This window comes from Microvirga sp. 2YAF29 (genome assembly GCF_052114605.1).
Lineage (GTDB): Bacteria > Pseudomonadota > Alphaproteobacteria > Rhizobiales > Beijerinckiaceae > Microvirga.
The window spans coordinates 55,261-111,503 of record NZ_JBFRFB010000011.1 but is presented as its reverse complement, the minus strand read 5'-3'; the positions used below and the strand labels follow the sequence as shown (position 1 = coordinate 111,503).

Genomic DNA, 56,243 nt, shown 5'->3' with positions numbered 1-56,243 from the left:
GTGCGCGAGCTGTCCCTCTTCAACCGCCGTCACACGGGAGATCCCTTATGACCAGAACCACGCTCCGTCCCGTTCGAAAGCCGAAGGCTGCGCGCAATGGACAGAGTCGCGCCGCGTTGGTGTTCCGCGACTTCGTCCGCCAGCTCGAGAAGCTCGACGGCAAGCCCGCGAAAAGCATTCGCGGAGCCGAGCGATGAAGCACGTTCCCGTTACGCAGGAAATGAAGTTTCTCGCCGAGCCTTTGAACGCCGTCGATGTGGACGGCGTGTTCGAGGGCTATGCAAGCCTGTTCGGCGTCACTGACCTCGGCAAGGATGTGGTCATGCCGGGCGCTTTCGCGGAGACGCTGAGAAAGCGCGATGTGGGCGCCGTGCGGCTGCTCTGGCAGCACGATCCCGGCACTCCCATCGGGCGCTGGCTCTCCATCGAGGAGGACCGGCGCGGACTTCGCGTGCGCGGCAAGCTCAATCTTGCGGTGGAACGGGCACGGGATATCCACGCGCTGATGCGTGAAGGCGCGGTCGATGGCCTCTCCATCGGCTTCCGGGTCGAACGGGCTCGGGCCGAGCGGCCCACGGGCCTCCGGAGGCTGGAAAAGCTCGATCTATGGGAGATCTCGGTCGTCACCTTTCCCATGCTGCCGGGCGCTCGCGTCGAGACCGTGAAGCAGGTGCCGCAGAGCCTGGCATCCTCCATTCGCGCCACCGCTACTCGATTATTTTCCTGAACTATGGCGAGCGAAGAGCGTTACATGCAAGCCCGCCGGGAAGCGGACGCCGCGGGCAAGTCCCGTGATGCCGTCCGCTATCTCGGGAGGTTTTCCATGAAGAAGATCGCTTTCGTCGCCCTTCTCGGCCTCGCGGCCGCGGCCTGCACCACGACCGAGGAACGTGTCGGCGGTGCGGCTGTGGGCGCAGGCGTCGGCGCTGTTGCAGGACCGCCCGGCGCGATTGTCGGCGGCGCCGTCGGGGCCGTCACCGGACCCTCCGTCGCCCGGACTACGAGGCGTGCCGTTCGATAAAAGGCACCCCTCGCTCTCAACCGAAGCCCGTCGCGAGACGGGCTTTTTCTTTGACCTGAACCGATTGATGAACATGATTCCTGTTGTTGAAACCAAATCGATTTCCGACGACGTCTCTTCCGCCTTTGACGATTTCGCCCGCGCCTTCGAGGCGTTCAAGGACACCAACGACACGCGCCTGTCCGAGATCGAGACGCGCCTGTCGAGCGATGTGGTGACGGAAGAAAAGCTCACCCGCATCGACACCGCCCTCGACGATGCCAAGCGCCGCCTCGACCGCTTGGCCCTCGACCGCTCGCGTCCGCCGCTGGGCCGGAGCGATGGCCAGCGCGACCCTGCGCAAAATGAGCACAAGACGGCGTTCAACGCCTATATGCGCTCCGGCGAGGCCACGGGCCTGAAGCGGCTCGAAGAGAAAGCGCTCTCGGCGGGCTCCGGCCCGGACGGCGGTTATCTCGTGCCCGAGATCGTCGAGACGGAGGTGCTGCGCCGCCTCTCCGCAATTTCGCCGATCCGCGCCATCTCGTCGGTGCGCGTCATCTCCGGCGGCCAGTACAAGCGCGCCTTCTCGACCTCGGGTCCGGCTACCGGCTGGGTCGGCGAGACGGCGGCCCGTCCGCAGACGGCGGGCTCGACGCTCTCCGAGATGAGCTTCCCCGCCATGGAGCTCTATGCGATGCCGGCCGCTACGCAGACGCTTCTCGATGATGCGGTGGTCGATATCGACCGCTGGATCGCGGAGGAGGTCGAGGCCGCCTTCGCCGAGCAGGAAAGCGCCGCCTTCGTCAATGGCGACGGCGTCAACAAGCCCAAGGGCTTCCTCGCTTCCGACGTGGTGAAGGACGATACCTGGAGCTGGGGCAAGCTCGGCGCGGTCCATACGGGCGGCGCGGCCTTCCCGTCGTCCAACCCGTCCGACGTGCTGGTGGAACTCGCCTACTTCCTGAAGGCGGGTTATCGCCAGAACGCGTCCTTCGTGATGAACCGCAAGACGCAGAGCGCGATCCGCAAGTTCAAGGACACGAACGGCCAGTATCTCTGGTCGCCGCCCGCAAGCCTCGGCCAGTCGGCGACCCTCATGGGCTTCCCCGTCGTGGAGGCCGAGGACATGCCGGACATCGCCGCCGGCTCCTGCGCCGTCGCCTTCGGCGATTTCAAGCGCGGTTATCTCGTGGTGGATCGGGCCGGCATGCGCGTGCTGCGCGATCCCTATTCCGCGAAGCCCTATGTGCTGTTCTACACCACCAAACGCGTGGGCGGCGGTGTGCAGGACTACGCGGCGATCAAGCTGCTGAAGTTCGCGGCGTAACGGGACCAGTGTCATCCCCTCCGCTGCGCTCCGGCCGGGAATGACGCCTTTTCAAGTCATGGCCGGGCTTGTCCCGGCCATCCCGATCCGAAGAGCGAAGTATTTCAGACAATCGGGATCACCGGCACAAGGCCGGTGATGACTTGAGAGAGGGTGTCAAAGTCATCGGTCACGATGAGAGACAGCAAAGTGCAAACGGCGTCTATCGCGCCGTCCACTCGCCCTGCATGGTGTTGAGACTGTTCACGGCCTGCCTGATCCAGCGGAGATGCTCGACGATGGGCGTCACGGCTGTCAGGCCTCCGCAGGCGCTCGGCTGGCTGGAGCGCATCGCGCCGCTCGACCAGCTGACGATTCCGTAGAGGAGATAGGTGTCGCGCGTCGCGGCGAGGATCGGCCCGCCGGAATCGCCCCGGCAGGCGCCGGCACCGCTGGTTTCCGCCAGCCGCTCGCGGTCCACCACGATCAGCACGCGGTTGGCGACCTCGATGGGACCGAGCGATACCAGATTGGCCTGGCGCAGGGTGCGCGCGGTTCCTTTGCGCCGCTCAGTCAGAACGCCATAGCCGGCGATGGTGACTTCGTCCCCAACCCCGATCCTACCGGCAAGGGTAGGATTGAGCGGCAGGAAGTCGGCACCGAGAGGCGTCTCCAGCCTCAGGATCGCCAGATCGACACCCGGCTGAGTGCGAGGCGTAGTGCCTGCCACGAAGCTGGGATGCACCGCCATCGCGGCGACCTTGAGACGCTGCGGCTTGAAGGTCCGGTTCACCACACTCACCCGGTACGAGGCCTTCTCGATGACGCAGTGAGCGGCGGTGAGAACGAGATCTTGGGCGATCAGGGCGCCTGAGCACAGCTCACCGACCGAGTTCTCGATGGACACGACGGAACGCCGAAGTCCGTCCGGATCCCGCGATGTGGCGCCGAGCAGGACGGCCTGGGCGGAACCTGCCCATAAGCTGAAGGCGGCGAGGGCGAGGAATGGCAGTGCGCGCATCTGGGATATCGGGGAGGGAGGAATCGTTACGTAAGGGAATATCTCGAATCATAGGATAGTTCCGCTTACGCTTCATTTTCCAGCGTTAGTTTTCCGTCCATGACGCCTTGCGGTTCCAGCCTTTGAGCGTGCGGTCGATCCATTCCCGTTGTGCTCCAACGAGAATGCCCTGTGTCACGCCTCCGCAGCCTCGTCCCTGGGCAGGCGAGGACCAGCTTGTGATGGCTGCAACCGCATTGCCCACGGCCATGGGACCGCCGGAATCGCCCTGGCAGGCACCCATGCTGCCCAATCCCTTCGACCAGAGCAGGATCTTGCTCGGGCCATAGGGCTCGGTGACGGTCAGGGGCGCGGTGCGGAAGGTGCCCGTGGTCTTGGCATCGTCCTCTCGCGAGAGGCCATAGCCGCCGACGATGATTGTGGAATCCTTGCCGGGCTTCCCGGTGGCCAGCGTCGTGCTCTCGAAGCGCCGGGGCAGGTTTTCCGGAATGCGCATGAGGGCAAGGTCGATGGAGCGCTGGCGTGTCTCGATGGCCTTCGCGTTGTAGCCCGGATGCACCGCCTTCGCGGCTGGCACGATCAAGACAGGTTCGCCGCTCTCGTCGCGGAAATGAACCCGGTGCTCGTCCGCGCCGGTCACGCAATGGGCCGCGGTCAACACCACGTCGCGGGCCAGCACCACGGCGGTGCAGACGCCGCCATTCGAACTCAACACCATCACGCTCTGACGGGCGAGGGGGCCCTGGTCCTCCGTGCCGCCGACGATGGCCTGCGCCGCATTCGCCCAGAGCGACGTGGCGAGGAGGAGCGTGATCACACGATTCATCATGGAAGGATTCCTGTTGCGATGATTCCGATATTCATCGAAGGCCCCGCCGTCGAGCCCATATCGCTCTCTGAAATGAAAGAATATCTCCGTCTCGACGACGATGCACAGGATGAGCTGGTGGCGGGCCTCATCAAGGCCGCCCGGCTGATGGTCGAGGCCGCGTCCCGACGCATCCTCATCGAGCAGCGCTGGCGCGTGGTGCTCGACCGCTGGCCCAAGGGCGGCAGGGTCATGCTGCCGATCTCGCCCGTCATGGCGGTGGACGCCATCGCGGTCCTCGATGCTTCGGAGGCTGAGACCGAGCTTTCGGAGGCTTCTTACGAGTTCGATGGGGCGGGCGATCCGCCCTCCATCGTTGTCACCGATGCACCGGCACCCGGAAAGGCCAGGAATGGCATCTCCATCGCGCTGCGGGCCGGTCACGGTTCTGCGCCCGATGCGGTTCCGGCGACGTTGAAGCTCGCGATCAAGATTCTTGTCGCCCATTGGTTCGAGAACCGGGGTGATGTGGTGGGTGAGCAGATCATGCCGCCCGAGGCGATGGCGCTGGTCGCGCCGTTTCAGCGCGCCCGCCTTTGACTTACACCCACTGCTGTCATCCCCGCGAAGGCGGGGATCCATAACCGCCAACGCGACCGAAGAAAATGCGACGCTCGCCGCTTCATTCTGCATTGTTGGCGGTTATGGGTTTCCACGCCTGCGGCGCGGCCCTTCGGGTCGGGCTCCGCTACGCGGCCCCGGAATGACAGTGGATGCTCTCTTTTCAAGAAGATCCACTCCATGAAATCGAAATCCCCGTCCATCGGCGCGCGTGCGCGCCGGTTCGTTCTCGAATTGCCGCTCGAAAGTCCCGATGGGTTCGGCGGCGTCATCCGCTCCTATGCGTCAGGCCCGCAGCTCTGGGGCGCGATGGAGATGCTCTCCGGCACCGAGCGCGTGCGTGCGGACCGGCCCGAGCAGAGCCTCACCCACAGGATCACCCTGCGCTATCGCGACGGCGTGACCGGCGCCATGCGCCTGACCTCGGGCCTGCGCCGGTTCGCCATCCGCGCGGCATCGGACCCGGATGGATCGCGGCGCGATCTCGTCTGCCTCGTCGAGGAGATCAAGGCATGACGAGCCCGATCCTCGCGCTTCGCCGCGCCATCATCGACGAGGCGTCGGGCGATGCGGAGCTGATAACTCTCATGGGTGGCACGCTTCGCCTCTACGACGAGCCGCCACGCAACATCGAGCCGGTTTATGCCCTGTTCGGCGATGTAACGGCGGAAGATTGGTCGACCGATACCGATCGCGGCCACGAGCAGGATTTGAGCCTCGTTGTCTGGTGCGCGCGCGGGAGCGTGCGTGCGGGTCTCTCCGTCGCGGAGCGATTTACCGCCTTGCTCGACGACGCGCCGCTCAGCCTCGATGGGCACCGCCTCGTGAACCTGCGCATGACGGAGATCGCCTCCACACGCGACAAGGACACGCAACTCACCTCCGTCACCGTTCGCTTTCGCGCGGTGACGGAGGTGGTGTGAGCGCCGCAGCCAACATTTTAAACATCATCAAAGGAATTGCTTCATGCCTGCTCAAAAGGGCAAGGATCTGCTCGTCAAGATCAGTGACGGCGGAACCGGATTTGTGACGGTGGCGGGCCTGCGCACGCGCCAGATCGCTTTCAATACCGAGACTGTCGATGTCACCAACGCGGAATCCGCCGGGCGCTGGCGTGAGCTTTTGGCCGGTGTCGGCGTGCGCCGCGCGGGCATCACCGGTTCCGGCGTGTTCAAGGACGAAGCCTCGGATGCGCGCATCCGCCAGGTCTTCTTCGACGGCGATATTCAAACCTATCAGATCATCATTCCCGATTTCGGCCGCATCGAAGGCCCGTTCCAGATCACGAGCCTGGAATATCGCGGCGACCATGCGGGCGAGGTGACATTCGAGATGTCGTTCGAATCCGCAGGCCCCATGACCTTCGTGGCGCTGTGACGGAGGGAGCCATGGCGAACAGACGACGCGGCGAGGTTCCGCTACAATTGGGCGATAAGCGCTACACCTTATGCCTCACGCTCGGCGCTCTCGCCGAGCTCGAGGATGCTTTCGGCGTGGACGATCTCATGGCGCTTGCCGAACGCTTCGGTACCGGCCGCCTGTCGAGCCGCGACATCTTAAGGCTTCTCGCGGTCGCCCTGCGCGGCGGCGGTCACGATGTGAGCGATGCGGAGGTGGCGAGCTTCGCCCTGCCGGACGGGATTGAGCCGGTGGCAACGGCCATCGCCGATGTTCTCATGATCACCTTCGGCGCCGAGGCATCTGCCCCAAACCCTCCGCAGCCGCAGGGCGCTTGAGCGAGCAGCACGCCCTTCCACGGAACGAGATATTTCCCTGGGACGACGTGATGATGCTGGGTTTGAGTGTTCTGCGGTGGAGCCCCGATCAGCTCTGGCGCGCAACCCCGCGCGAGCTGATCGCTGCCTGGGAAGGGCTGACCGGCGGGCGAGGAATGGAGCCGGTGGTCAGCAGCGATCTGCGGCGGATGATGGAGGCTTTTCCGGATGACAAGGGGTTATAATTTGCGCCCCTAATGCAATTGTCGGAGAGCTATCTCCGACAATCATCATTCGTCTGCATGTTTCGGGCCAGATGGGTTCTGCACTTCAATTTTACGGCATTTTTCAGGGATAGAGCGACTGTTGAAACACTGCGCCATTCCGCTTGGCGCATTCGATCTCTAAGTCTTCTTTTCGTTCGTCTCTCGCGCGTGATGGAGGTTGCCCTGCAACAGCGTTAGTTGCCTCCTCCTTGCAGAGAGTGTCGATCCGATCCCATTGCTCATTAGGCATCGTGACCCTACCAGCGAATGTTGCGCCCTTTAGCTCTGCGCACATCTTGAAAATACGTCGCGCTGTATAGGAAATAGCCGTCATTGGATCGGCAGAAGCTGTTGCCTTCTCTGCCTCGTACCAGCACTCATCCCTAATGCGGCTCCATTCTGCATCGCTCATCCCAGGGGTCTTGTAGATGCTTCTTGTCGGAGGTGGAGTCATGCACGCGCTAAGTCCAATGACTGGGATAAGCAGCGTAATGGCGACGATTGGGCGAAGGGTCATTGTATGATCCGTTAGGATTTAGCGTTTGACGGCATTTGGTCAGCGGTCCCCACAAACAGGGTCCCTTTCGCCTCCATGCAGAGGATGAAAATCTTTCTCCAGCGTTCGCCTGCAGTTACGCTGTTCGAAGCTAGCATAGCGGCTTTCTCGGCCTCCAAATTGCACTCTGCCTCCGCTCGGGAAAATTCCTTTTTCGATAAGTCTTCCGAATTGAAGACCAAATCTGGTGCTGGCTTCGTGTTGCAGGCTGTCAATCCAAGTAATGGTAACAAAAATATATAAAGGACTGCCTTTATGGCTGGCGATGACCAAAAACCTGGCACTAATAATCCCAAATCAGATTGGGAAAAGGATAGAGAACGCCAGCTCAATACCCTCATCGGGCTCTCCGATAAATTCGGTGACTCTTTGTCCAATGCTTTCGCGAAGAACATCGCCGAGGGCAAGAAGCTTGATGATGTTTTCAAGAAGATGCGCGAGTCTCTTGTGGAAACAGGGTTACGTCTGGCCCTGGCGCCGCTTCAGATGGCCTTGAGCCAAAGCATCAAGAGCATGACCGTAGGTGCAGTGGGCAGCTCTCTGCCGATGGATGGTGGAGGGCTGCTCGGCGGGCTCTTCAAGGGGCTCGGCTCGATCGTCGGCTCCCTCTTCGGCGGAGGAGGTGGCGGCGCTGCCGCCACGCCTTTCGCCAAGGGTGGCGTGTTCTCGCGCGGCATGGTGATGCCGTTCGCGCAAGGCGGCGTGGTCGGTGCGCCGACTTACTTTCCGCTTGGGCGCGGCCTCGGCGTCATGGGCGAGAGGGGCGCGGAGGCCGTGATGCCGCTGGCTCGCGGGCCGGATGGCAAGCTCGGCGTTCGCTCGGGAGGTGGCGGGCAAACTGCGGCGATCACTGTCAATATCTCGACGCCGGATGCGGAGAGCTTCCGCCGGTCCGAGGCGCAGGTTTCCGCCGCGCTGGCGCGGGCCGTCGCGCGGGGCCAGCGCGGCATGTAGACTTTTATGCGTCCTCGCCGTCGAGCATCGCCATGATCTCGTCCTTGATCTGCAGGCGGCGGCGCTTGAGTTCTTCTTCGGCCTCATCCGATTGAGGCTCCACCCGCGTCTCGATGCGGTGAATGGTGCGGTTCAGCTCGTTGTACTCGTCGTAGAGCCGCGCGAAACGGTTATTGCTCGTCTTCAATTGATGGATGCGGTCGACCTTATCCGGGAAATCCTGGGAAAGGTCGTTGGGAGCATTGCTCATCGCCTGCCGTCTCCTTGTCTGACGTTTTGTCAGGACGACAACGCCACCCCCACTTTTTTCGTTTCAAGAATGAGAGATGGATCATGGCATCCGATTTCCATGAGGTCCGCTTTCCCCTCGACGTCAGCCTCGGCAGTCGGGGTGGGCCGGTGCGGCGGACCGATATCGTCACGCTCGCCTCAGGCCGCGAGCATCGCAACAGCCGCTGGGCGCAATCCCGCCGCCGCTACGATGCGGGCCTGGGTGTCAGAACCATCGATGCCCTGCATGCGGTCATCGTGTTCTTCGAGGAGCGGCGCGGCAAGCTCTACGGCTTCCGCTTCCGCGACAGGACCGACTGGCGATCAGGCCAACCCTCGAAGGAGCCGACGCCCATGGACCAGCGGATCGGAACGGGAGACGGCGCGCGGCGGGAGTTCCAGCTGGTGAAAACCTACGGCTCGTCCTTCGCACCTTATCTGCGCACCATCGCCAAGCCTGTCGGCGGGTCTGTCAGGGTGGCGGTCAATGGCATCGAACAGGCGGTGGGCTCAGCGTTCAATTGCGACCCCGCGACAGGCCTAGTGACGTTCTCGGTGCCGCCGAACGGTGGAGCAGTAATCACGGCGGGCTACGCCTTCGACGTCCCGGTCCGCTTCGACACGGACGAACTCGACATCGATCTCTCCGCCTTCGAAGCCGGCGCGATCCCGCAGATCCCGCTGATCGAAATCGTTCCCTGAAAACTTACAGTGTCATCCGGGCTGGGAAGGATGCTTTTTCACGTCATCACCGGCCTTGTGCCGGTGATCCCGATTGCAACGCAGCCGCACTATTACGATGTCATGGCCGGGACAAGCCCGGCCATGACATCGAGAGGTTAGCTTTCGCCCCCGAACCGGCACCGCAACTTGAGATCATCATGCGCAGCATACCCTTGAACTTCGCCGCCCATATGGCGGAGGGGACGACGACCTTGTGTCATTGCTGGAAGCTGATCCGGCAGGACGGGCACACCTTCGGCTTCACCGATCACGACCGCGACCTTGCCTTCGGCGGCACAATCTTCACCGCCCGCTCCGGGCTCGAGGCGGCGGAAGCGACAGCCGAACTCGGCTTCGCGGTCGGCGGCGGGGAGGTGGCAGGCGCGCTCATGTCGGCTGGGCTGACGGAGGACGACATTTCCTCGGGCCGCTACGACGATGCCAGTGTGGAAACATGGCTCGTGAACTGGAGCAATGTGGAGGAGCGGCTGTTGCTCGACATCGGCTCCATCGGCGAGATCCGCCGTGCGGATGGCAGCTTCGTTGCGGAGCTGCGTGGCGTCATGCACCGCCTCGACGAGGAGCGGGGGCGGCTGTTTCGCGCCACGTGCTCCGCCGATCTGGGCGATGCCAAATGCGGGGTGAATCTGTCGTCCACGGCCTATGCCGATACCGGCACCGTTACGCGCACCGATGGCGCTCTCGGCATCGTGGCTTCTGATATCGGCTTCGCGGATAATTGGTGCACAGGAGGCAAGCTTACGTGGCTCACCGGCGACAATGCGGGTCTCTCTGTCGAGATCAAGGTACATCGCGCCATCAACGGCGTGGACGAGTTCGACCTGTGGCAGCGGGCCCCGCAAGCGATCAAGGTCGGTGATACGTTTCGCGTCACCGCAGGTTGCGACAAGACCCACGGCATGTGCCGCAGGAAGTTCAACAATATCGTGAACTTCCGAGGCTTTCCGCACATGCCCGGCAACGATTTCATCATCCGCATGCCGCAGCAGGGCGAGCCCGGCCTCGATGGCGGGAGCTTCTTCAAGTGAGGCGGGCTGCGATTATCGAAGAGGCGCGCTCCTGGATCGGAACACCCTATCAGCATCAGGCCTCTCTCAAGGGCGTCGGCTGCGATTGCCTGGGGCTGCTGCGTGGGGTCTGGAAAAGCGTGATGGGTTCGGAGCCCGAATTGCCGCCGCCTTATTCGCCCGATTGGGCAGAGGCCGGTGCCGATACGCTCCTTGCCGCTGCGCGAAAGTATCTCGTCGAGGTCGATCTCGAATCCTTCGAGCCGGGCGACGTGCTGCTGTTTCGCTGGCGTGACACCATGCCCGCAAAGCATTGCGCCATCGCGACATCGCCCGGCGCCATGATTCACGCCCATGACGGCGCCTGCGTCACCGAGGTGGCGTTCCATCCCTGGTGGCGTCGGCATCTCGCCTACGCTTTTCGCTTTCCGGAATAATCAACATGGCCACAATCGTTCTCCAAACCGTCGGCTCGGTCGTCGGCGGCATGGTCGCGGGTCCGCTTGGCGCGATGGCCGGGCGGGTGCTCGGCGGTCTTGCCGGTGCTGCCATCGACAATTCGCTTTTAAGCGGGGGCGACAACACGAAATACGTAGAAGGGCCACGCCTCAAGGAGATCGACGGCCTGACCTCCAGCGAGGGCGCAGCGATCCCACGCATCTATGGCCGCGCGCGCATCGGCGGGCAGCTGATCTGGGCGACGCGCCTCCTGGAGGTCGCGAACACTAAGGTCGAGCGTTCCGGCGCGCAGGGCGGCAAGGGCATGGGCGGAGGCCCTAAGACCTCCACCACGACATATTCCTATTTCGCCAATCTCGCGGTCGGCCTGTGCGAAGGGCAGATCGGCTTTATCCGCCGCGTCTGGGCGGATGGCCGCGAGATCGACCTCACGACGATCACCATGCGTGTGCATCGCGGCTCGGAGACGCAAGCCGCCGATCCGCTGATCGTGGCGAAGGAGGGGAGCACCCACGCGCCGGCCTATCGCGGCCTGGCCTATGTCGTGTTCGAGCGGCTGCCGCTCGAAGATTACGGAAACCGCGTTCCGCAATTCTCCTTCGAGATCATTCGCCCGGTTGACGGCCTCAGCCGCATGATCCGCGCCGTCTGCCTGATCCCCGGTGCGAGCGAGTTCGGCTACGACACCATTCCGATCACTCAGGTGCTCCCGCTCGGCAAGACGAAGCCCGAGAACCGGCATCAATGGAAGCGGGGCGCCGATGTGCTGGCCTCGCTCGATGCCTTGCAGGCGCTCTGCCCTAACCTGAACCGTGTCTCGCTGGTCGTGAGCTGGTTCGGCGATGATCTGCGCGCTGGTTCATGCCAGATCGAGCCGCGTGTCGATGTAGCGGCGAAGACCACGGAAGGAGATATGTGGTCCGTGGCTGGCTTGACGCGCAGTCAGGTCAATGCCGTTTCGCTTGCGGACGGTGCGCCTGCCTACGGCGGCACGCCTTCGGACGAGACCGTGATCCGCCTCATCAAGGCGCTGAAGAGCCGTGGGCTGGACGTGGTGCTTTATCCCTTCGTGATGATGGATATTCCGTCCGGCAATGCGCTGCCCGATCCCTATGGCGGAACAGGGCAGGCGCCTTACCCGTGGCGCGGGCGCATTACGTGCGATCCTGCTCCAGGTCGTCCGGGGACGCTGGATGGAACGAGTGCTGCAACGTCGCAGATCACTCAGTTTTTTACTCGCACGCCAGGCGGATATCGCACTTTCATCACTCATTATGCGAATATCGCGAAGAGTGCAGGCGGCGTGCATGGGTTCATTATCGGCAGCGAATTCGTCGGGCTCACCCGTGTGCGTTCCTCACCCGGAATATACCCCGCTGTCGCTAGGTTGAGGCAGATGGCGTCTCTCGTTCGCGAGATCGTCGGTTCAAGCACCAAGCTCGTCTATGCGGCGGACTGGACGGAATACGGGTCTCATGTGCTCGGCTCCGGTTCCGAGGTCCGCTTTCCTCTCGATACGCTGTTCGGCGACGACAATATTAATGCAGTCGGCATCGATTACTATCCGCCGATCTCAGATTGGCGCGACTCTCCTGATCACGCGGATCTGAAGGAGGGGCGCAGCGTCTACGACGTGGACTATCTCCGCCAGCGCCTGGGCAGCGGCGAAGCCTTCGATTGGTACTATGCCAACACAGCTGACCGCGCGGACCAGAGGCGCACGCCCATCACCGATGGAGCCTACAACAAGCCATGGATGTTCCGCGCCAAGGATCTTGCCTCCTGGTGGTCGAATCCGCATGTGGAGCGCCATAATGGCATTGAGCTTGGATCCACAGCCTGGAGGCCTCAGTCAAAGCCTATCTGGCTCACCGAAATCGGCATTCCGGCTGTCGATAAAGGTCCCAATGGACCTAATGTCTTTCCCGATCCCAAATCTTCGGAATCGGCCTATCCGCCATTCTCTCGCGGCGTACGCGACGATCTCGTGCAGGCCCGTGCACTGGAAGCGATCATCTCCCGCTTCGATCCCGCGCAGCGGGGATTTGCGGAAGCCTATAATCCGGTCTCGCCTGTCTATGGCGGGCGCATGGTGGATCCCGGCCACGTCTATGTCTGGGCCTGGGACGCAAGACCGTTCCCGGCCTTTCCCGATTTCGATTCCGTGTGGAAAGACGGGGCGAACTGGGAGACGGGGCATTGGATCACGGGCCGTCTCGAAGGCGTGCCTCTCGACCGGCTGATCGCCGCCGTATGTAAGGATTTCGGCCTGGGCGATCCCGGTGCCATCCCCGTCGATGGGTTCATGGACGGCTATGTGATCGACAGGCCCATGTCGGTGCGCGGCGCGCTCGAGCCCTTGATGCGGCTGTTCGGTGTCGATGCGGTTGCAAACGCTGGAAGGATCGCATGGCGCGGTCGCGGCGGCCGCGCGATCATCGAGCTCACGAAGGGCGATCTCATCATGAGCGAAGGAGAGCCCTCGCTCAAACTTACTCGCTCGCAGGAGACCGAGCTGCCGCAGCAGGTGGAGATCGGCTACACGGAAGGCGACATGGATTATCGCCGCGCCGCCGTCGCGTCGCGGCGCCTGTCGGGTGCGAGCCGCCGTGAAGCGCGGACCGATTGCGCCATGATCACGCGCCGTGGCGAGGCGCAGCGTCTGGCCGATGCGTGGCTCCAGGATCTCTGGGCCGGTCGGGAAGGGGCGGAATTCGAACTCTCTTCCCGTCGCGTGGAGCTTGAGCCGGGAGACGTGATCTCGCTTCCAACCGATGCCGGTCCAAAACTCCATCGTGTCATCCGGATCGCCGACGGGCCGACGCGCAAGGTCACCACCCGCGCGGTCGAGCCTGCCGTGTTCGAGCGGCCGGGTTCATCCATCGAGCGTCCGCCGCGCCGTCCGCCGCCGGTGCCGGGAAAGCCGCAGGCGGTCATTCTCGATCTGCCTGCCGCTCTCGGTGATCCTGCGGGATTGCAGTACATCGCCGTCGCCGCCGATCCATGGCCGGGCGCGGTCACCGTCTGGCGATCCGGCAACGGCGCCAGCTACAAGCCGCATCGCATTCTCGATCTGCCGGCGGTGATCGGTACGACGAAAACCGAACTTCAACCCGGACCGCTCTGGCGCTGGGATGCGAGAGCGTCTCTCGATGTGGAGATTTCATCGGGGGCACTAAGCTCCATCGACGACGAGGAAGCGCTTGCCGGCGGAAACCTCTTTGCCCTCCAAGGAAGCGGCGGGCGATGGGAAATTCTCTCAGCCGCTCGTGCGGAGCTGATCGGCGAGCGGACCTATCGCCTTTCGCGTTTCCTGCGTGGCCTTGCGGGCACGGAGCCGGAGGCGGCGCGCAGCGTTCCGGCGGGCGCGCTCATCGTACGGTTGGACGAGGCGGTTGTTCCTCTCTCCAGCGATCTCGCCGATCTGGGCCAGACCTGGCGCTACCGGATCGGTCCGTCGGGCCGCGATCATGCCGATCCCGCCATGGCGGAAATCGCGGCGACCATCGGACGCGAGGCGCTCAAGCCCATGAGCCCGGTTCACATATCCCTGCGCCGTGAGGCGGACGGGTTGCGCATTTCCTGGACACGCCGGACGCGCCGCGAGGGCGACAACTGGGAAGCGGTCGATGTTCCTCTCGGCGAGGAGATCGAACGCTATGAGATCGATATTCTTAAAGGTGCCGGTGTCGTTCGCAGGATCGCCAGCACCGAGCCCGTTGCCCACTACTCCACCGAGCAGGAACTCGCCGATTTCGGCGCGCCTCAAAGCGTCCTGAATCTCCGGATCGCGCAGATCAGCGCGGTGGCGGGGCGCGGCTTCGAGCGCAGCGTCACATTGCCGGTTCTCTGAGCCCTCCCCCATTCAAAGCAAGTTGTTTCATGACCTCAACACCACATCTGGCCCTGCCGCTGCTTGCTGCGGCGCAGGCGCAAAAGCATGTCACCCATAACGAAGCGCTCGCATCCCTCGATGCCCTAGCGCAGCTCTCCGTAAAGGAGCGCGGGCGCACCACGCCGCCAACGTCTCCCACGGAGGGCGACCGCTACCTCGTCGGCTCGGGTGCGACCGGCGCCTTCGCGGGACATGAGGGCAAGGTCGCCTTGTACGATTCCGCTGGCTGGCGCTTCCTCGAGCCTCGCGCGGGCTGGCTCGCTCATTTGGAATCCGAGAGCATCGTCATCGTTCACGACGGCGAGCAATGGCAAGATCTCGGACGGTTCTGTGGAACCATCGACAGGGTCGAGCGTCTCGGCATCGGCACCCTTCCAGACTCATTGAACCGCTTATCGGCGAAGCTCAACGCCGCCCTGTTCTCCGCGCTGAGCGTGGAAGAGGGAGGCACGGGCGATCTGCGCTTCGTCCTCAACAAGGCAGGCGCGGCGAATGTGCTCTCGCAATTGTATCAGCGCGGTTTCAGCGGACGTGCCGAGACGGGTCTGGTCGGCAGCGACGACTTCAGCATTCGAGTGTCCCCGAACGGAGCGCAATGGTTCGATGCCATGGTCGTCGATGGAAGTTCGGGCGTTGCATCCTTCCCGCAAGGGGCCGCGAATATTCCGAGGCCGAACCTCATCATCAATTCGTCTTTTCGCGTGAACCAGCGCAATTTCGCGGGCGGCGCACTGGCCTCAGGCGTTTACGGCTTCGATCGCTGGAAGGCGGGGCCGGGCGGCTGCACCGTCGCCCGTGCAGCGGATGGAACCGTCACTCTGACCGGCCCGCTCGATCAGGTTGTCGATGTGGTGCATGTCTCGGCTCTGGCAGGCAGAGCCAATCTCGGTGGCGTCACATTGACCCTCTCGGTTCAGGATCCCTCGGCAAGCCTGCCGGTTACCGTGGGAACGAGGGCCGCGACCATTCCGGCGGGCTCAGGCCGCCGCTCCGTTACGGTAACATTGGATGGAAACGAAACGGGACATGTTACTGTCCGGTTGCAGCCATCCGCGCCGTGCTCGTTCCAGCAGGTGAAGCTGGAAATCGGCTCCTTCCCGACGCCCTGGCTGGGAGAGCCTCCTGCCATCGAAGAGCTGAACTGCCGGCGCTATTATCAGCCGGTGCCGCTCATCGGTGCATCATCCACTATACTCGCCTCGTTTGGACAGCGCGTCGCTACGAACGTCATCGACATTCCCTGTCCTTTGCCGGTGCCCATGAGGGCCGGGCCTGCATTCGTGACGAGCGGCCCTGCATGGACTGCTGCCGCGCCCACTGGCAATCAAATCGGTTTCTACAACAACAGCACTGCTTCGTGGACGGTCCTGACAGGCTCCTTCATCGTCAGCACGGCCGCGATGGCAAGCCCGACAGCGACGACAATACGCCTGCTGGCCACTTCAGCGTTCAGCGCTACGGCAGGCACATCCGGCGTGCTGCATCTCGGCAGCTCGGCTTCCATCGCCCTGCAGGCTGAGCTGTGAGGAGCACATGTCTCGATCCTCATCCTTTGACTTTGCCGTCGCGTTCGTACTGCAGCATGAGGGCGGTTTCGTAAATCATCCCCGCGATCCCGGCGGCGCCACGAATTTCGGCATCACCCGTGAAACGCTCTCTCGAGTGTGGGGGCGTCAGGCCTCGGTGGAAGAGGTGCGCCGACTGACCAGTCAGGAGGCGGCCTCGATCTATCGCAGCCTCTACTGGAGAGCCGTGCGGGCCGATGAACTTCCCCTCGGTCTCGATCTCGCCGTGTTCGATCTTGCCGTCAATTCGGGGCCCAAGCGTGCCGTGGCCATGCTGCAGCATGTGCTTGGTGTCGCTGCCGATGGGCTCATCGGGCCCGTAACCATCAGGTCCGCCAACCGGGCCGATCCCGCCGAGACGGTGCGCTGCCTGACGCGGGCACGCCTCGGCTTTCTCTCCCGCCTCGCCACTTGGCCCGTCTTCGGACGGGGATGGCGCCGGCGGGTCGTCGCGGTCGAGCAGGAAGCTCTCCGGCTTGCCGCTTCATTCTCATCAACAAGAAATGCTTGATATGTTGGACACAAAGACCATCCTCGCCAGCCGTACCGTTTGGGCCAACCTGATCGGCCTCGTCGCTCTCGTTCTCGACCTGTTCGGCTTCGACGTCTCTGAAATCGGCACCGGCGCCTTCGAGGAGGCGGCCATCCAGTTCATTGCCGCCGCGAGCTTCATCGCCTCCACCGTTTTCCGCATTCTGGCCACGAAGCAGATTCTGAACTAAAAATCGCATTCAGGCTTTGTTCAGTGCTTCAAGGGCATGAGAGGCACATGCGTCTGGTTTGTCTGGTCATAGCGCTGTGGGCAACGATGGGGGCTGCGTCCGCGCAGAGCGCGACGGCTGCCCTCGCCAATTGCCTGCCGCCCCGCGAAATGCAGGAGGCTGTAGCCTCTAAAAGCATTGTCGCGCCGGCTGCTGCCGTCATGACCGCCAAGCGTCGGGTCCCCGATGCGGACGTGGTGCGGGCCAGCCTCTGCCGCAGCAACGACACACTTGTCTATGTGATCATGGCCTTGCAAAAGGATGGGCGCATCGTGCAAGTGATGATCGACGGCTCCTCCGGACGTGTGAAATCGGTCCATTAACAGAAAGCTCAAAACGTGCGCCTTCTCGTTGTCGAGGACGACAAGACCCTCAATAAGCAGATCGTGACCGCCCTCGAGCAGGCGGGCTACGCGGTTGATACTGCCTTCGACGGCGAGGAGGGGCAGTTCCTTGGGGATACCGAACCCTACGACGCCATCATCCTAGACCTCGGCCTGCCAAAGGTGGATGGCGTCTCCGTTCTCACCGCCTGGCGCCGCGAGGGCAGGAAGACGCCCGTCATCATCCTGACAGCCCGCGACCGCTGGAGCGACAAGGTCCAGGGCTTCGATGCCGGTGCCGACGACTACGTGACAAAGCCCTTCCATATGGAAGAGCTGCTTGCCCGCGTGCGCGCTCTGCTGCGCCGAGCGACCGGCCATGCGACCAGCGAGATCGCCTGCGGGCCTGTAAAGCTCGACACGCGCTCGGGCCGCGTGGCGGTGGACGGCAACCCGGTAAAGCTGACCTCGCATGAATACAGGCTCCTATCCTATCTCATGCACCATACGGGCCGCATCGTCTCGCGCGGCGAGCTGACGGAGCACCTCTACGATCAGGATTTCGACCGCGACTCGAACACCATCGAGGTGTTCATCGGAAGGCTTCGCAAGAAGCTTGGCGTCGACATTATCCAGACCGTGCGCGGCCTCGGCTATCTGCTCGACGCAAGCCAGACCAAGACGTGATTGGCATCGGCCCGATCCTGAAGCGCCTTGCAAGCCGGCCCATCGCGGTCCGGCTTGCCGTTTCCTCAGTGTTCTGGAGCTTCTCGATCCTGCTCATCGCAGGCCTTATTCTACTTACCCTGTACCGGGATAACACGGAGCGCGCTTTCGACCAGCGCCTGTTGGTCTACGCGAACACCCTGGCCTCGAACCTCGTAACACCCGGGGATCCCGACCGGGATCTCGGCCCTATCGGCGATCCGCGCTTCGAACTGCCTCTGTCCGGCTGGTACTGGCAGGTGGCGCGTCCCAATGCCAAGCCGGGAGAAATCCGCTCATCCAAATCCCTGTTCGGCGGAATGTTGCCGAGCCTGGCCGCCTCGGACGACAACCAGTTCGGCCAGATCCGGCGAGGCTATGGCCGGGCTCCCGACGAGCGAGAACTCCGATTGATCGAGCGTGATATCGACCTCGGAGAAGACGGACGATACATCATCCGCGTCGCCGGTCCGTCAGATGAGATTACGGTGAGCGTCAAGGACTTCTTCTTCGCGCTCACGGTCACATTCGCGCTTCTGGGCCTTGCTCTCGGCTTCTCGACGCTTCTCCAGATCCGCTTCGGCCTGCGCCCGCTGGCCAATCTCCGCTCTGCCCTCGGCACGATCCGGCGGGGGGAGGCGGAACGGATTTCCGGCGAGTATCCGCGCGATATCTCGCCGCTGGCAAGTGAACTGAACCTGTTGCTCGACACCAACCGTGAAATCCTGGAACGTGCCCGCACCCAGGTCGGCAATCTGGCTCACGCCCTCAAGACGCCGCTCAGCATCATCATGAACGAAGCCGAGAATGCACCGGACGAGGTGGCTTCCAGGGTGCGTGAGCAGGCAAACCTGATGCGAGACCAGGTAAATTATTACCTGGATCGCGCCCGCGCGGCGGCGCTTGCCGGAACATTGGGCACCCTGACCGACGTGGAGCCTGTCATCGCCGGTCTCGCCCGGACATTCGCGAAGATCTACCGCGACAAGGATCTGGCCGTCGAGCTTGCGATTCCCTTGGACCTGCGATTCCGGGGCGAGAAGCAGGATCTGGAGGAGATGGCGGGCAATCTCATCGACAATGCGGCCAAGTGGGCCGCTCACAAAGTCGAGATTTCGGTCGAGGTCATACGGGAGGATATCGACCGCCCCCGCTTCCGCCTGCTGATCGATGACGACGGTCCCGGTCTGCCCGAGACAGCCCGCGCCGAGGTCCTCAAGCGAGGCCGCCGGTTGGATGAAACTAAGCCGGGATCGGGACTTGGCCTGTCCATTGTCAGCGACCTCGCCGCCCTCTATCGCGGCTCTCTCAAGCTCGAGGCCGCGCCCCTTGGAGGGCTGAGAGCGGTGCTTGAGCTGCCCGGGGATAGAGGCTGACTCTATGTATTTTTACGCGTGACACCGTGCCACCGTCGTGCTTGACGGGGACTCGGAGTAATTAGGATTTTATGGTGATCTGGATCATTCTCGTGTTGATGACGGCTGCGGCCGTGATGGCGGTGCTTTGGCCGCTGTCGCGCCATCGCGCCGTCTCGCGCCAGATCGATCCCGATACGCAGTTTTATCGCGACCAGATCGCGGAGATCGAGCGCGACCGTGAGCGTGGTGTTCTCCTCCCCAGCGAGGCCGAGGCCGCGAAGGCGGAAGCGGGCCGAAGGCTCCTGCGCACGACCGGCATGCCGGGCGATCCTTATGCCGCTTTGGGCGAGCCTGCTCTTCGCCGTCGGCGTGCTGCCTCGACCTTGGCTCTCTCCATGATTCCGATCCTGGCGCTGGCCATCTATGGCGCCTATGGCTCACCGCATCTGCTCACCCATCCGCCGCAGGTCGAGGCTCAGCCGCAGGGCGAGAAGATGGACCTCATGGCCGCGATTGCGCAGATCGAGACGCATCTCTCCCAGAACCCGCAGGACGGGCGTGGCTGGGAGGTCGTGGCACCGGTCTATATTCGCCTCGACCGCAGGGATGATGCAGTCAAGGCTTATGAATCCGCCTTACGCTATCTCGGTCCGGATGCCGATCGTCTCGCCAATTACGGCGAGGCCATGGTGCTGGCTAAGGACGGGGTCGTGTCCGCCGAGGCTCAAACCGCCTTCGAGCAGGCCATGAAGCTGAATGCCGGGTCGTCCAAGGCGCGTTACTATCTCGCCCGCGCCGCCGAGCAGGATGGACAGGCGGAAAAGGCGAAGCAGGCCTATACGCAGCTTCTCCTCACGTCGCCGAACGATGCTCCCTGGGTGCCAGTCGTTCGCGAGCATCTCGAACGCCTTGGTGCACCGCCTCCGGCTATTGCGTCCGTCGATGCATCGACGGTTGGAGCCGAGGACATCGCACGCATGGTCTCCGGGCTTGCGAGCCGCTTGGAGAGCCAGGGTGGAACCGCAGAGGAATGGGCGCGCCTGATGAGGTCCTACACCGTATTGGGACAGCGCGACAAAGCCATGGAAGCAGTCGGGCGCGCCCGGCAAGCTCTGGCGAAGGACGATGCCGGATTGAAGACAATCGACACGATGGCGCGCGAACTGAAACTGACGAACGCCCAACCATGACCAGAAAGCAGAGACGTCTTACCCTGATCGGCATCGCGGGATGTGTTCTCGCCGTCGCCCTTGGTCTTGTTCTCTATGCGATGAACGACACCATCGTGTTCTTCAACTCGCCTGCGGACATCCAGGCTAAGAGCGTTCAACCCGGCACGCGCATTCGCCTCGGCGGCCTTGTGAAGGAAGGCAGCGTTCAACGTGGTAGCGACCAGCGGATTTCGTTCGAGGTCATGGATGCGCAGAGCGCGATCAAGGTTCAGTACACCGGCCTGCTGCCCGATCTGTTCCGTGAAGGGCAGGGAATCGTGGCCGAGGGTGTGCTGGAAAGCCCGACACTGTTCCGCGCCGATACGGTTCTTGCCAAGCATGACGAGAACTACATGCCGCGCGAAGTGGCGGATACCCTGAAGAAACAGGGCCACTGGATGGGCGAGGCCGATGCCGCGCCGAAGACGCAGTAAGGGAGAGCCCGCGTGTTGGTCGAGGCCGGACATTTTGCGCTCGCGCTGGCGCTCGGATTATCTCTGATCCAATTCGTCGTGCCGCTCTGGGGCGCGCGGGCCAACGACCCCGTGCTGATGTCGGTCGGACCCGTGACGGGCCTTGCGGTCTTCGGCTGCATCGCCTTCGCCTTCCTGGCCCTGACGATTGCCTACGTGACCTCCGACTTCTCCGTGCTGAACGTGGTTCAGAATTCGCACTCGACGAAGCCGATGATCTACAAGATCTCCGGCGTGTGGGGAAACCACGAAGGTTCGATGCTTCTGTGGATTCTGATCCTCGCGCTGTTCGGCGCCGTAGTGGCTGTCTCCAAAAACAGCATTCCCATGCGCCTTCAGGCCAATACACTTGCCGTGCAGGCTGCCGTCACGATCGCCTTCCTGCTCTTCATCCTCACCACATCGAACCCGTTCACGCGCGTCATGCCCGCGCTCATTGAAGGGCAGGATCTGAACCCGCTGCTGCAGGATCCCGGCCTCGCGATCCATCCGCCGCTGCTCTACATCGGTTATGTCGGTTTTTCGATTTCCTTCGCGTTTGCCTGCGCGGCGCTGATCGACGGGCGCATCGACGCGGTCTGGGCGCGGATCGTGCGTCCCTGGACGCTCGGCGCTTGGGCCTTCCTCACGCTCGGCATCGCCATGGGCTCCTACTGGGCCTATTACGAACTCGGCTGGGGTGGTTGGTGGTTCTGGGACCCGGTGGAGAATGCGTCGCTGATGCCCTGGCTTGCCGGCACGGCGCTGGTACATTCCACGGTCGTCATGGAAAAGCGCGATGCGCTGAAGGTCTGGACGATCCTTCTCGCCATCCTGACATTCTCTCTCTCTCTCCTCGGTACCTTCCTCGTCCGCTCCGGCGTGCTGACCTCGGTCCATTCCTTCGCGGTCGATCCTGAGCGCGGCACGTTCATTCTCGGTATCCTCATCTTCTTCATCGGCGGATCGCTGGCGCTGTTCGCATGGCGCGCGCCCATGCTCAAGCAGGGCGGCCTTTTCGCGCCGGTCTCGCGTGAGGGCGCTCTCGTCCTGAACAACCTGTTCCTTGCCACCGCCTGCGCGACTGTGCTGATCGGTACGCTCTACCCGCTGGCTCTGGAAGTCATCACGGGCGAGAAGATCTCCGTCGGCGCGCCGTTCTTCAACTTCACCTTCATCCCGTTGATTGTGCCGCTCCTGCTGCTTCTGCCGCTTGGTCAGACGCTGGCCTGGAAGCGCGGCAATTTCCTCGGTGCGGCGCAAAGGCTTTATGCGATTTTCGGCATATCCCTCCTGCTCATGGTCGTGCTGCTGGCTTTCCATCATGGGGGGCCTGTTGCGGCTCCCTTGGGGATCGGCCTTGGTGCTTATCTCGTCCTGGGCTCGCTCAACGAGATTGTGACACGCTCCTGGTCGAAGGGTACGGCGCTCTCGGTGGCCTTGCGCAAGGCACGCGGCCTGCCTCGCTCGACATGGGGAACCGTCATCGCTCATGCGGGCGTCGGCCTCACTGTCATCGGCATTGCCGCGACCGCATGGGGCGTTGAAGGGCTGGGCGCGGTCAAGATTGGGGAACGCCTCAAGGCCGGCGATTATGAAGCGCGTCTGGAGCGAATAGTGCCCCGCGTCGAGGCCAATTACCGCGAGGAAGCGGCTATTCTGACGATCTTCCGGCACGGCCAAGATCTCGGCACCGTAGAGACCATGAAACGCCTCTACGTGACCCGTGGCATGCCGACGACGGAAGCCGGCATCATGACCGTGGGCCTAGGTCAGGTCTATGCCAGCATCGGCGAATTGCAGCCGGACGGTTCTGTTGGCATCAGGCTCTATCACAAGCCGCTCGTTCTGCTGATCTGGATTGGCTCGGTGATCATGGCCCTCGGCGGCGGGATCTCGCTCACCGACCGCAGGTTGCGCATCGGCGCTCCCGTTCGGGCGAAGGCGGCCCCCGTGGCTGCGGTTCCGGCGGAGTAGGCCATGCGCTTCGTTCTCGCATTCCTGGCATTACTCTTCATGGGCGGTACGGCTCTGGCCGTTCAGCCCGACGAGGTGCTGAAGGATCAGGCATTGGAGAAGCGCGCCCGCGACATTTCCGCGGGCCTGCGCTGCCTCGTCTGCCAGAACCAGTCCATTGACGATTCCGACGCACAGCTCGCCAAGGATTTGCGGCTCCTGGTGCGCGAGCGGCTCCTGGCGGGGGACAATAACGACCAGGTGCGGGACTACCTCGTCCAACGCTACGGCGAATTCGTCCTGCTCAGGCCGACCTTCCGAGCCCACACGCTCCTGCTCTGGCTCACCCCCGCCGTTGTTCTCGTGCTGGGCGCTTTCGGCGCCTATATGGCCCTCAGGCGTCGCCCACAGCCGACGGAAGCCCTGAACGAAGAGGAGCAAAAGGCCCTCGAGACCATGCTCAACCAGGACCGTCGGGCCCCCTAACTCAACCTTACTAACATTTCATCTTGGGGTGAGGGTACCGTAAGGCGGCACTCCCCATCTTGCTCTCATGACGAACCCACAAGGGTTCCTCCAGGAGATACAAGACATGTTGGACAAGGTTTCCACTCCCGTCCGCAAGCGCACCGCGAAATGGCTCGGCGCTGCGGCTGTTGCCGCCCTGATCGCCGGCGGTGCCGTCGAAAGCGGCCTGATCATTCCCAATGCCGCCCATGCTGAACTGCGCTCCATGTCGCAGCCGGTCCAAGGTTTGCCGTCCTTCGCGGACATGATCGATAAGGTCAAGCCTGCCGTCGTGGCGGTGAAGGTCAAGGTGCAGAATGTTGCCTCTCGCGACGATGAGGGAGCCCAGCAGTTTTCCGTCCCCGATTTCCCGCCCGGAAGCCCCATGGAACGCTTCTTCCGTCAGTTTCGGGATCAGCAGGACGGTCAACAGGGCCGCCGTCAGCAGCCGCGTCAATTCGGCCAAGCACTGGGTTCCGGCTTTTTCATCTCGGCTGATGGCTATGTCGTGACCAATAACCATGTGGTCGACAATGCCTCCGATGTCACGGTCACCATGGATGACGGCAAGGAGCTTCCTGCCAAGCTGATCGGTACCGACGCGAAGACCGACCTGGCCTTGCTAAAGGTCGATGGCGGCAGTGATTTCCCATATGTGCGTCTTGCCGATCAGAAGGCCCGCATCGGTGACTGGGTGCTGGCAGTGGGCAACCCTTTCGGCCTCGGCGGCACGGTGACCGCCGGTATCGTTTCGGCCCAGCATCGCGACATCGGCGCAGGCCCTTATGACGACTTCATCCAGATCGATGCGCCCGTGAACAAGGGCAATTCGGGTGGTCCGACCTTCAACCTTTCCGGCGAGGTCGTAGGCGTGAATACGGCAATCTATTCTCCGTCCGGCGGCAGTGTCGGCATCGCCTTCGCCATCCCGTCCAGCACGGTCGAGCAGGTCGTAGCGTCGCTCAAGAGCACTGGCACCGTGACTCGCGGCTTCATCGGCGTGCAGATGCAGCCGGTGACCAAGGAGATCGCCGAGGCCATCGGCCTTAAAGAGCCCAAGGGCGCCCTCGTGGCCGAGGCCATGAAGGACAGCCCCGCCGCCAAGGCCGGCGTCCGCACCGGCGACACGATCATCGCCGTGGACGGCCAGCCTATCAAGGAAGCGAAGGATCTGTCCCGCAAGGTGGCCCAGGTCTCGCCCGGAAAGTCCCTGTCGCTCACCCTATGGCGTGAGGGCAAGGAGCGGACCGTGACCCTGGAGGTCGCGAGTCAGCCGAAGGGCGCCTGATCCTTCGAAAAGTGTAGGACACCAGGCTTAACTGTTGATCGCCCCCGACACCTGGTGTCTTCTGCCCACGGCAGGCTGGCCTTCTTCCCCTCCAAGGCCGGCCTGCCGTTGGGCGTTTTAGTGTTATAGACAGGCTATGCGGATTCTGATCATTGAGGACGACCGAGAGGCGGCCTCCTACCTCGTGAAGGCGTTTCGTGAATCGGGTCATGTGGCGGACCACGCCGCCGATGGCCTCGATGGCTATGCCATGGCCGAGGAAGGGGATTATGATGTGCTCGTCGTGGACCGCATGCTGCCGAAGCTCGACGGCCTGTCCCTGATCCGCTCGCTGCGCGAGCAGAAGGTAGAGACCCCGGTTCTGATCCTTTCCGCATTGGGGCAGGTCGATGACCGCGTGAAGGGCCTGCGCGCCGGCGGCGACGATTATCTCCCCAAACCTTACGCCTTCTCAGAACTTCTGGCTCGCGTCGAAGTCCTCTCGCGCCGTCGAGCCTCGACGCCGAGCGCGGAACCGACGGTCTATCGCATCGCTGATCTCGAACTCGACCGGCTGTCGCATCGCGTCACGCGCTCCGGCCATGAGATTATGCTGCAGCCCCGTGAATTCAGGCTGCTCGAATACCTCATGAAGAACGCCAATCAGGTCGTGACGCGCACCATGCTGCTCGAACATGTGTGGGATTATCATTTCGATCCACAGACAAACGTGATCGATGTGCATGTTTCCCGTCTGCGCTCGAAGATCGACAAGGGATTCGACAAGCCGCTCATCCACACGATCAGAGGCGCGGGTTACATGGTCCGCGTGGGATCGGTGGAGGGCGAGGAATGAGAGGGCCTCCATGAGTGCCCTCGGCAAGCTTTTCCGCACCACAGCGTTCAAGCTCTCGTTCGCTTACCTGCTCGTCTTCACATTGTTCGCCTTTGGCACGCTCGGCTACGTGGCTTGGAGCGCGCAGCGGCTACTGACGGATCAATTCGTCTCGACCATCGAGGCCGAGATCGCCGGGCTTTCCGAGCAGTATCGGAATGGCGGCCTGCGCCGCCTCGTCAATATCGTCGACCGCCGCTCTCGCGCGCCGGGCGCATCCCTCTATCTCGTCACGACCACGGAGGGCGAGCGGATCGCCGGCAATATCGGTGCATTGCCCCCGGGCGTCATCGATCACGTCGGCCAATTCGAAACACTCTATAACCGTACGGACGAAACCGACGCGAAGCCCAGTGTGGCGCTCGTGCGCGTCTACATGCTGCCCGGCGGCTTTCGCTTGCTTGTCGGCCGCGATGTCGAAGAGCGAATTCGCCTGCGCGAGATCATTCATCGCGCCTTCGGCTATTCGCTTCTCTTCATCGGCGTTCTGGCCGTTCTGGGAAGCTGGTTCATCGCCCGGCGTGTCCTGAAGCGCGTGGACGACATGACTGAGATCACCCGCGATATCATGGCAGGTGATCTCGGTGGTCGGTTGAAGATTGCAGGAACCGGTGACGAGCTCGACCGTCTCGCGCAGAACCTCAATGCCATGCTCGACCGGATCGGCGAACTCATGCGCGGCATGCGCGAGGTTTCCGACAATATCGCGCACGATCTCAAGACGCCCCTGACACGCCTCCGCAACAAGGCCGACGAAGCCCTGAGGACGGCGAAGACTCCCGATGAGCTGAAAACAGCGCTCGAAGCCACACTGGATGAGAGCGACAACCTGATCCGCATTTTCAATGCGCTTCTCATGATCGCACGGCTGGAAGCCGACAATGCCCGTGAGGCGCTTGCGGATTTCGATGCCGCCGAGGCGGTGCGCGACGTGGCTGAACTTTACGAGGCTCTGGCCGAGGAGGCCGGGGTCACGCTGGATGTTTCCGTCGAGAGCGGGTTGCCGGTGCATGGAAGCCGCGAGCTGCTGGGTCAGGCCATGGCCAACCTGCTCGACAATGCTCTGAAATACGGCGTGGTCACTGATGGCCGTGCGCCTGCGATTGCGGTCGGCGCCAAACAGGTTGGTGGCGAAGTCCGGATTTGTGTCGCCGATCGCGGCCCCGGCATCCCGGAGGAGGAGCGCAGCCACGTGCTGGAGCGCTTTGTGCGTCTCGAGACGGCGCGCTCGCGTCCAGGCTTCGGGCTGGGCCTCAGCCTAGCGGCGGCCGTGGCGAGGCTTCACGGCGGGCAGCTGGTGCTCGAAGACAATGAGCCCGGTTTGAGAGTGGTCCTGGCCCTTCCGCTCAAGGAAATGGCGGCTCCGCCACCGGCCTTACAATCGGCGGCCTGAGCCGGAAGTCGGAGAGCCTGGCTTCAAGTTTTCGGTTGCCTCCCGCGCGAGGCCGTGAAAACTCGGGGCTCCTGCCGGAACCCGATGGATTGCCTGTGACGGACCAGACCCGCTCTCTCCTCAGCCGCCTCGTCGAGGCGCCGCCTGTCTCCGATTCAAAGCGGGCCAAGGCCCAATTGACGGACTTCCGGGACCGTGCCCGCAAAGAGCCGGAGGCCTCACCATTGCTGCCGCACCTGGAAGGCGGCCTCCTCCAAGAGCTCTTCCTCTCCGTCGCGGATCATTCCCCTTTCCTTTGGCAACTGATCGTGAGCGATCCGGCTCGCGTGGCGCGGCTCGCCTTCGATGAGCCTGAGCAGAGTCATCGCGCTCTCGTCGAGAGCCAGGCCAATCTCTTCCGTAAGATCCGATCCAGTGGACTGACGCGCGATGATGCAGCCCGCGAGTTCCGGCGTCATCGCAATGCCCATGCTCTCCTCGTTGCTCTCGCCGATATCGGCGGATTGTGGAGCGTGGAGGAGGTGACGCGCGCCTTGTCGGAATTCGCCGATGCTTCGGTAGCCGGGGGGCTCAATCTCGTTCTGATGGAGACCGCGGATCTCGGGCGCATCAATCTGCCCTCACCCGATGCACCGGGTGAGGGCTCTGGCGTAACGGTGCTGGCTCTCGGCAAGCATGGGGCAGGGGAACTCAACTATTCCAGCGACATCGACCTCGTCATTTTCTTCGACTCGGAAACAACCGCTCTGAAAGAGGGAGCGGAGGCTGCCACGGTCTACACGCGCATCGCGCAGCAACTGGCGCGGCTGCTGCAGGAGCGGACCGCCGATGGCTACGTGCACCGCGTCGATTATCGCCTTCGCCCCGATCCGGGTTCCACGCCGACGGCCATGTCGCTGGCCTCGGCCTATGTCTATTACGAGACGTTGGGCCAGAACTGGGAGCGTGCCGCCTTCATCAAGGCGCGGCCTATCGCCGGTGACGTCGGTCTCGGCGAAGCATTCCTGCAGGAACTCCGTCCCTTCATCTGGCGCAAATATTTCGACTTCGCCTCCATCGCCGATGTCCACGCGATGAAGCGGCAGATCCATGCCGTGCGCGGGCATGACCAGATCGCGGTCGTAGGCCACGACATCAAGCTCGGACGCGGCGGCATCCGCGAGATCGAGTTCTTCGTGCAGACGCAACAGCTCGTCTTCGGAGGCCGCCGTCCCGGCCTGCGCGGCAGGCGGACGCTCGACATGCTGGCGGCGCTCCACGATGAGGGCTGGATCACTGCCCAGGCCCGCGACGAGCTCTCCGATGCCTATCGCTTTCTGCGTACCATCGAGCATCGCTTGCAGATGGTGGCCGACGAGCAGACCCAGCGTCTGCCGTCCGACGAGGATGAGCTGAAGCGTTTCGCGAAATTCTGCGGCTATCCCAATCTCAAGGCTTTCGCGAAGGCTCTCACCGATCAAGCCAAGATCGTGCAGGGCCATTACGCGCTTCTGTTCGAGGAGAGCCCGGAACTCGCCTCCGATACCGGCAGCCTCGTTTTCACCGGCACCGAGGATGATCCGGAAACGCTGGCCACGCTGCAGCGCATGGGATTCCGCGATCCCGCAAAAGTCGCCGAAACCGTCCGCGGCTGGCATTTTGGGCGCCGCCCCGCCATCACCAGCCCACGCGCCCGTGAAGTCCTCACTGAGCTGACGCCGGCCTTGCTCTCGGCCCTTGGCGGTACGGCGGACCCGGATGCTGCCCTGGATGCGCTCGACCGCGCCTTCGGGCGCATGCCCGCGGCTGTCGAACTGCTCACTATTCTCCAATCCCACGACAAGTTGCGCCTGCGTTTCGCCGATCTTCTCGGCACCGCGCCGCGTCTCGCCAGCACCGTCGCGCAATCTCCGCACGTTCTCGACGTTCTCATCGATCCAGCCTTTAGCGTTCCGCTCGTCGATGGGAACCTGATCGAACAGCAGGTGCGCCAATTCGTCGGTACGCCCGGCGATTACGAAGAGTTTCTGGACCGTGCCCGCGATGCGGCGCGGCAGATGCGCTTCATCACCGGCGCCCGGCTTCTCTCCGACATCATTTCGCCAGCCCAGGCCGGTGAGGCCTATGCCGCCATCGCAACGGCCATCGTTCGCGTCTCGTACGAACAGGTGCGCAAGGAATTCGAGGCGGAACATGGCATTGTTCCGGGCGCGCAAGTCGCCATCCTCGGCCTCGGCAGGCTTGGCACGCGCGAACTGACGGCAGGATCGGATCTCGACCTCGTGGTCCTTTACGATTTCGATGAGGAGCATCGCGACAGCACGGGAAGCCGCCCCCTCGATGTCGTGGTCTATCACACACGTCTGACGCAGCGCCTCGTGGCGGCGCTCACGGTGCCGACGCGGCGCGGTTTGCTTTATGAGGTCGATCTACGTCTGCGTCCGCAGGGTGGAAAAGGTCCCGTCGCCTCGCAATTCAAGGGCTTCGTTAGCTACCAGCACAACGAGGCCGAGCTCTGGGAGCATATGGCGCTCACCCGTGCCCGTCTGCTCGTCGGCGAGCCTGGAATTGCGGAGCCTGTCAATGAAGCGGTGAGAGAGATCGTTGCGGCCAAGCGGGAATGGAAGCACGTTGCGTCCGAAGTCCGCTCCATGCGCGGCCTCATCGCGCAGGAAAAGGGCGATGACAACCCGTGGGATCTCAAGCTCGCCAAAGGCGGCCTGACGGATCTCGATTTTATCGCGCAGGCCCTCGTGCTGGCTCATGGCGCAAAGCATATAACCTTGATCGGACTAGCACCTGAAGCGATGTTCCAGGAGGCCGGCAAGGCTGGCCTCATCAGCGAGGACGATGCCCGCAACCTGATCGAGGCGCATCGCCTGTTCAACGCCATCTTCCAATGGCAGCGTTTGACGATTGAGGGCGATTTCGATCCCGCGACTGTGCCGCCTGCGATCCTCAAGCGGCTGGCAACAGTGGCTGGATTACCGGACGCGAAGGTGCTGCTGAATCACTTGAACGCCACCCGCCAGCAAGTGCGGGAGATCTTCGAGCGTATGCTTCGTTAAGCCGCCGTATCGGCCAGCGCGATATCGGCGTTGGTGGCTTCGGTGAGAGGCAAGTGGACGAGCACGATGGTGCCGACGCCTTCCTGGCTCTTGATGCGGAGCGAGCCGCCGTGGAGCTCGGTGAGCGAGCGGGCGATGGCGAGTCCGAGGCCCGAGCCCTTGTAGCTCTTCGAGAACTCGGTCTCCACCTGCTCGAAGGGCTGGCCCAGCTTGTGGAGGGCGTGATCGGGAATACCGATGCCGTTGTCTTCCACGTAGATATTGATGGCGTCGCCCGCCTGACGGGTACGCACCGTGATGCAGCCGCCTTCGCTCGTGAACTTCGTGGCGTTCTGGAGCAGGTTGACGAGGATCTGGTGCAGGGCCCGTTCGTCGGCGGGCACGATAATGTCCTCGGGGCTCACGTCCACGGTGACGGAAAGGTCCTTGGCCTTCGTCTGCTCGCTCACCAGCTTGAGCGCGCGCTGGATCGAGGCATGGACCTCGATGGGCTGTTTCGTGAGCGTGGTGCGGCCAGCCTCGATGCGCGACATGTCGAGGATGTCGTTGATCACCGACAGGAGATATTCGCCGCTGGAGCGGATGTCCGTGCAATATTCCTCGTACTTGTCCGAGCCGAGGTTTCCGAAGATCCCGCTCTGCATAACTTCCGCAAAGCCGATGATGGCGTTGAGCGGCGTGCGCAGCTCATGGCTCATATTGGCCAGGAATTCGGACTTGGCGCGGTTGGCGCTTTCGGCCTGTGCCTTCTGGTCGAGATAGCGCTCCGCGAGATCGGCGAGCTGATGCGTCTGCGCTTCCAGCTTCTGGCGCGACTGCTTGAGATCGAGAACGGTCGCGATGAGTTCCTTCTCGGACTCGACGAGGCGATGCTCGTGGCGCTTGAGCGCCGTAATGTCCGTACCCACCGACACATAGCCGCCATCCTTCGTGCGGCGCTCGTTGATCTGCAGCCAGCGGCCATCCTGAAGGCGCGCCTCGAAGGTGCGGGCGCCCACATCCTGCTGCTCGCGGCGCAGGAACTGGTGCTGCACTTCCGGCGGACGGCCAAGCGCCATGACTTCGGCGTAGGACTTGCCCTGAAGATCAGCGCCAGCCGGTAGCTCGTGAAGCTTCTGGAACTTCGAATTGCAAAGCACGAGGTTGTTGTTGGCGTCCCACAGCACGAAGGCCTCGGAGATCGCTTCGATGGCATCGTGCAGGCGGGCGTCGGCGCGGGCGGTCTTCTCTTCGAGGCCACGCTGCTCGGTCACGTCCACCGCGATGCCGACAAGGTGGCTCGCCGCGTCGTCGGGATCGTTCATCAACTCGGCGCGTGCGCGCAGCCACACCCAATCGCCGCTGATGCTGCGGATGCGGAACTCATAATCGACGAGCGAAGTGGTGGCGGAGGCGAGCTGCTCGGCGAGCGTATAGAGATCCTGATCCTCGGGATGGATCATGGTGTTCACTTCGCCGAAGGAGAGGAACTCGTCCTGACGTTCGTAACCGAGAAGCTCGTACATAGAGTCGGACCAGTAGATGCGTCCGCGTCCGATATCCCAATCCCACAGGCCGCAGCGGCCGCGGTTGAGGGCGGAGTCGATCCTGTCCCGTACCTTCTCGCAGACCTCGTCGGCGGCGCGGGCGCGGTTCGATTGCATCATGTAGGCAATGCCGATGCCGAGCAGCACGACGATGGTCGCGCCGAGCAAGGAGACGTGGCCGATCGTGCGGGTCCACCAGCCGGCCAGCACATGAGGCAGCGGCTGGACCACGGCGACCTGACCGGAGGAGGCGGCGAGCGAACGAACGGTCGCGATGCCTTCGTTGCCGTCCTTCAGCTTGATGGTCATGACGCCGGCGCGGTCGGCAAAGAGCGCGAGAGGCTGCGCGTCGCCCAGCACTTCGCTGAGAGTCTGAGGTGCGCCCTCGCCTGCCGGATAAACGGCGAGAACGGTGCCGGCCTGATCGATGAGGAGGAGGCTGCGGTTATGCGACAGGGCGCTCGCCGGCATGTCCTTGGCCAGAGCGTTCACGAGTGCAACGGCCTGAGCCTTGCCCTCGGGAGCCCGATAGGCGCCAAGCTTCGCAGCCGAGAGGGAAGCGATGATGTCGATATCGTGGATGGCGTCGCGAAGCGTTTCCTTGCGACCGTCGCGGATCTGCACCCACGCGCTGCCTGCAAGCGTTACAAGAAAAAGAATGAGTACGGCCGGAACAGCAAGCCTGAGCAGGGATTCATATTGCTCAAGCCTGCGATAGGCCGGGTTCGCGTCTGAACGCGCTACCCCTAGAATCGTACCCGCACGCGCGGGTACGCATGCGGTCACCGCCCCCGCCATGCGATGCTCCCTTCGGAACCATTACTGTCCTTGTTCGGAAGGACGTGCCGCATCTCTCCGAATCACTGACAATAGAATCACGGGCGGGTGATTTGTCTAGCTATGTGAACGTTGAGGTTAATAAAAAATGTTCATTGCCTCCCGACGCTGGGGATTCCTTGGATAATCCCGCAGCGACAGGTGACAAACATCCTGGATTCCTAAGCCGCCTCACTCTCTTCGAGCGATCGGTTTACGATGTCTCCTACATCGCGAGAAAGGTTGGGTTTTTGCGAAATCGAGAGCAGAGCCTGCTTCGCATGAGCGCGGCGAGTCGGTTCCATCATCCGCCATGAACTGAAGGCTGTAAGGAGTCGCGCGGCGAGTTGCGGGTTGAGTTCGTCGGCGCGCAGCACGATGGCTGCAAGCAGCGCGTAACCGGCTCCATCGATTCGATTGAACTGAACCTGATTCAACATCGCGAAACTGCCGATGAGTGAACGCACCCGGTTCGGGTTGTTGAGAGAGAAGGCAGGATGAGTCATCAGGTGCTTCACGCGATCAAGAGTGCCATCTTCTGGAATGGCCGCCTGCAGCGTGAACCATTTGTCGAGCACGAGCGATTCATCGCGATACAAGTCCTCGAAGCGTGCGATGGCTTTCTCCCGCACGTCTCCGGGCAACGTCATCAACACACCGAGCGCAGCAAGACGGTCCGTCATGTTGCCGGCATTTTCGAACTGCTTGCTCGCCAAGGCTTCGCCGTCTGCGGGATCAGCCGCCGCAATGAGGTCGAGAGTGGCATTGCGCAAGGAACGACGGCCCGCGCTTGCCGCATCGGGGCTGTAGGCTTCCAAGGTGCTTAAGGAACTATAGAAATGTTGCAGAATATCGAAGCAGGTCTTTCCGATGTGACGGCGCAGCGTTTTGCGTGCGCGATGGATCGCATCGGGATCCACATCCCTGCCGATCTCCTGCGCGATGTCGGCTTCGCTCGGGAGGGTCAGCACGAGCGCGGCAAAGGCCGGATCGTTCAGTGCATCCGTTTCCATGAAGGAGCGGAAGGCTGAGGCGAGGGCGCTCAGCTCGTCACCCGTCACGGTCTTGCCGGTCGAAAGGGCGACGAGGGTTCGCATGGCTACGCTCTGCGCCGCCTGCCAGCGATTGAACGCATCCATGTCGTGCCGCAACAGAACGAGCAGGTCTTCGTTCGAAAAATCGAGCGAGACTTTCACGGGCGCAGAAAAGCCACGGAACAGGGAGGGCACCGGGCGTGAGGCCACGCCTGTGAACATGACGCTGTCTTCACCCTTGTCGAGCACGAACACGCCGCGCTGGTTCACGCGCTCGCATGTGGCGCTTAGCGGTTGCCCGTTTTCGCTTACGAGGCCGAGCACGACCGGGATCACCATAGGTTCCTTGGTGGCTTGGCCCGGTGTTGGCGGCGTCTCCTGCTTGAAGTCGAGGCGGTAGGACTTGGCCGTCTCGTCATAATACCCCTGCACGCTCACGCGCGGCGTTCCCGATTGGGCGTACCAGCGGGCGAAGTGGGAGAGGTCGCGGCCTGTCACATCGGAGAAGGCCTTCAGGAAATCCTCGACCGTGGCGGCGGTGCCGTCGCAGCGGTCGTAATAGAGGTCCATGCCGCGCCGGAAATCCTCGTCGCCGATGATCGTCTTGAGCATGCGCACGATCTCGGCGCCTTTCTCATAGACCGTGGCGGTATAGAAGTTGTTGATCTCGCGGTATTGGGTCGGGCGCACGGGATGGGAGAGGGGGCTTCCATCCTCCAGGAACTGTCGCGCCCGCAAGGTCTTCACTTCGGAGATGCGATGCACGGGGCGCGAGCGCTCGTCGGAGGAGAACTCCTGGTCGCGGAAGACCGTCAGTCCCTCCTTCAGGCAAAGCTGGAACCAGTCGCGGCAGGTGACCCGGTTGCCGGACCAGTTATGGAAATACTCGTGGGCGATGATCGCTTCGATATTCGCGTAATCGACGTCGGTGGCTGTTTCGGGCGAGGCCAGCACGTATTTGTCATTGAAGATGTTGAGGCCCTTGTTCTCCATGGCGCCCATGTTGAAGTCCGACACGGCGACGATGTTGAACACGTCGAGGTCGTATTCGCGGCCATAGACCCGCTCGTCCCAGACCATCGAGCGCTCCAGCGCGTCGAGTGCGTAATCGGCGCGGGTCTCTTTTCCAGGCTCAACATAGATGGCGAGCTCGACCTTGCGGCCGCTCATGGTCGTGAAGCTCTTGCCGACCCGGCCCAAGCGTCCGCCGACGAGGGCGAAGAGATAGGAGGGCTTGGGGTGCGGATCGTGCCACACGGCATAATGCCGATTGATCCCCTCGATAGGCCCGCTCTCAACCGGGTTGCCGTTGCCGAGCAGAACCGGCGCTTCCTCGAGCTCCGCTTCGATCCGCGTGGTGTAGACGGCCAGCACATCGGGACGGTCGAGGAAATAGGTGATGCGGCGGAAGCCTTCCGCCTCGCATTGCGTGCAGTAATTGCCGCTCGAACGGTAAAGCCCCATCAGCTTGGTGTTCGCCGTCGGATCGATCTCGGTTTCGATGGTCAGGGTAAAAGGCTGGCGAGGCGGCTGGCTGATCGTCAGGACCTGGGGTGAGGCCTCATACTCGGCCGTATCGAGAACGCGTCCATCGAGGGAGAGGCCTTTCAGGCTGACTTCGTCGCCGTCGAGCACGAGGGGCGCATCAGCGCGTCCCGCCGGGTTCGGCTGCATATGAAGCGTGGCCGTCACCTTCGTTGCCGTGGGATGCAGCCGCAGGTCCAGCTCGACGCGGTCGATCAGGAAGTCGCTGGGGCGATAATCCGCAAGACGGACGACCTGGGCAGTATCGGTGCGCATCGGCAATTCTTTCTCGAAATATGATTGCGTCGAAGCGTGACGGCATCCGCGGGCGGGCGCAAGCCTGTCCGAAATCGCTTCTGTTTATCCCGGTGAACAAATCCAAGGGTTTTTCAGAGGGTAGTAGTCCATCTTACTTGATCTCCCCGCCAAAAGCGCCATCACGTACCCGCGACACATTCGGGAGAGCGTAATGGAATACCTCCACACCATGGTCAGGGTCTCGGATATCGAGGCATCCCTTGATTTCTTCTGCAACAAGTTCGGCCTCGTGGAAGTCCGCCGTACGGACAACGAGAAGGGCCGCTACACCCTCGTCTTCCTGGCGGCTCCCGGCGATGTGGAGAAGGCGAAGGAATCAAAGGCTCCGCTTCTCGAGCTGACCCACAACTGGGACGAGAAAGAATATGTCGGCGGCCGTAACTTCGGCCATCTGGCCTATCGGGTCGACGATATCTACGAGACCTGCCGGAAGCTCATGGAGGCAGGCGTCACCATCAACCGTCCGCCCCGCGACGGCTACATGGCCTTCGTCAAATCCCCCGACAACATTTCGATCGAGCTGCTTCAGCGCGGCGAGCCCAGGCCGATTCAGGAACCCTGGGCCTCCATGCCGAATACCGGCAACTGGTAAGCTTCGGCACATGGGGCGGCTCACGTTGGATAACGCAGCGTAAGTCGCCTCTTGGCGAAAAGACCTTGCTCCGTCATTCTACCCGGATCACCATAACAGTCCGGGCTTGAACCCGGCGGAGGATTACCTTGGTACGAGACGCGATCCGCTTCTGGCGGAATGGACAGCTCATCGAAGCTTCCGGCTTTCACCCACGCACCACGCTCCTGGACTACCTGAGACTTCAGGAGCGCCGGGTCGGCACGAAGGAGGGCTGTGCGGAAGGCGATTGCGGCGCCTGCACCATCGCCATCGGACGGGTGCGGGGCGGCGAGGTCCATTACGAACCCGTCAATGCCTGCATCCTACTGCTTGGGCAGGTGGACGGCGCGGAGATCGTCACAGTCGAGGATCTCGCATCCGGTGGGGAGCTTCACCCGGTTCAGGCGGCCATGGTGTCGCATCATGGCTCTCAATGCGGCTTCTGCACGCCCGGAATCGTGATGAGTCTGTTCACGCTGTACCATAAGGGCGAGCGTCCCTTAAGTCGCGATGCAGTGAACGACGCGCTCGCGGGCAATCTCTGCCGTTGTACGGGCTACCGGCCGATTGCCGATGCAGCCATCGAGGCCTGTTCTCATCAGCCTGACGATGCTTTCCGGCATGCCAAAGCGCAGACGGCTCAGGACCTCTCCGGTCTCGCCGATGGACGGGATGCGTTCATCGGAAGTCAGATAAGCTTCTTTGCGGCACCTGCTACCGAGAAATCGCTTGCGGACCTTTATGCACAGCATCCCGACGCCACGCTTGTCGCCGGCTGCACCGATGTCGGCCTGTGGGTCACGAAGGGCATGGCGGAACTCGAAAAAATCATCTGGCTCGGACGGGTCGCAGGCCTCGATGTGATTGAGGATTCTCATTCCCAACTCTCCATCGGAGCGACCGCTACCCACGCAGAGGCTTACGGGAGCCTCGCTCATATCGATCCCGATCTCGGAGAGCTCATGCGCCGCTTCGGCTCGGCGCAGGTGCGCGCCTCCGGTACGGTCGGGGGCAACATCGCGAATGGCTCACCCATCGGCGATCTTCCGCCCGCACTGATTGCTCTTGGCGCGGAGCTTGAACTGCGGAAGGGCGAAAGCCTTCGCCGAATTCCTCTCGACCAATTCTTCATCGCTTATCGCAAGCAGGACCGGCAGCCCGGCGAGTTCGTGCGGCAGGTCATCGTGCCGAAGCTGACGCGGCATCAGGCCTTCCGTGCCTATAAGGTCTCGAAACGGTTCGACGAGGACATCTCAGCCGTGATGGGTGCTTTCCGCTTCACGTTCAAAGGAAGGCGCATTGCCGAAGCGCGCATTGCCTTTGGTGGCCTTGCGGGCATTCCGAAGCGAGCGATGGAAACCGAAGCGGCGATCGTCGGCGTCTCCCTCGACGATTCATTCGCCTGGGGCGCAGCGATGGCCGCGGTCACGCGCGATTACCAGCCCCTCGACGATCACCGCGCTTCAGCCGCCTATCGCATGACGGTCGCGCGCAATCTCGTGTTCAAGGCCCTGAGCGAAACCGCTTCAGGCCAGACCCTCGCCACCCGGATCATCGGCCAGCGCGAGCCGCTGGAAGCGGCGGAGTAGGGCGATGAACGAGCAACCAAAACTCACCGCCGCCAACACCTCCCCCTCGAGGGGGGCGGTCGCGCCTCAGGCGCGGGAGGGGGTGGAAAACACCACATTAGACAGCGTCGCGCTGCCACCCCACCCCGGAGCGCAGACGCGCTCCGACCCTCCCCCTCAAGGGGAGGGTGGAACCGTGGAAGCGCTGCGCCACATCAGAAAATCTCTTCCGCACGATTCCGGTCCCAAGCACGTGCAGGGCGTCGCGCAATATATCGACGACATTCGCGAGCCCGAGGGCACGTTGCATGTTGCGATTGGGCAGGCTCCGAAAGCGCGCGGGCGCTTGGTCTCCCTCGATGTTTCCGCCGTCCGCGCGGTTCCCGGTGTCGTCGCGGTTCTGACCGTTGCCGACATTCCCGGAAAGAACGATGTGTCGCCCGCTTTCGGTGACGATCCGCTCTTCGTCGATTCCGAAATCAGCTTCCTCGGCCAAGCCGTCTTCGCCGTGGTTGCAACCACCCGCGATGTCGCTCGGCGTGCGGTCAAGAAGGCGGTGATGGAAATCGAATCCGAGGCACCCAGCATCACGGTCGAGGATGCGCTGGAACGCGGCGAGACGGTGCTGCCTGATTACGCTTACGGTCGCGGCGATCCGAACGCTGTCATCGCCTCGTCGCCTCAAAAGTGCAATGGCCATTTCCGCGTCGGCGGGCAGGAGCATTTCTACCTCGAAGGGCAGGTCGCTTTCGCGCTTCCGGGCGAGGACGGCGACGTGCATGTCTATTCCTCCACGCAGCACCCCACTGAAGTGCAGCATGTGGTGGCACGCGTGCTCGACATTCCCGATGCCTATGTCACCTGCGAGACGCGCCGTATGGGCGGCGGTTTCGGCGGCAAGGAGAGCCAGGCGACACAATGGGCCGTGACGGCGGCGCTTGCCGCGCAGATTACGGGCAGGCCGTGCAAGATCCGCCTCGACCGCGACGACGATTTCATCCTCACCGGCAAGCGCCACGATTTCCGGTGCGACTGGCAGGTGGGGTTCGATGAAGAGGGACGCATTCAGGGCTATACGGTCGATCTGCTGGCCCGCTGCGGCTATTCGGCGGACCTGTCGAGCGGGGTCGTGGACCGCGCCATGTTCCATGCGGATAACGCCTATTGGATGCCCGCCGTCCATATCGCCTCCAAGCGCCTGAAGACCAACACCGTATCGAACACGGCTTTCCGTGGCTTCGGCGGTCCGCAGGGCATGCTCGCCATCGAGCATGTGATGGACCAGATCGCCTGGGCGACAGGGCGCGACCCGCTAGATGTGCGCTATGCCAATTTCTACAAGCCTGGCGAAAACCACACGCCCTACGGCATGGAGGTGGAGGAGACCGACACGCTCCACAATCTTGTGCGCACGCTGGAGAATACCTCGAATTACCGCATGCGCCGCGAGGAGATCAAAGCCTTCAACGCATCTTCGCCGATCATGAAAAAGGGCATCGCGCTCACGCCGGTGAAGTTCGGCATCAGCTTCACGCTGACCCACATGAACCAAGCGGGCGCGTTGGTACACGTCTATCAGGACGGCTCCGTGCATCTCAATCACGGCGGCACCGAGATGGGGCAGGGGCTCTATATCAAGGTGGCGCAGGTGGTCGCCGAGGAATTCGGCATCGCCATGGAGCGCGTGCGCATCACCGCGACCACGACCGCGAAGGTTCCCAACACCTCGCCGACGGCAGCATCCTCCGGTTCCGATCTCAACGGCATGGCGGCGAAGGTCGCGGCGGGCGCGATCAAGACGCGCATGATCGCTTATGCCGCCGAGTCTTATGGCATCCCCGAGGACCAGATCGAATTTCGCGACGACCGCGTGTTCATCGGCAATGAGAGTGTCCCCTTCGACGAGCTGGTGAAGAAGTGCATTCTCGCCCGCGTCGCCCTCTCGGAAGCCGGACATTACAAGACGCCGAAGATCACCTGGGATCGCGCCAAGGCCACGGGCCGCCCGTTCTTCTACTTCGCCTATGGCGCGGCCTGTTCCGAGGTCATCGTCGACACGCTCACCGGCGAGAACCGCGTGCTGCGTGCCGACATCCTGCACGATGTGGGACGCTCACTGAATCCAGCCATCGATGTCGGCCAGATCGAGGGCGGCTTCGTGCAGGGCATGGGCTGGCTCACGACCGAAGAACTGGTGTTCAGCAAGGAGGGGCGTCTCCTCACGCACGCGCCCTCCACTTACAAGATCCCTGTGGCATCCGACGTGCCCGCCGATTTCCGCGTCGCGCTTTATCCCAACAGCAACCGCGAGGACACGATCTATCGCTCCAAGGCCGTAGGCGAGCCGCCGATCATGTTGGCGAACAGCGTGTTCTGCGCGCTGGCGGACGCGGTGCATGCGCTCGACCCAATCAAGCCCGTGCCGCTCGATGCGCCCGCGACGCCCGAGGCGATCCTGCGCGCCTGCGAGGCGCTGCGAGGGAGGCCGATGGGGTGAGAGCCTGGCGACAGCTCACCGACCTCATCACGCGGCACGGCGCTGCCGCTCTCATCACCGTACATGACGTCAAGGGCTCCGCTCCGCGTGAAGCGGGCGCGCGCATGGTCGTGCGGCCGGATGGGGCGTTCCACGGCACCATCGGCGGCGGGCAGCTCGAATTCCTCATGCTCGACATCGCTCGTGAGATGCTGGCTCGCGGACGTGGCCCGGCACGCATCATCGATCAGGCTCTTGGTCCCGATCTCGGCCAATGCTGCGGCGGGCGCGTGAAAATTCTCATCGAGACCTTCGATAAGCGCGATCTGCCCGATATCGCACCTCTGAACGCTGCCGAGGACAAGGGCGGCCTGTTCGATGTGGAATGCCGGATGGAGAATGACCGTGTCCGGCGTGAGGTGGGTTCGGCGGTGGGCGACGATGTCGGAACCGGCTGGCACGAGACCCATGGCGAGAATCGCACCCCCGTGCTGATTTTCGGGGCAGGCCATGTGGGTCGCGCGCTCGTGCTGGCCCTGGCGCCTCTACCGTTCTCCGTGCGTTGGCTCGACGACCGCGAGGAGGCCTTTCCCGCCCATCTTCCCGGCAACGCTTCCGCCATCCGCATGCGCGACCCCGAGGCCGAGATCGCCGGGGCAAGGCCGGATTCCCTCATCCTGGTCATGACCCATGACCACCCCCTCGACATGGCGATCACAGCGGCGGCCCTGAAACGGGGCTTTCCCTATGTGGGCCTCATTGGCAGCGCGACCAAGCGGGCGCGATTCGAAAAGCGCTTCCGGGAACTTGGGCTGGAGAGGGACCGCATCGCCTCCCTGGTCTGCCCCATCGGCCTGCCCGGCATTGCGGATAAGGACCCGGCGGTCATCGCCGCGTCGGTCACGGCCCAGCTTTTGCAGGCGCGGGAGCGGGCCGAGCTCGGCCGAAATCTCTCGCTTCCCGTCGCTTCAAACGATAAATAGCTCCTATGAGCGAAACAAAGAACCAAGATCGGCTTTATCTGGCCCGCGCCATCGACCTCTCCCGCCATCATATGGACGACGGAGCCGGCGGCCCGTTCGGCGCCGTGATCGTGCGCGACGGCAAGGTGCTGGCCGAAGGCTGGAACCAGGTGACCTCGGCGAACGACCCTACCGCCCATGCGGAGGTCACGGCGATCCGCCGGGCCTGCCAGGAGATCGGCGATTTCTCGCTGGAGGGCGCGACCCTTTATACGAGCTGCGAGCCGTGCCCCATGTGCCTTGCCTCGGCCTACTGGGCCCGCGTATCGCGCATCGTCTTCGCCAATACGCGGCAGGATGCGGCTGATATCGGATTCGACGACAGCCTGATCTACGACGAGATCCCCAAGCCGATTCCGGAGCGCATCATCCCCATGGATCACCAGCCGAGCCTGGAGGCCAAGTCGGTTTTCGATGCCTGGGCGAGCAAGACTGACAAGGTCGAGTACTAAATTCCGGCGACGCTTCCTATCTTCAAGACATCCGATTTTCACGAGACAGAACCATGCCCCGCGTTACCACCATCGTCCGCAAGCCCGCCGTGAAGGCCGACCGTGTCATCGATACAGTGACGCTCGACCATGAGGCCCGCAACCGCCGTCATGACCATCTGAAGGGCGATGGCGGAACCGAGATCCATCTCGATCTCGACATGGAAACCACCATCAACGACGGCGACGCGCTGCGTCTCGAGGATGGCCGTCTCGTGCAGGTCAAGGCCAAGTCCGAAGGCCTGCTGGAAGTGAAGGCGGAAAACCCGCTCCGCCTCATGCGCCTCGCATGGCACCTCGGCAGCAATCACGGCCTCGCCGAGATCGCGAACGATGCCCTTTACATCGAGAACGATCCGGCGCTGGCTGAGCTCGCGCGCGGGCAGGGCTGCACTGTGACGCTCGTTGAGCGTCCCTTCAAGCCGGAGCGCAGCACCCATGTCTGCTCTCACGACCATCACGGTCACGATCACCACCATGGCCATGATCATCATGATCATGCGCATTCCCACGATCATGATCATCACCACGAGCATGGCCCCGGCTGCGGATGCGGTCACCATCACGGGCACAAGCACGATCACTGATCGCTGACGGCCTCCCATGTCCAAGACCACCCGCGCGACGCAGGTGCTCCAGCAGGCCCGCGTCGCCTTCACAGTCCATACCTATGAGTACGATCCGAACGCGGAACGCATCGGCCTCCAGGCTGCGGAAGCCATGGGCGCCGATCCCAATTCCGTGCTCAAGACGCTCATGGTCCAGGTAGACGGCAAGCCCGCCTGCGTCGTCGTTCCCTCGGATATGGAAGTGAACCTGAAGAAGCTCGCCGCCGCCTTAAGCGGCAAGACGGCGCAGATGATGAATCCGGCGGAGGCGGAGCGCATCACCGGCTACCACGTCGGCGGCATCAGCCCCTTCGGCCAGAAAAAGCGCGTGCCGACCGTGATCGAAGAAACGGCCCTCACGCACGCGGAGGTTTTCATGAATGGCGGCCAGCGCGGGCTTCAGGTGAAGCTCAAGCCGAAAGACGCAGCAGCGGTGCTGGAGGCCAAGGTTGCGGCAGTGATTGGGTAAGATCGTAACAGCCAGAAGCTGGAAGTGGTCCTACGCCTCCCGCGGACGGCTCGTGATTCTGGATTCTGGGGGCAGCAAACCGAGTGGCGTGTAGAAGTAGCTGATCATTAGAGCTGGCACGCCACGGCTGGCTATTTCGATAAGCTTTGAGTCGCCCGGGTCTTCGATAAGGCTCATCGTATTGTGAGCCAGCCCCTTATTGGTGACGTGCAAGATCTTCACTAGCGCCTGCTCGGCCTCGCCCTGGCCCCCGTCATATCGGCCTAAAGCAACCGCTGGCTGCACCTTCTTCAGGAGGCCATCAGCGTTGCGAAAATGCTCAACACCAACGTCAGTGTTGTGCCGTTTCTTGATCTGACCGAGCTTCCCTCTCTCGTCACACAGTCCTAAGAATTCGAGCAGTGCACGACAGTGCACCAGTCCAACCTCAAGCATTGGGTTGGTGATCGCATGAAGATTTCCTTCGATCTGCAAACTGCCGTCGATGTAGACCGCAATCGTCGGCACTTCGTCCCAGCGCGATTTCAGGCCCAAAGCCCAGTTCAACGTCGCTACCGATTGCATCCGATGATCCAGCAGTCGTTTGATTTTCTGCTCGTCAAACATCTAGCCTTGCCCCTGTATTTTTGTGCCGCCATCTGTTGTACGGAGTAATCTGAAATAATCCTAAATCAGCATTTCCGCACTCGACCCTATTGAAACCATGAAGCTTTTCTGGGGAGAGAAAGTAATGTGTATGAAAAGTGATTGGACCGACTGGGGCTGATAAGTGACTGATATTAGCAAGATTTCCGTTGCCCCCATGATGGACTGGACCGATCGGCATTGCCGCGCGTTCCATCGCGTCATGTCGCGCCGGGCGCGGCTTTATACGGAGATGGTCACGACGGGCGCAGTCATTCATGGGCCGCGCGAGCGGCTGCTCGGCTTCAGCGAGGCCGAGCATGTGGTGGCGGTGCAGCTGGGCGGGTCCGATCCGAAAGAGCTGGCCCAGGCTGCCCGGATCTGCGCCGAGTTCGGCTATGACGAGATCAACCTGAATGTGGGCTGCCCCTCGGACCGGGTGCAGAATGGCCGCTTCGGGGCCTGCCTCATGCAGGAGCCGGTTCTGGTGGGCGAGTGCGTGGCCGCCATGAAGGCCGCCGTCTCCCTGCCGGTGACGGTGAAGTGCCGGATCGGGGTGGACGATCAGGATACGGAAGAGGCGTTGAACCGCCTGACCGACAACGTAGTGGCCGCCGGCTGCGACGAGCTGACGGTCCATGCCCGCAAGGCGTGGCTCAAGGGTCTCTCGCCGAAGGAAAACCGGGATATTCCGCCCCTCGACTACCCTCGCGTCTATCGGCTGAAGGCGGAGCGGCCCGGACTGCCTATGGCCATCAATGGCGGCATCAAGACCTGGGACGAGATCCGCGAACACCTGAAGCACATGGACGGTGTCATGCTGGGCCGCGTGGCCTATCACGAGCCGGAAATCCTGCTCGCGGTCGATGCCGAGCTTTACGGCGAGGAGCCGCCGGTTGCGGACGGCTTCGAGGCAGTGGAGGCCTATGAGCCCTATATCGCAGAGCAGCTCGCCAAGGGCGAGCGCCTGAGCAACATCACCCGCCACATGCTGGGCCTCTTCACCGGCCGCCCAGGTGCACGGGCCTATCGCCGGCATCTGGCGACCGAGGCCGTGAAGCCCGGCGCGAACTTGCAGACTCTGCGGGATGCGGTGGCGCAGGTGTCGAGAGTCGCGGCGCTCGAGGCGGCAGCGGAATAATCAAGCTGACATCCCGGACGGCAAAGCCGATCCGGGATCGGGTGCAGTATTAATCACTGTCATTCCGGGTCGAGCGATAGCGAGAGCCCGGAACCCATAAGCACCAACGTCGCCGAAGAAGGTGCATCGTTCGCCGCTTCATTCTGCCAACGATCCCGGATCTGCGCTGCGCTTCGTCCGGGATGACCCTATGTGTCAGATGCTTTCTTTCGACCGCAAGATCAGCCTGTTCCCTCGCACCTCATACGATCCCAATCGTTCCAGAAACGTCATGCCTAGAAGGTTGGCGTGCAGAACGCCCTCGCGGGCGATGAGCGCGCGGACATTGCGCTCCGTGATGGGACCGACGGACAGGCTGTCGATCACCACGGAGGCGGCCAGCGCACTGCCATTGGCGGTCGAGACGGGGATGGAATAGTCCAGCTGATCCGGCTTGAAGCCGAGGGCCTTGGCGTGTTCGGCGCGTAAGACCACGGTGCTTGCGCCCGTGTCGAAGATGAAGCTCGCGTCGTGACCGTTGACCTTACCCTGGACCAGGAAGCTGCCATCGGTCTTGCGGGCGGCGACCACTTCTCCCTCCGGCGTGACGACGGTGCGGCCCAACGCGATGTCGCCGATGGCGCGGTCGAGCACCGCATGCAACTCACCCCGCGAGGCATGGGTGACGAGAAGCGCAACGAGAATTCCGCCGCTGACGGCAATCGCCTGCACGCCATAGGTCCAGTGGCGCCCGAAACCCTCCACGATGGAGGCCGCCATGATGAGGCATGCGCCGCCCAATCCCAGCAGGGCAGCTGCTTCAAAAGGCGAGAGGTCGGCGATGTTCCGCTCGGCGAACAGTCCCAAGGCCAGGGCCGCGATGAGGAGAAGGCCGCCTGCGCCGCGAATCCCTGGCATCAGGAAACCTTCTTGTCCTTGTCGGGCATGAAGGCCTGCCGCATGCGCTCAGGGAGTTCCGTCATGATGTGCTGGCGCTCTTCTTCCGGAATCCGATACCAGCTCGCAATCTCGTCCCGCGTGCGGCCGCAGCCCTCGCAAAGCCCCGTTTCGGGGTCGAGGATGCAGACGCGTATGCAGGGGCTGGAGACGCGGGTCATGACCTCTCACATGGCGTTACGGTTGCAGGACCGTCAAGAGGCCGATCAGCGCGGCAATCTCGGCCACCTGCTGCGTGGCGCCCGCGATGTCGCCGGTCTGGCCGCCCAGATGGCGCAGGGACAGCCGCATCATCGCCCACCCGGAAAGGACAGAGAGCAGGAGCATCAGAACGATGCCGCCAAAGGGGATTCCCGCAAGGAGCCCAGGCACGAGCGTGACGATTCCGGCCAGTCCCGCCGCAAACCAGAAGCTGTCGCGGGAGGGTTGCCCCACGGCCTGGGCCGCGCCATCCGCGCGGGCGGGCGGCAGAAAGGTGAGGGGCATGAGGCCGGCCGTGCGGGAGAGCGAGGCAGCCGCGAGGATCGCCGTAGCGCCGATAAGCCAATCCGTTCGTGTCGCCACCATCGCCAGGGCTCCGATGCGCAGGGCGAGACCTAGGAACAGGGCCGCAGCCCCGAAGGAGCCGATTCTGCTGTCCCGCATGATCTCCAAGCGCCGCTCCTGGGTCGAGCCGCCGAAGCTGTCGGCCGTATCTGCCAAGCCGTCCTCATGGAAGGCACCCGTAGTGATCACCGCCACCGCGACGGCCAGGGCCGCTGCCAGGAAAGGGCCGAGATTGAGGAACAGGGCCCATGCGAAGGCGAGGGCAGGCAGCAGCCCCAGGATCAGCCCCGCGATGGGCAGCACCCGCACGAGGCGCTGAAAATCCGGCAGCGCATGGGCGTTATGCTCGAAAGGAAGGACTGGCACCGGAAGCCGGGAATAGAAGCGCAGGCAATGGGCTAAGTCTACGGCAATGGCCTGCCATAAGCTCATCGGCGGCATTTCGGCCTTGTCTATTTGCTCGGACATGCTTCACCCCACGCAATTTGCAGATTGTGGCTTACCGCATTTTCTTGCGGTGAACCGGTGTCCACTTCGCCGGAAAATGCTTATAGGTCACGCCTCTTCGCGTTCTGCAATGCCCGATGGGCTGGAGCCCTCCATGACTGATCCCGTATCCTCACCTTTCGACGATATCCGCCGCCTCATTACGACCATGGCCGGTCCGGACGAGGCTGCCGTTGAGGCGGTGCGGATGCGCGACCGGCAGCTCACCAAGCCTGCGGGCAGCCTGGGCCGCCTCGAACATATCAATGAATGGCTCGCCGCATGGCAGGGCAAGCCGAAACCCACAGTGGACCGCCCGCTGGTCTGTGTCTTCGCAGGCAGCCATGGCGTGACGGCGAAGGGCGTCTCAGCCTTCCCGTCCGACGTGAACCGCCAGATGCTCGAGAATTTCGCAGCGGGCGGGGCTGCCATCAACCAGATCTGCGCGGCTTATGGCCTGGGCTTCAAGGTGTTCGACCTTGCCCTCGGCATGCCTACCGGCGACATCACCGAGGCCGACGCCATGGACGAGAAGGCCTGCGTCGCTACCATGGCCTTTGGGATGGAGGCTATTGCCGGCGGCACGGACCTTTTGGCGGTCGGCGAAATGGGCATCGGCAACACCACGGTGGCCGCCGCCATCTACACCGCCCTTTATGGTGGCCCCGCCGCGCATTGGGTGGGGCGCGGCACGGGCGTGGACGATGAAGGCCTGAAGCGCAAGATCGCTGCCGTCGATGCCGCCATAGCCCATCACGGCGAGCACCTGAAGGATCCGCTTGAGGTTCTTCGCCGGCTTGGCGGGCGTGAGATCGCGGCCATCGTGGGCGCGATCCTGGCCGCGCGGCTTCAGAAGATTCCCGTCGTGCTCGACGGCTATGTGGCCACCGCCGCAGCCGCGATCCTGCATGCGATCCATCCCTCCACCATCGATCATTGCGTCGCTGGGCATCTGAGCGCTGAGGGCGCGCACCAGGATGTGCTGACCCGCCTCGGCAAGATCCCGCTGCTGGCGCTCGGCATGCGTCTCGGCGAAGGCTCCGGCGCGGCTTTGGCGGCAGGGCTGATCAAGGCAGCGGCCCAGGTCCATCGCGACATGGCGACCTTCGGGCAGGCTGGAGTGTCCGAGCGCATATCGTGAGACGTCGACGCCGCCGCTTCGGAAAAAGCGGCATCCAATCTCTCATCATCGCGCTGGCGCTCGCTGGTGGGGCCGGCATTGCGCTTAAACCCAATGACCGCAACCTCGATGGCCGGGCCCAGGTAACCGATGGCGACACGATCCGCATCGGCGACACACGCATTCGCCTGAAGGGAATCGATGCACCCGAAATGCAGCAGACCTGCTCGCGGGACAGGCGCTCCTATCGCTGCGGGGATGTAGCTCGCCGCGCTCTGATCGACATGATTTCGGGTGAGCCCATCCAGTGCCGCGCATCAGGCCGCGACCGTTATCGTCGCATCCTCGCCCGCTGTACGATCGGCGGCGTGGATATCGGCGCGCGGATGGTCGAGCAGGGCTGGGCCGTCTCCTATGGGCGCGATTACGACATGCAGGAATTCCGCGCGCAAAGCCGCTCCGCGGGCCTCTGGTCCGGCGAGTTCGAGCGTCCTCAGGACTGGCGGCGCAGGCAGTCAGGCTGACTTGCGCGCCATAGGGCTCTACCGAAAATTCGGTTTCGAGCCAATGGAGGCCTATTACGAGACGCCCGTGGGCGGCACGCTCTTTCTGAGACGTATTCTCGCAGAGGCGAGCGCTCGATAAAGCGCGCCTGAATCCCCATTTCAGGGAAATGAATCCTCCCGATTTCGATGAACTCGCAGGCAAGCTTCGGGCCTGCCGCATCTGTCGCGATGCGCCATTTTTCGGCGGGGCCTTGCCCCATGAGCCGCGACCCATCATCCAGGGTAGCGCGAGCGCTCGGCTGTGCATCGCGAGCCAGGCGCCGGGCACCCGCGCCCATGTCAGCGGCATTCCGTTCTCGGACCGCTCCGGCGCTCGTCTGCGTGATTGGCTGAGGCTCGATGAAGCGGCCTTCTACGACGCCTCGAAGGTTGCCATCGTGCCCATGGGCTCCTGCTTTCCGGGGCAGGATTCCAAAGGCGGCGATCTCGGGCCTCGGCGTGAATGCGCGCAGACTTGGCGACAGCCCCTGTTCGAGGCGTTGCCCAATCTCGAACTCGTTCTGCTGATCGGCCAATACGCGCAAGCCTGGCATCTCGGCGACGATTTCCGCGACGGCCTGACCCAGACCGTCCGACGCTGGCGGGAGCTCCTAAGCAATCCGCAAAAGCCGCGCATCCTGCCGCTGCCGCATCCCTCCTGGCGCAACAACGGCTGGCTTAAGACTAATTCCTGGTTCGAGCACGAATTGTTGCCTGTCTTGCGGGAGAATATTCGTGAACTTTTCTAATGAGAAAGTAGTCATGAAATGGAAAATAAGATAAAACTGAGATATTCAAAAAATAAACTAGGGCTAAAATATTTACGATAATTTGGAACTATCAAGGTTAAGGGATGCTTATATCAATATAATTCAGGAAAATTACATGTCGCATATTTCATATTCTCAAGATGAGAGCCCTTTTTTAAAGCTCCATATGCGCGATGCCCAAGCCAAGTGGGATCGGCTCACTACAGCGGACCTCGAGCATATCAAGACAAAGGCTCAGCTGATCGGCGTCGTGCAAGAGCGTTACGTATTGTCTCACGAGGTTGCAGCCAAGGATGTCGAGATATGGAGTTTGGATCGGCGCTTCTGATCGAACGGCCCTTTGATAGACCGCATCGGTGCGAGCTCCCGTTCGTGCATGGCGGCCTGCACGAACTCCGTGAATGAAGGAGGCCTCTTATGAGAGCCCATCATTATGCTGTTGGAGAGCGTGTTCTTTATACGGAGCAGCGATTTCCTCATCTGATCTGCAGGCAGCCCTACACGGTCATTCAGTGCCTGGATTCAAGGCGTTCCAATCCGCAGTATCAAATCCGTTCCGCTTCCCGACCGTTTGATTGCGTCGCCGGCGAGGACGAACTCAGCCGAGACGGCTTGCCCATGAACGTTTCCCAGCAGCCAGATTTTCCAAGTTTTCTGGACTGCAATCTCATGAACGAAGCGGCGAACTTCAATCTGGTTCCTTGGGACAGCCTGCCTCGCAGAACACGGCACAAGAACGAGAAGCCTCGTCTAGCAAGGCATTAGCGGCATGACCCATAGCAGGCCCGTGCTGACTGATAGCCAAAGGACCATTTTGTCCTACGCAGCTATGTTCGCCGTTTTCGGCTTTGGGATGCTCTGTGTCGCCGTTCTCTAAATATGCACCTGCGCCGTTATTCGGCACGAAAGGACCAAGACTTGACTTATCATCTCTATGCGTGCGGACAAAACGTGACATTCACAGGCAAGCGCTTTCTCAGCCCCAGCTGGACCGGGACGTTCACCATTACCAGGCTGCTGCCTTCAGGCGGCGAAGAGCCGCGATACGAGATCAGGGGCAAAGGAGAGGTCTATAGTCGAGCCGCGTTCGAGAACGAGTTGAGCGCTGACTTCGAGATAGTCCGAGCACCAGGTCCTTAAGGTCAGCGGCCCAAGGCAGCATTCTCCTTTTTCACGAGGCCGGATGAGACTTTTGCCCGTGCTTGCGGGACGAGTCCGCCCTATGTTCAAGCTCGACGATAAGGAGCTTGAGGCATGAGCCTGACGACCCTGCGCTGCACCATCGACGGTCCGGTTGCGACGATCACCCTAGCGCGCCCCGACAAGCTGAACGCGCTCAACGCCACCATGCATGCCGAATTGCGCGAAACGCTCGATGCCTGCGAGCGGGACGAGGCGGTGCGCATGGTGGTGCTGACAGGAGAGGGGCGCGCCTTCTCCTCCGGTCAGGACCTTACCGAGAACCTGCCGCGTGACGACCAAGGCCGAATCGATCTCGGCCCGCCTCTGGCCCGGGACTACAATCCTCTCATCCTCAAGCTCGCCAATTATTCCAAGATCACGGTCGCGGCGCTGAACGGGCCCGCCGTCGGCGCGTCCATGAACATTGCGCTTGCCTGCGATATCGTGCTCGCGGCCCGCTCGGCTTATCTGCAGGAGGCATTCTCCAAGATCGCGCTGGTGCCCGATGCCGGCGGCACATGGATCCTGCCGCGCCTCGTCGGCCCGAAGCAGGCGCTCGCGCTCATGCTCACCGCCGATCCGATCCCGGCGGAGGAGGCTCAAGGGATGGGGCTTATCTACAGGGTTTTCGACGACGAATCCTTCCCCGTCGACGTCGCAGCTTTTGCCGCGAGAATCGCTCAAGGCCCCGGCCTGGCTCACCGCCTGACGAAGCAGGCCGTGGCGCAGAGCCTGTCCAACAGTCTCGAAGCGCAGCTTGACCTGGAGGCGCAATATCAGCGAGAGGCTGGGTTCAGTCATGATTTCATGGAGGGCGTCACCGCCTTCCGCGAGAAGCGCGCCCCGCGCTTCGAAGGCCACTGAGGAGAGCACCTATGGGACGTTACGGGATTCTCATCCTCGTCACCCTGGCCGTCGTGATCGGGTTGATCATGTCCAGCAATCCCGAATACGCGGCGCGGATGTCGGACGTGTCCCGAAGCGTGGCCTTCACGGGCGAAACCCGCGAGATGGTGATCATGCTGCTGGCGCTGGGGATCGGCGCTTTCGTCGTCTATCTCGCCGTGACACGGCGCTGAGGAAAGCGGAAGGTTCCGCTTTGTTCACGGGGCGTTCAAGTCGTTCAACTTAAGCCTTGTTCTTCAATGCCCGCATTCAGGGCCAAAACAGGTTCGCTGATCGTGTACCAAGTGAAACGTGCTATCGTTTTTGCGGCTTTCGTTCTGGCAACGATTGCCGGATCGACGTCTTTTGCTTCCGCTCAACAGCAGCGTCTTGCCCTCGTGGTGGGGCAGAGCGCTTATGAGCGAAACCCTCTTGCGACTGCCGCCAACGATGCGGGCCTGATCGCGCAGACGCTCACCAGCGCAGGCTTCGAGGTGATCCAGGGCCGCGACCTCAATGCGACGGATCTGCGCCGCGTGGTGCGCGACTTCCTCGACAAGGCACAGGAGCTCGAGAAGGACTCCGCAATCGTAGTCTATCTGTCGGGCTACGGCGTGCAGCTCGAAGGCGAGAATTACCTGCTGCCGGTCGATGCCCGAATCCAGCGCGATGCCGATGTGCCGATAGAGGGCTTCCGGCTCTCCGATCTGGTCCGCTCGCTCCAGCAGGCGCCCGCTCAGACCCGCATCATCATCGGCGATATGGGGCGCGATTATCCGTTCCCGCCCGGCGGCGAGCCCATCGCCCGCGGTCTTGCGTTGATGGAGCCGCCTGCCGGCTTCCTGATGGCGTTCTCCTCCGCGCCGAACATTACCGCGCCGGACGGGCAGGGGCCTTACGGCGCCTATGTCACCGCTCTCGCCGAGATGATGCGCCAGCCCGGCGTGCCGGTGGATGAGGTCTTCAACCGCGTCCGCCTGCGCACCCATGAGGCCACCAAGGGCGTGCAGACGCCCTGGGACGCTTTGAACCTCGGCAACACGACCTTCGTTTTCTTCGAGCCCAACGAATCCGCCGCAGCGCCCCTGGTGCGCGAGGTGCGCCGCATCGAGGACGTGCCGGCGGAAGAGGCCTACAGCATCGCTGTTGAGCGCGACACGATCCAGGATTATCAGGCCTTCCTGCGCCGCTATCCGGATCATCCGCTCGCCAAGCGCGTCTCGGCGCTTCTGGCCGCCCGCCGCGAGGCCATCGTCTGGCGCCGCACATTGAACCGCAACACCAGCGAGGCCTACTGGACCTATTTGCGCAGCTATCCCAAAGGCCCACATGCAGCCGACAGCCGCCGCCGTCTCGCGCGGCTCTCGGCGCCGATCGCGCCGCCGCAGGTCTTCGAGGAAGTGGTTTACGACGACCTTCCGCCTCCGCTCCCGATGGTGGAGAGAATCGAGGTCGTCGAGGTGGTGACGATCATCCGCGATGCTCCGCCTCCGCCACGTCCCCCGGTCTATCTGCTGCCGGATTACGAGGAGGACGTGGAATTCGTCGAGATCATCCGCGAGCCGCCTCCGCCGCCGATCCTGGTGGGCGTGCTGCCGATTCCGGCGCCGTTCCCAGTGCCACGCTACGCCCGTCCGCCGCGTGAGTATTACCAGCCAATCGCGCCCATCACGCCGCGCGGCATGGTGGCCATCCCGGTCGCGCGTCCTCCGGTTCTGATGGATCGTCCCGGCGCTCCGCGTCCTCCGCGTGGCGAGCGTCCCGAGCCGCGGATTCCGCGTCAGCCGGGCCTCGTGGGGACGCCGCAGCCGATCCCGGTCGTGGCCCGTCCACCGGAAGCGCGCCCAGGCGTTCGTCCCGGTGCGCCCGTGCCGCAGGCTCCGACCCAGCCGCGCCTGCCGCGCCCGATCCCGCTCGCGGCCGATGGCGGTGCAGCGCGTCCGGGTCGCAGCGACATCCAGCCCGCAGCGCCTGCCCGTCCGAGCCCCGTCGCGCCCGCTCCAGGCGTCGCGCCGGGCCTTCCGCAGCCTGCTCGGCCGTCCGCCATCCAGCCGCAGGGCAATGAGGCGCCGGTCGCCCGTCCTCGCCCTTCCGCCGACGAGAACCGCCCCGCACCCCGACCGCAGCGTCCGGGCGTGGATGAAGGGCAGCCCATGCCGCGTCCCGGTCGTCCTTCGATGGACGAGAGCCGTCCCTCGCCGCGTCCCATGCGCCCATCCGTGGAGGAAAGCCGCCCTGCACCACGTCCCGGGCGTCCCTCGGCTGACGAGAATCGGCCCGCTCCGCGTCCGATGCGGCCCGGTGTCGATGAGGGTCGTGCGGCTCCCCGCTTCGAGGCGCCTCGTCCGGCTCAGCCTGCGCCTCAGATAAGGCAGGCGCCGCAGCAGCGCGAGATCGCACCGCGCCCCGGGCGCGAGTTCGACGCCCGTCCCGCACCCCGGATGGAGAGGCCCGCACCTCCGCCCATGATGCGCCAGCCCGCACCTCCGGCGGCTCGCCCTGCGCCTGCTCCCGCGCCGGCCATAAGGCCGCAAGCGCCCAGGCCGAGCCGTGAGGGTCAGCGCCCCGATTGCCGCCCGGGCCGCCCCTGCGCCAACGAGCAGCGATAACCAAAACGAAAGCGCCGGAGTGTGAAACTCCGGCGCTTTTGTCTTTTGGGGATTGTAGGTTGGCTCAAAGGGTGCCGAGTCTTACTTCTCGAGTCTTGCGATGAGGCTCGACGTATCCCAGCGGCGGCCGCCCATCTTCTGCACGTCCGCATAAAACTGATCGATCAATGCCGTCACTGGCAGGCTTGCCCCGCTCTTGCGCGCTTCCGCCAGCACGATCGCCAGGTCCTTGCGCATCCAGTCCACCGCAAAGCCGAAATCGAACTTGCCCTGGTTCATGGTCTTGCCCCGGTTCTCCATCTGCCACGAGCCGGCAGCCCCCTTCGAGATCACGTCCAGCACCGCCTCGATGTCGAGCCCCGCCTTCTGGCCGAAATGGATGCCCTCCGCCAGGCCCTGCACCACGCCCGCAATGCAGATCTGGTTGATCATCTTGGTCAGCTGGCCCGCACCCGTGCCGCCCATCAGCCGGCAGGCGCGGGCAAAGCTCATGATGACGGGCTCGGCCTTGGCATAGGGCTCGGCATCGCCGCCGCACATGACGGTGAGCACGCCGTTCTCTGCCCCTGCCTGACCGCCCGATACGGGGGCGTCGATGAAGGCAAAGCCCTTGTCCTTTGCGGCGGCATAGAGCTCGCGGGCGACCTCGGCGGAAGCAGTGGTGTGATCGACGAAGATGGTGTCCTTAGCCATGCCGTGGAAGGCGCCGTCCTCACCGATGGTGACCTGGCGCAGGTCGTCGTCATTGCCAACGCAGGCAAACACGATCTCCTGACCTTCAGCCGCCTCGCGCGGCGTCTTGGCGACCTTGCCGCCTTTCTCCGAGACCCAGCGTTCGGCCTTGGCGGCGGTGCGGTTGTAGACCGTGACCTCATGGCCCTTGGCCGCCAGATGCCGCGCCATGGGATAGCCCATCACGCCCAAACCCAAGAATGCTACCTTCGCCATCGATTGCTCCCGTTTGCTCTATCCGTTTCTAGAAACAGGGCGGGCGGGGGTCAAACGACTCTATTTGATGTCGAAGGAAAAATATTTGGCGCGCAGCTGGTCATAGGTGCCGTCGGCCTTCACCTGGGCGATGGCGCGGTTGAAGCGCTCGCGCAGGTTCTCGTCCTCTTTCCGAAGGCCGATGCCGTAGGATTCTCGGCGATAGGCGGGTTCAATTGGCGCATCGCCCATCACGTGGCAGCAATCGCCCTCGCGGGTCAGCAGGAATTTCGAGAGGAAGAGTTCGTCGCCGAACACCGCATCGATGCGCCCGACAAGCAGATCGAGATTGGCTTCGTCCGCCTTGGCGTAGAGCACGATCTCGGATTCCTTGTAATGCTCCTTGAGATAGGCCTCGTGATCGCTGCGCTCGGTGGTGCCGATCCGCTTGCCCGCAAGAGCCTTGGGCGTCACCTCTCCGGCGGGTGTCTCCTTGGAGGCGATGAACACGGCGGGGATGCGGTAATACGGGTGGGAAAAGGCGATGCGCTTCTGCCGCTTCTCCGTGATCTCGAGCGAGGACATGACCGCATCGTATTCACGGTTGATCAGGCCCCGGATGATGCCGTCCCATTCATGCTGCACCAGCAAGCATTCGGCTTCCATCGCCTCGCATACGCTCTTCAGGAGATCGACCTCGAAGCCCTGTAATTCATTGCTCGACGGGTCGGTGAAATTGAAAGGCGGGTAGGCGCCTTCCATGGCGATGCGGATCGTGGGCTTGGCGACAGGCTCCGCATTCTGGGCCGACGCCCCACCGAGCCCGAGGGCGATGGCAAGACCTGCGAGGAGTGCGAGCTTTCGGCCCGATTGAAACGCGTTCACTGTTCTTCAGCCTGAGTGATCAGGCTGATATTCATCGAACGATTTTTATAGTCAATTGAAAGTCTTGGATGCCGTTGCGGCGACAGCGCCGCAGCCTTCAGCCGCCGGTCATGCTCATGTGCCGGGCGACTGCCGGACGGGCATGCCGACGGTCGATGATGAAGTCGTGGCCTTTGGGCTTTCGTGCGATGGCATCCACGATGGCCTGCTCCAGAAGAGCATTGTCGGCGGAGGCGCGAACGGGCGCGCGCAGATCGGCGGCGTCCTCCTGCCCCAGGCACATGTAGAGCTGCCCCGTGCATGTGAGGCGAACTCGGTTGCAGCTTTCGCAGAAATTGTGCGTCATCGGCGTGATGAAGCCGAGCCGCCCTCCGGTCTCCTTCACGCGCACATAGCGGGCGGGGCCGCCGGTGCGCTCATCCAGATCTTCCAGCGTATAGCGCGCGCCGAGCCGTGCCCGTACCAGCGAGAGCGGCAGATACTGGTCAATGCGCTGCTCCTCGATCTCGCCGAGGGGCATCACCTCGATCAAGGTGAGATCCATGCCGCGCCCGTGAGACCATGTCATCAGGTGCTCGATCTCATCCTTGTTCACGCCTTTGAGGGCGACCGCATTGAGTTTGATCTTGAGGCCCGCGTTTTGTGCCGCATCGAGCCCCTGCATCACCTTGGACAGATCGCCCCAGCGGGTGATTTGGCGGAACTTGTCCGGGTCGAGCGTATCGATGGACACATTCACCCGCTTCACGCCGCAGGCCGCGAGGTCGGCCGCATGCTTTGCGAGCTGCGACCCGTTGGTGGTGACGGTCAGTTCGTCGAGGGCGCCGGAATCGAGATGGCGGGAGAGGGAGCGGAACAGGGTCATGATGTCCCGTCGCACCAGGGGCTCGCCGCCGGTGATGCGCAGCTTGCGCACGCCCATGCCGACGAAGGCCGAGCAGATGCGGTCCAGCTCTTCCAGGCTCAACAGATCGCGCTTGGGCAGGAAGGCCATGTTCTCCGACATGCAGTAGACGCAGCGGAAATCGCAGCGATCTGTCACCGAGACGCGAAGATA

The 56,243-nt window shown here is 62.9% G+C and carries 57 protein-coding genes (2 of these 57 only partly in view); 45 read left to right on the top strand and 12 right to left on the bottom strand.

What is annotated here, in order from left to right; genetic code table 11:
- From AB4Y85_RS15165 to AB4Y85_RS15145, 5 genes are all read left to right on the top strand, one after another.
- A protein-coding gene (locus AB4Y85_RS15165) for a hypothetical protein (RefSeq protein WP_441985741.1) crosses the window boundary here: on the top strand, window positions 1-51 show its 3' end. The gene continues 150 nt to the left of window position 1, outside the view; only the last 51 of its 201 coding nucleotides appear in the window; its start codon lies beyond the left edge, outside the window; it ends in the stop codon at window positions 49-51.
- Entirely contained in the window at window positions 48-197 is a 150-nt protein-coding gene (locus AB4Y85_RS15160) for a hypothetical protein (protein WP_441985740.1), read from the top strand. The genes AB4Y85_RS15165 and AB4Y85_RS15160 overlap by 4 nt, the downstream gene beginning before the upstream one ends.
- Window positions 194-727: an HK97 family phage prohead protease gene (locus AB4Y85_RS15155; RefSeq protein WP_441985739.1), complete on the top strand. Its 534-nt coding sequence runs from the start codon at window positions 194-196 to the stop codon at window positions 725-727. Before AB4Y85_RS15160 ends, AB4Y85_RS15155 begins: the two co-directional genes overlap by 4 nt.
- A gap of 96 nt (window positions 728-823) precedes the next feature.
- Window positions 824-1,021 (top strand): hypothetical protein, encoded by a 198-nt coding sequence (locus tag AB4Y85_RS15150; protein WP_441985738.1) that lies wholly within the window; start codon window positions 824-826, stop codon window positions 1,019-1,021.
- 73 nt (window positions 1,022-1,094) lie between these two features.
- Entirely contained in the window at window positions 1,095-2,330 is a 1,236-nt protein-coding gene (locus AB4Y85_RS15145) for a phage major capsid protein (protein ID WP_441985788.1), read from the top strand.
- Between the two features lie 202 nt (window positions 2,331-2,532).
- Here AB4Y85_RS15145 and AB4Y85_RS15140 read toward each other — a convergent pair whose 3' ends face one another.
- The gene (locus AB4Y85_RS15140; protein ID WP_441985737.1) at window positions 2,533-3,330 is read right to left on the bottom strand and encodes a S1 family peptidase; all 798 of its coding nucleotides are present in this window, start codon (window positions 3,328-3,330) and stop codon (window positions 2,533-2,535) included.
- A gap of 85 nt (window positions 3,331-3,415) precedes the next feature.
- Window positions 3,416-4,159 carry a S1 family peptidase gene (locus AB4Y85_RS15135; RefSeq protein WP_441985736.1) on the bottom strand — a complete coding sequence of 248 codons (744 nt, stop codon included), beginning with the start codon at window positions 4,157-4,159 and terminating at the stop codon, window positions 3,416-3,418.
- An 18-nt stretch (window positions 4,160-4,177) separates the two neighbouring features.
- Between AB4Y85_RS15135 and AB4Y85_RS15130 the strand changes: the two genes are divergently transcribed.
- The 7 genes from AB4Y85_RS15130 to AB4Y85_RS15100 all read left to right on the top strand — a co-directional run bounded on the left by AB4Y85_RS15130 (window position 4,178) and on the right by AB4Y85_RS15100 (window position 8,250).
- Complete coding sequence (locus AB4Y85_RS15130) at window positions 4,178-4,738, top strand: head-tail connector protein (RefSeq protein ID WP_441985735.1); 561 nt, start codon at window positions 4,178-4,180, stop codon at window positions 4,736-4,738.
- Between the two features lie 201 nt (window positions 4,739-4,939).
- A complete protein-coding gene (locus AB4Y85_RS15125; protein ID WP_441985734.1) occupies window positions 4,940-5,275 on the top strand; it encodes a phage head closure protein in 336 nt (111 codons plus the stop codon).
- Window positions 5,272-5,682, top strand: a complete 411-nt coding sequence (locus tag AB4Y85_RS15120) for a DUF3168 domain-containing protein (RefSeq protein ID WP_441985733.1) — start codon at window positions 5,272-5,274, stop codon at window positions 5,680-5,682. The genes AB4Y85_RS15125 and AB4Y85_RS15120 overlap by 4 nt, the downstream gene beginning before the upstream one ends.
- Before the next feature lie 43 nt (window positions 5,683-5,725).
- Window positions 5,726-6,136, top strand: coding sequence for a phage major tail protein, TP901-1 family (locus AB4Y85_RS15115; RefSeq protein WP_441985732.1), 411 nt, complete (start codon window positions 5,726-5,728; stop codon window positions 6,134-6,136).
- An 11-nt stretch (window positions 6,137-6,147) separates the two neighbouring features.
- Window positions 6,148-6,495, top strand: a complete 348-nt coding sequence (locus AB4Y85_RS15110) for a gene transfer agent family protein (protein WP_441985731.1) — start codon at window positions 6,148-6,150, stop codon at window positions 6,493-6,495.
- Window positions 6,492-6,719, top strand: a complete 228-nt coding sequence (locus AB4Y85_RS15105) for a phage tail assembly chaperone (protein WP_441985730.1) — start codon at window positions 6,492-6,494, stop codon at window positions 6,717-6,719. The genes AB4Y85_RS15110 and AB4Y85_RS15105 overlap by 4 nt, the downstream gene beginning before the upstream one ends.
- Before the next feature lie 832 nt (window positions 6,720-7,551).
- Window positions 7,552-8,250: a phage tail tape measure protein gene (locus AB4Y85_RS15100; protein WP_441985729.1), complete on the top strand. Its 699-nt coding sequence runs from the start codon at window positions 7,552-7,554 to the stop codon at window positions 8,248-8,250.
- Window positions 8,251-8,254: 4 nt separating this feature from the next.
- Here AB4Y85_RS15100 and AB4Y85_RS15095 read toward each other — a convergent pair whose 3' ends face one another.
- Complete coding sequence (locus tag AB4Y85_RS15095; RefSeq protein ID WP_441985728.1) at window positions 8,255-8,500, bottom strand: YdcH family protein; 246 nt, start codon at window positions 8,498-8,500, stop codon at window positions 8,255-8,257.
- Between the two features lie 83 nt (window positions 8,501-8,583).
- Here AB4Y85_RS15095 and AB4Y85_RS15090 point away from each other — a divergent pair, with 83 nt between their 5' ends.
- From AB4Y85_RS15090 to AB4Y85_RS15005, 18 genes are all read left to right on the top strand, one after another.
- Complete coding sequence (locus AB4Y85_RS15090; RefSeq protein WP_441985727.1) at window positions 8,584-9,222, top strand: phage distal tail protein, Rcc01695 family; 639 nt, start codon at window positions 8,584-8,586, stop codon at window positions 9,220-9,222.
- A 179-nt stretch (window positions 9,223-9,401) separates the two neighbouring features.
- A complete protein-coding gene (locus AB4Y85_RS15085; protein WP_441985726.1) occupies window positions 9,402-10,292 on the top strand; it encodes a DUF2163 domain-containing protein in 891 nt (296 codons plus the stop codon).
- Window positions 10,289-10,708 carry an NlpC/P60 family protein gene (locus AB4Y85_RS15080; protein WP_441985725.1) on the top strand — a complete coding sequence of 140 codons (420 nt, stop codon included), beginning with the start codon at window positions 10,289-10,291 and terminating at the stop codon, window positions 10,706-10,708. The genes AB4Y85_RS15085 and AB4Y85_RS15080 overlap by 4 nt, the downstream gene beginning before the upstream one ends.
- Window positions 10,709-10,713: 5 nt before the next feature.
- The gene (locus tag AB4Y85_RS15075) at window positions 10,714-14,583 is read left to right on the top strand and encodes a baseplate multidomain protein megatron (RefSeq protein WP_441985724.1); all 3,870 of its coding nucleotides are present in this window, start codon (window positions 10,714-10,716) and stop codon (window positions 14,581-14,583) included.
- A 29-nt stretch (window positions 14,584-14,612) separates the two neighbouring features.
- Entirely contained in the window at window positions 14,613-16,151 is a 1,539-nt protein-coding gene (locus AB4Y85_RS15070; RefSeq protein ID WP_441985723.1) for a DUF2793 domain-containing protein, read from the top strand.
- Between the two features lie 7 nt (window positions 16,152-16,158).
- Complete coding sequence (locus AB4Y85_RS15065; RefSeq protein WP_441985722.1) at window positions 16,159-16,701, top strand: glycoside hydrolase family 108 protein; 543 nt, start codon at window positions 16,159-16,161, stop codon at window positions 16,699-16,701.
- Window position 16,702: 1 nt separating this feature from the next.
- Window positions 16,703-16,912: a hypothetical protein gene (locus AB4Y85_RS15060; RefSeq protein ID WP_441985721.1), complete on the top strand. Its 210-nt coding sequence runs from the start codon at window positions 16,703-16,705 to the stop codon at window positions 16,910-16,912.
- Window positions 16,913-16,959: 47 nt separating this feature from the next.
- Complete coding sequence (locus tag AB4Y85_RS15055; RefSeq protein WP_441985720.1) at window positions 16,960-17,274, top strand: PepSY domain-containing protein; 315 nt, start codon at window positions 16,960-16,962, stop codon at window positions 17,272-17,274.
- Between the two features lie 15 nt (window positions 17,275-17,289).
- On the top strand, window positions 17,290-17,961 hold the full coding sequence (locus AB4Y85_RS15050; protein ID WP_441985719.1) for a response regulator transcription factor: 672 nt from the start codon (window positions 17,290-17,292) through the stop codon (window positions 17,959-17,961).
- Window positions 17,961-19,355 carry an ATP-binding protein gene (locus AB4Y85_RS15045; RefSeq protein ID WP_441985787.1) on the top strand — a complete coding sequence of 465 codons (1,395 nt, stop codon included), beginning with the start codon at window positions 17,961-17,963 and terminating at the stop codon, window positions 19,353-19,355. The genes AB4Y85_RS15050 and AB4Y85_RS15045 overlap by 1 nt, the downstream gene beginning before the upstream one ends.
- 71 nt (window positions 19,356-19,426) lie before the next feature.
- The gene (gene ccmI / locus AB4Y85_RS15040) at window positions 19,427-20,527 is read left to right on the top strand and encodes a c-type cytochrome biogenesis protein CcmI (protein ID WP_441985718.1); all 1,101 of its coding nucleotides are present in this window, start codon (window positions 19,427-19,429) and stop codon (window positions 20,525-20,527) included.
- Window positions 20,524-20,982 carry a cytochrome c maturation protein CcmE gene (gene ccmE, locus AB4Y85_RS15035; protein WP_441985717.1) on the top strand — a complete coding sequence of 153 codons (459 nt, stop codon included), beginning with the start codon at window positions 20,524-20,526 and terminating at the stop codon, window positions 20,980-20,982. Before ccmI ends, ccmE begins: the two co-directional genes overlap by 4 nt.
- A gap of 12 nt (window positions 20,983-20,994) precedes the next feature.
- Window positions 20,995-22,977, top strand: coding sequence for a heme lyase CcmF/NrfE family subunit (locus tag AB4Y85_RS15030; RefSeq protein WP_441985716.1), 1,983 nt, complete (start codon window positions 20,995-20,997; stop codon window positions 22,975-22,977).
- 3 nt (window positions 22,978-22,980) lie between these two features.
- Window positions 22,981-23,442 carry a cytochrome c-type biogenesis protein gene (locus tag AB4Y85_RS15025; RefSeq protein WP_441985715.1) on the top strand — a complete coding sequence of 154 codons (462 nt, stop codon included), beginning with the start codon at window positions 22,981-22,983 and terminating at the stop codon, window positions 23,440-23,442.
- A 106-nt stretch (window positions 23,443-23,548) separates the two neighbouring features.
- Window positions 23,549-24,751: a S1C family serine protease gene (locus AB4Y85_RS15020; protein ID WP_441985714.1), complete on the top strand. Its 1,203-nt coding sequence runs from the start codon at window positions 23,549-23,551 to the stop codon at window positions 24,749-24,751.
- A gap of 136 nt (window positions 24,752-24,887) precedes the next feature.
- Entirely contained in the window at window positions 24,888-25,586 is a 699-nt protein-coding gene (locus AB4Y85_RS15015) for a winged helix-turn-helix domain-containing protein (RefSeq protein ID WP_441985713.1), read from the top strand.
- 10 nt (window positions 25,587-25,596) lie between these two features.
- Entirely contained in the window at window positions 25,597-27,018 is a 1,422-nt protein-coding gene (locus AB4Y85_RS15010) for a HAMP domain-containing sensor histidine kinase (protein ID WP_441985712.1), read from the top strand.
- Between the two features lie 95 nt (window positions 27,019-27,113).
- The gene (locus tag AB4Y85_RS15005) at window positions 27,114-30,065 is read left to right on the top strand and encodes a bifunctional [glutamine synthetase] adenylyltransferase/[glutamine synthetase]-adenylyl-L-tyrosine phosphorylase (protein WP_441985711.1); all 2,952 of its coding nucleotides are present in this window, start codon (window positions 27,114-27,116) and stop codon (window positions 30,063-30,065) included.
- On the opposite strand, the gene AB4Y85_RS15000 is transcribed toward AB4Y85_RS15005, so the two are convergent.
- Together AB4Y85_RS15000 and pepN are read right to left on the bottom strand one after the other, a co-directional pair.
- On the bottom strand, window positions 30,062-32,389 hold the full coding sequence (locus AB4Y85_RS15000) for a PAS domain-containing sensor histidine kinase (RefSeq protein ID WP_441985710.1): 2,328 nt from the start codon (window positions 32,387-32,389) through the stop codon (window positions 30,062-30,064). The two genes, AB4Y85_RS15005 and AB4Y85_RS15000, sit on opposite strands and share 4 nt — an antisense overlap.
- A 200-nt stretch (window positions 32,390-32,589) precedes the next feature.
- Window positions 32,590-35,241, bottom strand: a complete 2,652-nt coding sequence (gene pepN, locus AB4Y85_RS14995; protein WP_441985709.1) for an aminopeptidase N — start codon at window positions 35,239-35,241, stop codon at window positions 32,590-32,592.
- 193 nt (window positions 35,242-35,434) lie between these two features.
- Here pepN and AB4Y85_RS14990 point away from each other — a divergent pair, with 193 nt between their 5' ends.
- The 7 genes from AB4Y85_RS14990 to ybaK all read left to right on the top strand — a co-directional run bounded on the left by AB4Y85_RS14990 (window position 35,435) and on the right by ybaK (window position 42,530).
- Window positions 35,435-35,875 carry a VOC family protein gene (locus tag AB4Y85_RS14990; RefSeq protein WP_441985708.1) on the top strand — a complete coding sequence of 147 codons (441 nt, stop codon included), beginning with the start codon at window positions 35,435-35,437 and terminating at the stop codon, window positions 35,873-35,875.
- A 128-nt stretch (window positions 35,876-36,003) separates the two neighbouring features.
- Window positions 36,004-37,485, top strand: coding sequence for a xanthine dehydrogenase small subunit (xdhA, locus tag AB4Y85_RS14985; protein ID WP_441985707.1), 1,482 nt, complete (start codon window positions 36,004-36,006; stop codon window positions 37,483-37,485).
- A 4-nt stretch (window positions 37,486-37,489) separates the two neighbouring features.
- Window positions 37,490-39,961 (top strand): xanthine dehydrogenase molybdopterin binding subunit, encoded by a 2,472-nt coding sequence (gene xdhB, locus AB4Y85_RS14980; protein ID WP_441985706.1) that lies wholly within the window; start codon window positions 37,490-37,492, stop codon window positions 39,959-39,961.
- The gene (gene xdhC, locus AB4Y85_RS14975) at window positions 39,958-40,923 is read left to right on the top strand and encodes a xanthine dehydrogenase accessory protein XdhC (RefSeq protein WP_441985705.1); all 966 of its coding nucleotides are present in this window, start codon (window positions 39,958-39,960) and stop codon (window positions 40,921-40,923) included. Before xdhB ends, xdhC begins: the two co-directional genes overlap by 4 nt.
- Window positions 40,924-40,928: 5 nt before the next feature.
- On the top strand, window positions 40,929-41,414 hold the full coding sequence (locus tag AB4Y85_RS14970; RefSeq protein ID WP_441985704.1) for a nucleoside deaminase: 486 nt from the start codon (window positions 40,929-40,931) through the stop codon (window positions 41,412-41,414).
- Between the two features lie 53 nt (window positions 41,415-41,467).
- A complete protein-coding gene (locus tag AB4Y85_RS14965; protein WP_441985703.1) occupies window positions 41,468-42,040 on the top strand; it encodes an urease accessory protein UreE in 573 nt (190 codons plus the stop codon).
- Between the two features lie 16 nt (window positions 42,041-42,056).
- The gene (gene ybaK, locus AB4Y85_RS14960; RefSeq protein ID WP_441985702.1) at window positions 42,057-42,530 is read left to right on the top strand and encodes a Cys-tRNA(Pro) deacylase; all 474 of its coding nucleotides are present in this window, start codon (window positions 42,057-42,059) and stop codon (window positions 42,528-42,530) included.
- Window positions 42,531-42,560: 30 nt separating this feature from the next.
- Here the strand turns inward: ybaK and AB4Y85_RS14955 are convergent, their stop codons facing one another.
- The gene (locus AB4Y85_RS14955) at window positions 42,561-43,136 is read right to left on the bottom strand and encodes a hypothetical protein (protein ID WP_441985701.1); all 576 of its coding nucleotides are present in this window, start codon (window positions 43,134-43,136) and stop codon (window positions 42,561-42,563) included.
- Window positions 43,137-43,299: 163 nt separating this feature from the next.
- Here AB4Y85_RS14955 and dusA point away from each other — a divergent pair, with 163 nt between their 5' ends.
- Window positions 43,300-44,295 (top strand): tRNA dihydrouridine(20/20a) synthase DusA, encoded by a 996-nt coding sequence (gene dusA, locus AB4Y85_RS14950; protein WP_441985700.1) that lies wholly within the window; start codon window positions 43,300-43,302, stop codon window positions 44,293-44,295.
- 195 nt (window positions 44,296-44,490) lie between these two features.
- Here the strand turns inward: dusA and AB4Y85_RS14945 are convergent, their stop codons facing one another.
- Genes AB4Y85_RS14945 through cobS form a run of 3 tightly spaced genes read right to left on the bottom strand, consistent with a single transcriptional unit; the run spans window position 44,491 to window position 46,218 of the window.
- Window positions 44,491-45,192, bottom strand: coding sequence for a retropepsin-like aspartic protease family protein (locus tag AB4Y85_RS14945; RefSeq protein ID WP_441985699.1), 702 nt, complete (start codon window positions 45,190-45,192; stop codon window positions 44,491-44,493).
- Window positions 45,192-45,392 carry a DUF1289 domain-containing protein gene (locus AB4Y85_RS14940; RefSeq protein WP_441985698.1) on the bottom strand — a complete coding sequence of 67 codons (201 nt, stop codon included), beginning with the start codon at window positions 45,390-45,392 and terminating at the stop codon, window positions 45,192-45,194. Before AB4Y85_RS14940 ends, AB4Y85_RS14945 begins: the two co-directional genes overlap by 1 nt.
- Before the next feature lie 16 nt (window positions 45,393-45,408).
- Window positions 45,409-46,218 carry an adenosylcobinamide-GDP ribazoletransferase gene (gene cobS, locus AB4Y85_RS14935; protein WP_441985786.1) on the bottom strand — a complete coding sequence of 270 codons (810 nt, stop codon included), beginning with the start codon at window positions 46,216-46,218 and terminating at the stop codon, window positions 45,409-45,411.
- A 160-nt stretch (window positions 46,219-46,378) separates the two neighbouring features.
- Here cobS and cobT point away from each other — a divergent pair, with 160 nt between their 5' ends.
- From cobT to AB4Y85_RS14900, 7 genes are all read left to right on the top strand, one after another.
- Complete coding sequence (cobT, locus tag AB4Y85_RS14930) at window positions 46,379-47,404, top strand: nicotinate-nucleotide--dimethylbenzimidazole phosphoribosyltransferase (protein WP_441985697.1); 1,026 nt, start codon at window positions 46,379-46,381, stop codon at window positions 47,402-47,404.
- Window positions 47,401-47,907 carry a thermonuclease family protein gene (locus AB4Y85_RS14925; RefSeq protein ID WP_441985696.1) on the top strand — a complete coding sequence of 169 codons (507 nt, stop codon included), beginning with the start codon at window positions 47,401-47,403 and terminating at the stop codon, window positions 47,905-47,907. The genes cobT and AB4Y85_RS14925 overlap by 4 nt, the downstream gene beginning before the upstream one ends.
- A gap of 149 nt (window positions 47,908-48,056) precedes the next feature.
- Window positions 48,057-48,677, top strand: coding sequence for a uracil-DNA glycosylase family protein (locus AB4Y85_RS14920; RefSeq protein WP_441985695.1), 621 nt, complete (start codon window positions 48,057-48,059; stop codon window positions 48,675-48,677).
- A 187-nt stretch (window positions 48,678-48,864) separates the two neighbouring features.
- Window positions 48,865-49,026, top strand: a complete 162-nt coding sequence (locus tag AB4Y85_RS14915; RefSeq protein WP_441985694.1) for a hypothetical protein — start codon at window positions 48,865-48,867, stop codon at window positions 49,024-49,026.
- 926 nt (window positions 49,027-49,952) lie between these two features.
- Entirely contained in the window at window positions 49,953-50,744 is a 792-nt protein-coding gene (locus AB4Y85_RS14910) for an enoyl-CoA hydratase-related protein (protein ID WP_441985693.1), read from the top strand.
- A gap of 11 nt (window positions 50,745-50,755) precedes the next feature.
- Window positions 50,756-50,959 carry a hypothetical protein gene (locus AB4Y85_RS14905; RefSeq protein WP_441985692.1) on the top strand — a complete coding sequence of 68 codons (204 nt, stop codon included), beginning with the start codon at window positions 50,756-50,758 and terminating at the stop codon, window positions 50,957-50,959.
- 111 nt (window positions 50,960-51,070) lie between these two features.
- Window positions 51,071-53,374, top strand: coding sequence for a caspase family protein (locus tag AB4Y85_RS14900; RefSeq protein WP_441985691.1), 2,304 nt, complete (start codon window positions 51,071-51,073; stop codon window positions 53,372-53,374).
- An 81-nt stretch (window positions 53,375-53,455) separates the two neighbouring features.
- Here AB4Y85_RS14900 and AB4Y85_RS14895 read toward each other — a convergent pair whose 3' ends face one another.
- From AB4Y85_RS14895 to moaA, 3 genes are all read right to left on the bottom strand, one after another.
- Complete coding sequence (locus AB4Y85_RS14895; protein WP_441985690.1) at window positions 53,456-54,322, bottom strand: NAD(P)-dependent oxidoreductase; 867 nt, start codon at window positions 54,320-54,322, stop codon at window positions 53,456-53,458.
- Window positions 54,323-54,382: 60 nt separating this feature from the next.
- Window positions 54,383-55,186, bottom strand: a complete 804-nt coding sequence (locus tag AB4Y85_RS14890; RefSeq protein WP_441985689.1) for a transporter substrate-binding domain-containing protein — start codon at window positions 55,184-55,186, stop codon at window positions 54,383-54,385.
- A 97-nt stretch (window positions 55,187-55,283) separates the two neighbouring features.
- Window positions 55,284-56,243: the 3' portion of a GTP 3',8-cyclase MoaA gene (gene moaA, locus AB4Y85_RS14885; RefSeq protein WP_441985688.1), read on the bottom strand. 78 nt of this gene lie beyond the right edge of the window; the window shows 960 of its 1,038 coding nt (coding positions 79-1,038); its start codon lies off the right edge, out of view — the gene reads right to left on this strand; its stop codon occupies window positions 55,284-55,286.

Bases quoted from the DNA above. Each gene is read 5' to 3' on its own strand.
- AB4Y85_RS15160 (WP_441985740.1), top strand. From the start codon at position 48: ATGACCAGAACCACGCTCCGTCCCGTTCGAAAGCCGAAGGCTGCGCGC.
- AB4Y85_RS15155 (WP_441985739.1), top strand. From the start codon at position 194: ATGAAGCACGTTCCCGTTACGCAGGAAATGAAGTTTCTCGCCGAGCCT.
- AB4Y85_RS15150 (WP_441985738.1), top strand. From the start codon at position 824: ATGAAGAAGATCGCTTTCGTCGCCCTTCTCGGCCTCGCGGCCGCGGCC.
- AB4Y85_RS15145 (WP_441985788.1), top strand. From the start codon at position 1,095: ATGATTCCTGTTGTTGAAACCAAATCGATTTCCGACGACGTCTCTTCC.
- AB4Y85_RS15140 (WP_441985737.1), bottom strand. From the start codon at position 3,330: ATGCGCGCACTGCCATTCCTCGCCCTCGCCGCCTTCAGCTTATGGGCA.
- AB4Y85_RS15135 (WP_441985736.1), bottom strand. From the start codon at position 4,159: ATGATGAATCGTGTGATCACGCTCCTCCTCGCCACGTCGCTCTGGGCG.
- AB4Y85_RS15130 (WP_441985735.1), top strand. From the start codon at position 4,178: ATGATTCCGATATTCATCGAAGGCCCCGCCGTCGAGCCCATATCGCTC.
- AB4Y85_RS15125 (WP_441985734.1), top strand. From the start codon at position 4,940: ATGAAATCGAAATCCCCGTCCATCGGCGCGCGTGCGCGCCGGTTCGTT.
- AB4Y85_RS15120 (WP_441985733.1), top strand. From the start codon at position 5,272: ATGACGAGCCCGATCCTCGCGCTTCGCCGCGCCATCATCGACGAGGCG.
- AB4Y85_RS15115 (WP_441985732.1), top strand. From the start codon at position 5,726: ATGCCTGCTCAAAAGGGCAAGGATCTGCTCGTCAAGATCAGTGACGGC.
- AB4Y85_RS15110 (WP_441985731.1), top strand. From the start codon at position 6,148: ATGGCGAACAGACGACGCGGCGAGGTTCCGCTACAATTGGGCGATAAG.
- AB4Y85_RS15100 (WP_441985729.1), top strand. From the start codon at position 7,552: ATGGCTGGCGATGACCAAAAACCTGGCACTAATAATCCCAAATCAGAT.
- AB4Y85_RS15095 (WP_441985728.1), bottom strand. From the start codon at position 8,500: ATGAGCAATGCTCCCAACGACCTTTCCCAGGATTTCCCGGATAAGGTC.
- AB4Y85_RS15090 (WP_441985727.1), top strand. From the start codon at position 8,584: ATGGCATCCGATTTCCATGAGGTCCGCTTTCCCCTCGACGTCAGCCTC.
- AB4Y85_RS15085 (WP_441985726.1), top strand. From the start codon at position 9,402: ATGCGCAGCATACCCTTGAACTTCGCCGCCCATATGGCGGAGGGGACG.
- AB4Y85_RS15075 (WP_441985724.1), top strand. From the start codon at position 10,714: ATGGCCACAATCGTTCTCCAAACCGTCGGCTCGGTCGTCGGCGGCATG.
- AB4Y85_RS15070 (WP_441985723.1), top strand. From the start codon at position 14,613: ATGACCTCAACACCACATCTGGCCCTGCCGCTGCTTGCTGCGGCGCAG.
- AB4Y85_RS15065 (WP_441985722.1), top strand. From the start codon at position 16,159: ATGTCTCGATCCTCATCCTTTGACTTTGCCGTCGCGTTCGTACTGCAG.
- AB4Y85_RS15060 (WP_441985721.1), top strand. From the start codon at position 16,703: ATGTTGGACACAAAGACCATCCTCGCCAGCCGTACCGTTTGGGCCAAC.
- AB4Y85_RS15055 (WP_441985720.1), top strand. From the start codon at position 16,960: ATGCGTCTGGTTTGTCTGGTCATAGCGCTGTGGGCAACGATGGGGGCT.
- ccmI (WP_441985718.1), top strand. From the start codon at position 19,427: ATGGTGATCTGGATCATTCTCGTGTTGATGACGGCTGCGGCCGTGATG.
- ccmE (WP_441985717.1), top strand. From the start codon at position 20,524: ATGACCAGAAAGCAGAGACGTCTTACCCTGATCGGCATCGCGGGATGT.
- AB4Y85_RS15025 (WP_441985715.1), top strand. From the start codon at position 22,981: ATGCGCTTCGTTCTCGCATTCCTGGCATTACTCTTCATGGGCGGTACG.
- AB4Y85_RS15020 (WP_441985714.1), top strand. From the start codon at position 23,549: ATGTTGGACAAGGTTTCCACTCCCGTCCGCAAGCGCACCGCGAAATGG.
- AB4Y85_RS15015 (WP_441985713.1), top strand. From the start codon at position 24,888: ATGCGGATTCTGATCATTGAGGACGACCGAGAGGCGGCCTCCTACCTC.
- AB4Y85_RS15010 (WP_441985712.1), top strand. From the start codon at position 25,597: ATGAGTGCCCTCGGCAAGCTTTTCCGCACCACAGCGTTCAAGCTCTCG.
- AB4Y85_RS15000 (WP_441985710.1), bottom strand. From the start codon at position 32,389: ATGGCGGGGGCGGTGACCGCATGCGTACCCGCGCGTGCGGGTACGATT.
- pepN (WP_441985709.1), bottom strand. From the start codon at position 35,241: ATGCGCACCGATACTGCCCAGGTCGTCCGTCTTGCGGATTATCGCCCC.
- AB4Y85_RS14990 (WP_441985708.1), top strand. From the start codon at position 35,435: ATGGAATACCTCCACACCATGGTCAGGGTCTCGGATATCGAGGCATCC.
- xdhB (WP_441985706.1), top strand. From the start codon at position 37,490: ATGAACGAGCAACCAAAACTCACCGCCGCCAACACCTCCCCCTCGAGG.
- AB4Y85_RS14970 (WP_441985704.1), top strand. From the start codon at position 40,929: ATGAGCGAAACAAAGAACCAAGATCGGCTTTATCTGGCCCGCGCCATC.
- AB4Y85_RS14965 (WP_441985703.1), top strand. From the start codon at position 41,468: ATGCCCCGCGTTACCACCATCGTCCGCAAGCCCGCCGTGAAGGCCGAC.
- ybaK (WP_441985702.1), top strand. From the start codon at position 42,057: ATGTCCAAGACCACCCGCGCGACGCAGGTGCTCCAGCAGGCCCGCGTC.
- AB4Y85_RS14955 (WP_441985701.1), bottom strand. From the start codon at position 43,136: ATGTTTGACGAGCAGAAAATCAAACGACTGCTGGATCATCGGATGCAA.
- AB4Y85_RS14945 (WP_441985699.1), bottom strand. From the start codon at position 45,192: ATGCCAGGGATTCGCGGCGCAGGCGGCCTTCTCCTCATCGCGGCCCTG.
- AB4Y85_RS14940 (WP_441985698.1), bottom strand. From the start codon at position 45,392: ATGACCCGCGTCTCCAGCCCCTGCATACGCGTCTGCATCCTCGACCCC.
- cobS (WP_441985786.1), bottom strand. From the start codon at position 46,218: ATGCCGCCGATGAGCTTATGGCAGGCCATTGCCGTAGACTTAGCCCAT.
- cobT (WP_441985697.1), top strand. From the start codon at position 46,379: ATGACTGATCCCGTATCCTCACCTTTCGACGATATCCGCCGCCTCATT.
- AB4Y85_RS14920 (WP_441985695.1), top strand. From the start codon at position 48,057: ATGAATCCTCCCGATTTCGATGAACTCGCAGGCAAGCTTCGGGCCTGC.
- AB4Y85_RS14915 (WP_441985694.1), top strand. From the start codon at position 48,865: ATGCGCGATGCCCAAGCCAAGTGGGATCGGCTCACTACAGCGGACCTC.
- AB4Y85_RS14910 (WP_441985693.1), top strand. From the start codon at position 49,953: ATGAGCCTGACGACCCTGCGCTGCACCATCGACGGTCCGGTTGCGACG.
- AB4Y85_RS14905 (WP_441985692.1), top strand. From the start codon at position 50,756: ATGGGACGTTACGGGATTCTCATCCTCGTCACCCTGGCCGTCGTGATC.
- AB4Y85_RS14895 (WP_441985690.1), bottom strand. From the start codon at position 54,322: ATGGCGAAGGTAGCATTCTTGGGTTTGGGCGTGATGGGCTATCCCATG.